This window comes from Pseudoalteromonas phenolica (assembly GCF_001444405.1).
In the GTDB taxonomy this organism is placed as follows: Bacteria; Pseudomonadota; Gammaproteobacteria; order Enterobacterales; family Alteromonadaceae; genus Pseudoalteromonas; species Pseudoalteromonas phenolica.
Window position 1 is genome coordinate 806,441 of record NZ_CP013188.1, and the last position, 57,671, is coordinate 864,111.

A 57,671-nucleotide genomic window follows, 5' to 3' on the forward strand; every position below is an offset into this window, starting at 1 on the left:
ATCATGTGCAAACAGCATTACAGCGGGGCAACCAAGAAACAGGCGCATCGGTGCTTGAAATGGCTGAAGCGGAATATATGGTTACCGCGACGGGTTATATTCAAAGTGTGCAAGATATTCTGCAAATTCCTTTAGGTGTGAATGAAAAAGGCGTGGCGCTTACAATTGCCGATGTGGCCGTGGTAAATCTCGGTCCGCAAATGCGGCGCGGTGTTGCTGAGCTGAATGGCGAGGGCGAAGTTGTGGGTGGCGTTGTCGTCATGCGCTTTGGTGAAAACGCCAAAACCACCATTGATGGCGTGAAAGCTAAATTAGAATCGCTAAAAGCGGGCTTGCCTGAGGGCGTTGAAATTGTCACTGTATATGACCGCTCTGCTTTAATCGATAGAGCAGTCGATAATCTCTGGGGCAAACTCACCGAAGAATTGATAGTTGTAGCCCTGATCTGTGCAGCTTTCTTGTTCCATTTGCGTTCTTCAATTGTGGCAGTGATAAGTTTACCTATGGGGATTTTAGTTGCCTTTATTGTTATGTATTTTCAAGGGATTAATGCCAACATCATGTCGTTAGGTGGCATTGCGATCGCCATCGGTGCGATGACAGATGGTGCCATCGTAATGATTGAAAACATGCATAAACACATGGAAAAGACCCCTCTGACTGATGAAAACCGTTGGCAAGTGGTGGGCAAAGCCGCCAGTGAAGTAGGGCCAGCGTTATTTTTTAGCTTGCTGATTATTACCGTTAGCTTCTTACCTGTGTTTATTCTTGAAGCCCAAGAAGGGCGCATGTTCGCGCCGCTTGCGTATACCAAAACCTATGCCATGGCAGCGTCTGCCGGTTTAGCGATCACCTTAGTACCTGTTTTAATGGGCTACTTTATTCGCGGTAAGGTACTACCTGAGTGTAAAAACCCGCTGAATAGATTACTGATTGCTATTTATATGCCAGTTCTGAAAGGCGTTTTACGTTTTCCGAAAACCACAATTTTAGCGGCAATTGCTGTCACAATAGTTGGTTTTTATCCACTAGATAAGATCGGCAGCGAGTTTATACCACCTTTAGATGAAGGTGATTTAATGTATATGCCTACGACGTATCCGGGTATTTCAATTGGTAAAGCCAGAGAGTTGTTACAACAAACTGATAAGCTTATTCGTACTATTCCTGAGGTCGAGAATGTGTTTGGTAAAGTAGGCCGTGCTGAAACCGCCACCGATCCTGCGCCGCTTACCATGATCGAAACCTTTATCCAGTTAAAACCCAAATCACAGTGGCGCGAGGGCGTGACTACTGAGAGATTGAAAAAAGAGCTGGATGCATTGGTGAAATTACCCGGAGTGACAAATGCTTGGGTTATGCCAATCAAAACCCGTATCGATATGCTGGCAACAGGCATTAAAACGCCTGTGGGCATAAAAGTAGCAGGGCCAGATCTCGATGTAATTCAAGATATTGGTCAACAGCTCGAAACGCTTTTACCTATGCTTGAAGGCACGGCCTCTGTGTATTCAGAGCGTGTTGCTGGTGGTCGTTATATCAAGGTTGATATCAATCGCATTAAGGCGGCACGTTATGGTTTAAATATCGCCGATGTACAGCAAGTGGTTGCAACGGCCATTGGGGGAATGAATGTAACCCAAACCGTTGAAGGGCAAGAGCGCTATCCGGTGAACTTGCGTTACCCCCAAGACTATCGAAATTCTCCTGAGCAATTAGCGCGAATGCCGATGGTGACACCCACAGGCCAGCGTATTGCGTTGGGTGATGTCGCGCATGTTTATATCGAAAATGGTTCGCCGGGTATCAAGAGCGAAAATGCCCGTTTAAATGGTTGGACGTATATCGATATTGAAGACATTGATGTCGGCAATTATGTTGAAAATGCCAAAGCATTACTAGCCAAAGAGCTTGAACTACCTGCTGGTTATTCAATCAGTTGGGCCGGGCAGTATGAATATATGGAGCGGGCTAAAGAGAAGTTGAGCTATGTTGTGCCATTAACGCTGGCGATTATAGTTATTTTACTTTACCTAAACTTCAGACGTTTGAGCGAAGTCGTGGTGATTATCGCAACATTGCCGATGGCGATGATCGGCGGATTATGGCTCATGTATCTAGAAGGTTTTAATTTCTCGGTTGCTGTTGGCGTTGGTTTTATCGCATTGGCCGGCGTTGCTGTAGAAATTGGCGTGATCATGTTGGTGTATTTGAATCAAGCACTGCAAGATTTAAAAGATGAACACAAAGCCAAAGGCACAGCTATTAAAAAAGCGGATTATCTAGAAGCCATTTTACACGGAGCAGGGTTACGTGTTCGACCTGTGATGATGACAGTGGCAACCATCATTATTGGCCTGTTACCAATCTTATATGGTGATGGCACAGGCTCTGAAGTGATGTGTCGAATTGCAGCACCTATGGTCGGCGGCATGTCGAGCGCAGTGTTACTCACTTTGATTGTTTTACCAGCGGTTTATTGTTTAATGAAAGCGGGTGAGGTCAAAAAGTTTAATGAAAATTTAGGGTGACCTAGGCATTTGCAATAACACAGTAGGTATGGTTTTATTGTTAGAGATTAAAAAAGGAATAATTTTTAATCTCTAACAACATTCTATAAAAATAATTTATAAGGAATCATTATGAAAACTTTACTTACAAGCGTTGTTGCAGCCATGACAATGGGTATATCTGTTTCGGCCTCTGCATATGTTAATTCTTTCCCTGAATATTATGGTCATATAACCTGCCATAAGCCAGTTGCAGGCAATCCATTTAACATTTTGTGGAGTAAACAATTAAGCTCTTGGGAAGAAGGCGATGTGCTAATTTCCCTTTGTAAATCACAAGGTGGTTTTGCAGCAGATCACAGAACTTGATTTTAACTTGATACAAAAAAGAGAGTTCAACTTAGGGTTAAACTCTCTTTTATATGATTAAAGTTTAAATCATTAATTACCTTCAGAATTGATTATCATCCAGCAAATTTAAAACTGATAAGACACACTTAAACGTATATCACGGCCTGGTTCATACATACCTTTTAATGTTTCATAGCCTTTACCAAATTTACTAAAGTCGCCAACACTGCCGTGGCTTCGGTATGTTTCGTTAAATAAGTTTTGAATAGAAAGGTCAAAACGTAACTGCTCAGTTGGTTCGTATCGTGCGTATACATCAACTAAGTTGTAGCCTTCTTTATCGATGCTACCTAGCTCATCAACCCAGCCTAACTCTAAAGAGCGGTGCATAACTTCAATATCATTTAAATCCGCAACATATTTAAAATTAAAGCCCGTTTTGATGCTATCTGTTACTTCATAGTTAAAGTTGATATTCAGTGCGTCACCTACAGCATTACCAAGTCCACCATATTCGTAGGCATTGATATCTACGTTATTGCGAATGACTTGCTGTTTGCCGCCTTCAACGGAATTATCTGGCCAAATAAATGGCATATTATTTAGTACAACATCGTTATGGTTAAAGCTAACTAACACATCAAATTGATTTGCTTGGTAGCCTGCAACAAGTTCAACACCTGTGCTTTCTAAGTCGCCGATATTTTCGTAAAAAACACCTTCACGACCTTTGAATTTATCGAATACCACACCATTGATAGTGCTCTGGTAAACAGATGCTTCGAATAGCCATGTGCCATCGTTGTATTCAAGGCCAAGCTCAATGTTTTCTACCTCTTCTGGCGCGAGTTCAGGGTTGTCGTTTACTTCACCTGCGGTAAATGCATCAGCTACTTGGCGGCCTCTTAAGGCTTCTGCATAGCCTGCGCTCAAGGTTATGTTTTCTGCTAATGTGTATTTAAAACCGATGTTTTTACTAAAGCCGTCTTGTTTTTTAACTGAAAAGTCTTTGCTCTTTGTGACAGGGTTGCCTTGCGCATCATGCTCAACTACCCATTTGCCATCCACTTTAACCCAGCTAGCTTCAAGACCTGTGTGGTCTAGCTCGTAGGCGTCATAACGTACACCAAAGCTCAGTAATAGGTCAGGTGTAATTTGCCAATGGTCCTGAGCATACACACCTGTCACAGTACCGTCTTCGTTTGCTTTGCCGCCAAATGCTTCGTATGACTCAGAATTAACTTCATCATTCTTTTGTTCAATACCATAAGTTAGAACGTGATCGCCTAGGTCACTGGTATTTCTGATATCGAAACCTGTGGTCTTAATTCCTGCGTTCCAAGTGTAAAGCTCGCGCTTTAAAGAGGACTCAGTTGAGTAAAGTGTGGTTTCTAAATTGATGAATTCGTTTAAATAAAGCGCATGGTTTAGCACTAAAGTTTCACGATCAGACCATGTTTTGAATAGCGGTGCGTCGATGGTTTGAACCCAGTTTGTTTGCTTACCAAACTCGCCCTCTTCTTCGCGTGTTTCGTAACTTACTGTGATAAATTGGCTGTCACTAATTTCGGCATCTACTTTAACAAAACCCAGAGCTTGATCTGAACCTGTTCCAGGGATCAAATCACCTTCGCCATCTTCCATGTTGTCTCGGCTGACATTTACGTAAGACGCTAACACGTTCACTGAATCAGTAACACGACCATATAATGCAACACTTTGTTTGTTGCCATCGTTAGAGAAAATACTCGCTTTTGCCAATCCGCCAAACTGCTCATCTGCATTTAATAAATCGTTTGCAGTTTTTGTTTTAAAACGGATCGCACCACCGACTGCGCCGCTGCCAGCGGTTGCTTCACCTGCACCCGCTTGTACTTCAACACTACGTAATAATTCTGGCTCAATTGACACACGGCCAACGTGGTGGAAAAGCGTACTAGTTTGTGGCGCGCCATCAACCGTGATGTTCATCATCGAGTCTTCTAAGCCACGTACAAATACCTTTTGTACAATACCGAGTGAACCGCCAACCGTAATAGAGGGGGTCGCTCTAAAGATATCTTCTAAATCATTGGCTTGGTAATTGTCTAATTGCTCAGGCGTAATTTCTGAGTTTGTTGTTGCACCTACAACGACAATTTTTTCAATGTCTTTGTTGTCAGTGTCTTTTTCGGTTGCAACGGCTTGAGTACTCAATAAGCCAGCAATAAGGGTAGGTAGTATTTTTGTTTTAAACACAGGAGTCGCTTTAAAAGTCATGGGACATCTCTAATTACTGATATTTTCTAAATCAGAATTATTCCTATTTGCAATTGTGATTGGTAGCACTTTTACAACTGTTACATTTGCAACTTTGGAATGGTGATTTTAACGCTGAGGCCGCCGCTTTTTTGATTAAGGGCATAGATATTTGCACCAACACTTAAAAGGTGACGTTTAGCTAATGCTAACCCTAAGCCAAAGCTGTCACTTTCAGCCATTCTGCTGTCGTCAACTCTAAAGAAGGGTTCGAAGATTTTATCTAGCAAGTGCTCTGGGATCCCTGGACCCGAATCATTGATTTCTAGTAGGTAATGATCTTGCTGTTGTGTGAGTCTAACCGAAACGGTTTCTTTGCATGGCGTATATTTTAGGGCATTTCGCAGTACGTTTTCTATTGCTGGGCAGAGTGCTTTATGACTTGAGTCAGAGATCACTGCTGAGTTTGGTAGTTCACACTCTATGAACTTACAGGCGAACTCGAATCTTGCGTCTTCAATCAAAACATCGAGTAAATCAACTAACTCTACTTGTTCCTGCATGATTTTGGGCTGTTCATTTTCGAGCCATGCAAAAGTGAGGGTATTTTCAACAAGCTTCCTTATTTGCTTAGATTCCCTCGAAATACGTTCTAAATGTTGTGAACTATTACTCGAGTCAAAGTTCTCAACGGCAATATCTAAACGAGTTAATGGTGTTCGCAACTCATGAGATAAGTCAGCTATGAGTTGCCTTTGATTTTCGATAAGCTCTCCAATTCTTGATGCCATTGAATCAAATGTTTTGGCAAGATGAGACAGCTCATCATCACGTTTAGCAAAGTGTTGGCCGACTCGAACTGATAAGTCCCCCTTGCTGAATGCGAGCGTGGCATTATCGAGGCGGTGTAACGGCGTAATAATGTGCCTATATAGAATCAAGGTGAGCAATATGAGTAACATCATCGGAATAACTATCTGCAGAGCAAATTTCGTTGTTAACCAATGCGTGCCCGGTCGCATTCGCTCTGGTAATCGAATTAAAAAGCTGGCGCCATATTCTTGAAAAGGTAACTCCATAATCGGGTTATCAGAAAAGTAGAGGTGGATCTTCCAATCAATGCTACGTCCAAAATGATAATAACCTACGATGTCTTTATCGTAAGGTTTACCCGCAAATTGCTCAGCTTTAAAACCGACGACAGACACCCACACGTTCTCTTGTTGCTCTATCTCTTGAAGGTACTTTTCTAATCCAACAAAGTCTTTTTGAACGTAATATGACTCTGCTTTTTCGCCCCAAGCTCTTAACTCTGCTCTATGCTCAGCTTTTATAAAGCTCATTTTCTCTTCGGTTTTTAAGGTAATGGTGTGAACCAAATAGAAAAATGTAACTAGGCCTGTTGCAAGGATAAAAAACAGCTTCCAGAAAATCTTACGCTTCATTTAAAACAGTACCCTTTGCCATGCACTGTCTGTAAACGATCTCCTTGCCAGCCTGCTTCATTAAGCTTGCGCCTTACACGGCTCAAATGCATGTCGATACTGCGGTCGTATGCCCCCAGTTTTTTATTTAATACAGCTTCGTGCAACTCCGCTTTTGGGATAATAACGTTCTGCTTGCTAAGCAGGTTCCACAATAATTTAAATTGGATGGGGGTAAAATCTAAAAGTACCTCATTGAGATGTACTTGCTGTGAGTTCACATCTATAGACAAGTCATCAAAGTGCATATGTTCTTGGCTGCTACTTTCTATGTCGGGCTTGGCTCGGCGTAAAAGACTTTCAATACGAAGAAGTAATTCTTGGCTGTTAAAAGGTTTGGCAACATAGTCATCTGCCCCGTGAGTAAACCCTAAAATACGCTCTTCTTCAGCGCCTTTGGCCGAAACCATGATCACTGGGATCTGACTTACTTGTCGTAATTGTTTGAGTAGAGTGACACCATCAAGTTTTGGTAGCATTTTATCGAGTAAAACGAGGTGGTGTTGCTCCGATTTGGCTTTATTAAAACCATGCTCTCCATCAAAGCATTGTTCAACGAGGTAACCTGCTTTTTTCAGTAAGTCTGATAAATAATTGCTGAGTGTAATGTCATCTTCAATGAGGAGAATAGAGGTCATGGAATATATTATTGCAAATAGAAACTGTTATTATTTGCAATAATAAGCTTATCAAAGGTCTGTGTAAATCACTATGTTCCTTTCTTGGGTTAGTTTAAGAAAAAATAATACTAATGAAATTAGCTTTTAAAACATGGTGTTAACATTTGTTCTAAAGTTTGTATAGATGTGAGATGCGTAGTGATAATTAGATAACTTGCTCAGTTACAGTGAGGTCGTTAGACTAGCAGCGATTTTGATTATGCAGGATAATGTTGTGGAATTAACAACTTGGCTAAGCTTAGCTACTATTTGCGCAATTGGCGCTATGTCACCGGGTCCGAGTTTGGCTGTCGTATTACGTCATTCTCTTTATAACAGTGCAGGGCACGGTATTGCTGCAAGTGTTGCACACGGTGTCGGGGTTGGTATTTATGCTGCGTTATCAATAGCAGGATTAGCAAGCTTAATTACCCATTTTCCTATTGTATTCCAAACGCTGGTTTACGCAGGCGCTGCGTACTTAGCCTATATGGGTTATAAAATCTTGACCAGTAAGTCTTCAGGTCTAGATGTTGCTCAAGCAAATGCAACGAGTTACAAACAAGCCGCGCAAGATGGCTTTGCCATTGCTTTCTTAAACCCTAAGCTTGCTATCTTTTTTATCGCCTTGTTTTCACAATTTATACAACCAGAAGCCATGACGCTAACCGTCGCCATATTAATGTGCGGCACTGTATTGGCGATTGATACCTTATGGTACTTTTTTGTGTCGGTTGCCAGTGCAAAAGCAAGAGAGAAGTTTGATTTAACTAAGAAGCAAGCTGTAATAGATAAGTTATTAGGTACTGCATTTTTATTACTTGCAGCAAGAGTGTTGTACCAGCAGTTAATTGGTTAAACATTGAATAGCGTGGGATAAACTCACGCCTACAGGTGATGGTTTTGTTTTGTTGTAGGCGCGATTTTACATCGCGCAATTCTAATTTGATTCCTATTTATTTCGAAAACTCAGCTTCAATACACTTCACAAATGCTCTTAACCCTTTACCTTTGTTCACCACTTTCCAAGCAATATTTAATGATTGCGGTATTGAAGGCTCCGCCAAGGTTATTACTTTTAATGCGCCTGATTCAATCTGACTAGTTATCTGATCAACAGGTAAAAAGCCAACTCCGACTCCGGCCTCAATGGCGCAGATTTTTTGCTGTAAATTGCTTACGTATAAGTGTTTTGAACCTTCAATGATGTTTGACGACTTCGCAATAGCGTTTCGACTTGAATCGTGAACAACTACGGTGCGATATTTCAAAATATCAGACGCTTCAATGTCTCTGCCAAGTTTATTGAGTGGGTGTTCTGGCGTTGCTACAAAGGCGCTATGGTATTCGGTCAGAGTTTTTGCGCGTATGCCTTGCTGCGCTGGAACGGGATCTGATGCACCGATCACCAAATCAATCTCGTCTTCAATTAAGGCTTCCCACGTACCATTCAACACTTCTTCTTTAAAGTCGAGTTCGATGTTTTCGTGTTCAGCTAAAAATTCATAACAGGCTTTGAAAACTTTGCGCTCATCAATAATGGTATCAATAGCGATGCGTATTTTGGGCTCCCAACCGTGGGCGATTGTTTGCGTCTGCTCAGTTAATTTGCCAACAGCAAGTAATACTTTACGGCCTTCTCCAAGAAGGTGCACGCCTGCAGGGGTTAGCACAGAGCGTCGACCTTGGCGGACAAATAACGTCACACCCAGTTGTTCTTCGAGTTTTTGCACAATATACGAAATCGCTGATGGAACTTTATTAAGCTGCTCAGCGGCACTGGCAAAACTACCCCGTTTATCAATGGCGTCGAGTACCAGTAAAGCTTCTAATGTTAAAGGAGAGTGCTGCATATCACTTACAAAACATGTTCAAAACTATTGTTCAAATATTTTGAACTAACTTGTCAAATTCTGCCAGTTATTTGTTTGCGAATACCTACCTATAATGAACTCACTTCTTCAGAGAAACACTGAAAAACATAATTAACTAAATTTAAGAGAGCAGCAAAATGAACACATCAACTTTACTAAACGTACTAAAAACTGACGATCAGCTTTCGGTATTACCACTTCGCGTAGTCGCAGGTATTTTATTTATTGCCCACGGCGCACAAAAGTTATTTGCATGGTTTGGTGGCTATGGTCTTGAAGGCACAGGTCAGTGGATGGAATCAATCGGCTTAGCGCCCGGCTATTTAATGGCACTTATGGCGGGAAGTGCAGAGTTTTTCGGCGGGATCTTTTTACTAGTCGGCTTACTAACTAGACCAACCGCAGTCGCACTTGCTTTCACAATGCTGGTGGCCATTTTTGCAGTGCATTTCCAAAATGGTTTATTTATGTCGAACAATGGGTATGAATTTGCGTTATCACTGTTTGCTATCAGCGTAGCCTTGATATTCCAAGGTGGTGGTAAGTTTTCGTTCGACCGTGTTTTAACTTCTAAGTTGGCTAGCCAAGGTAAAGCGCAGCTTCAAACTGCTAGCAACTAAAATCGAAATATAAGTTCGAAAATTTATAAAACGTAAAAAGTAAAAGTAAAGAAGTCACAGACTTAGGTGACTTCTTTAAAGCAAAATATTTATAGCATTGAGAGGGTTTATTATGGGTTTATTACAAAACGGCAAATGGGTTGATAAGTGGTACGACACCAAAGAAAGTAAAGGTGCATTTAAACGCCAAGACAGTAAGTTTCGAAACACGATTAGCACAGACAGTGATAACCCTTATCAACCTGAAGCTGGCCGTTATCATCTTTATGTTTCGTTAGCGTGTCCTTGGGCGCACCGCACATTAATTTTTAGAGCACTGAAAGGGCTTGAGTCTTTAATCGATGTCACAGTTGTACAAGCTCAAATGCTAGAAAATGGGTGGGAGTTTGATGATGAAAAAGACCCGCTTTATGGTTTTAAATATGCGTATGAGCTGTATTTAAAGTCAGATCCAAGTTATGAAGGTCGCGTCACGGTTCCAATCCTTTGGGATAAAAAGACCCAAACCATAGTCAATAATGAATCGGCGGAGATCATTCGTATTTTTAATACTGCGTTTAATGAACTCACTGGCAACAAAGATGACTATAGTCCAGAAGCTTTATTGCCTGAAATTGATCAGATGAACGCACGCATTTATGACACCATTAACAACGGCGTCTATAAAGCGGGCTTTGCAACGACGCAAGAAGCATATAACACAGCGTATGATGCATTATTTGAAAGTCTAGATTGGCTAGAAGATCATTTAAGCAAAAATCGTTATTTAGTTGGTGAGCAAATCACCGAAGCCGATTGGCGTTTGTTCACGACGCTTATCCGCTTTGATGCCGTGTATTTTGGTCATTTCAAATGTAATCGTACTCAGCTAAAGGATTTTGAAAATATCAGCAATTATGTTCGAGAGTTGTATCAGGTGCCGGGCGTGAGTAACACCGTTGATATCGAATACACAAAAGAGCATTACTACGCGAGTCATAAGACCATTAATCCAACTGGGGTGATCCCAAATGGTCCTGAATTAGATTTTAACGCGCCGCATAATCGCAAAACTCTTTAAAACGTTCACAGGTGCTACCGACTTGATTTACTCGGCAGCACCGACTTTACGTCGGGTTATCTGTTTATATTAAAAGCAATTTAAAATAATCAGACCAAACATGAATAACTTATTGATTCTTATCACTACTCATCTACAAAAAATTAAGCTAAATTAGCAAACAACTAAGTTACAAAGAAACTTGGCGAGCAGCAGCTATATTAAAACTGCACAGGCGTGAAACCCAACGTCACCACTCTCACACTGGTAAAGAATAAACACATGACACAACAAACGCTCGACTACTACGCTCAGAACGCCAGCGCATTCGCCAACAGCACGCTCCATATTAATATGAGCGAGTTTTACAACGCATTCTTACCGCATATTCCTTCAGCCGAGGGCTGCCCGAATGGCTTAAAACCCCATATTCTAGACGCAGGTTGTGGCTCGGGCCGAGACGCACTGCATTTTAAAAAGCTTGGCTATAAAGTCACGGCATTTGATGCAGTTGCAGAACTGGCAGAAATCGCCAGCTTTCACCTAGAACAACCTGTTTATGTAAAAACATTTCGCCAAATTAACGACCAAAACCAATTCGATGGTATTTGGTGCTGCGCAAGTTTACTGCACGTTGCACACAGCGAATTACCCGATCGTTTCACTAAACTCGCCAACGCCTTAAAACCAAACGGTGTGTTATACGTTAGCTTTAAGTACGGAGAAGGTGAGCGAGACATAAATGGCCGCCACTTCACAGACTTAAGCGAAGAAAGTTTAAAAGCATTAATAGACGCAGAGCCACAACTAACGCTTGAAAAAACATGGCAAAGTGAAGATCAAAGACCTGAGAGAAAAGGCGAGATTTGGTTGAATGGGCTGATTAGAAAGAAATAAAATCACCTACTCAGGTGCGACTAATTATTAATTCGCATCTAACTAAAACATCCTACATCGTTGTATAAGGAATATGCTAGGACGTGAAAGATATAAAGCCAAACGAAAAACTTCAGTTAGCATTTATTTCATTTATCCAGAGAGTTTTATCTGAGGGCGACTTTGTTGCTACCTATAAGTATGCATTGTTAAATGCGATTGCCGATATATGTATAGAAAAGCTTGATGTTAGTACTAATGAGAGTCTCAAAATTGAGCATAGTTTATTAGCTGAGAAGATACTTCAATTATATTGGCATCATGCTATGCCGTTTTCGAATCTTAAGTCGGGAGCAGACGCGCTCCTCAAACAAAATTCCGGAGCGCAATCTAAAGTCATTTCCGTGTTATATGAATGCCAGCAAAATAATATACGTAGCTTAGGACAATTAAAGAGAAGCAGTTACTGGAATGAAAGTTATCGAGCAGCGTTAAATACCTTGAAAACAGGACCACTCTGGCGGCTTCAAATTCTAGCTAAGCAAGAAGAATGTTTTCTTTATCCTCATAACAAAAAACCGCAATACATTGAACTTAAGCCAGGTATCGCAGCATGCTTTAGAAGGTTTTATGATTTGGTTGTTTACCTCTCTAAAAATGCATGGTTGCAAAAAATTCAGAGCATCAAATATAACCAAGCGTTAATTGGGCCTCAATCTAAGCTCGAGTCATTTTTGTTTGGAGAGGACAGACAATCTTTAGCTAAAGTTAAGCCGTTACTAGTAGATTTACAAAAGAACCAATGTTTTTACTGTCAAAAACCATTTAAGAATGATGTTGAAATTGATCATTTTATTCCTTTTTCTCGCTACAGTAATGATTTGGCGCATAACTTCGTTGCTGCTCATCGTAGGTGTAACAATAATAAACGAGATTTTCTTGCTTCTTATGAACATAGAGATAATTGGATAGAAAGTAATCTAGTCAAACACAATCAAGTTATTGAATCTGAATTAAGTAGTTACTTTGATTGTAGTGCTGATCAAAGTATTGCAGTGAGTAATTGGGCTTATGAAGTAGCAAGAAGTAACCATGCAAAACTTTGGCATAGTATAGATACATTTGTTGACTCCGCACCTATTGCTCCTGTTTTGACGTTCAAAAAGAAACATGGTGAAAGAGAAGATAAGATTGAGACTAATAAGACTGAAATAATCGCAGAGCTAGAACCGCAACTGTACTACTTCCCTAATTTAAAAATTGCTTGCGGGCACTTCAAAACTGGCGATGAAAGTGATGCTGAGTATATGGATATACCTGATGGAGTTGGCAAGGTTGATCCTAATAAGCATTTTTTTGCAAGAGCCAGCGGTAATTCTATGAATGGTGGCAAGAGTCCAATATTTGATGGTGATCTATTGTTGCTGGAATTTATTACGCCTGAGAGTGCAGGGTCATTACAAAACCAAACTGTAGCGATTGAGAGACTGGATAGTGCAGGCGACAGCCAATACTTATTGCGAGATATTAAAAAAGCAACGGATGAAAATGGTAACTCTTGCTATCAGCTCATTGCGAAAAATCCTGACTATGAAACTTTGGTTGCAGATGAAAGTATGAAAACCTTTGCAAGGCTAAAAAAACATCTGTGTTAGCCAGTTCAGCTAAGGTCTTTAAATAAAACCTTAGCCATCTAATGATTTAGTCTAATGGGATTCGCAAGTGTTTTTGAACATTAAATCTTTGTTCAGGATCTGAAGAATTACACTTATATAAGTTTAAATTGCTTCCATTATGTACTTTGTAAGCATTTAAACAAAAGTTGGTGTTTTTCAAGCGAATTTGTATATTAGATCCTTTACCTATAAATTCCCAATGTTGTTCAGGGTCATTCCTGTTACAAGTGTAGACATCCACATTTGATGATTGGCCTGGATTAAAAGCGTTTAAACACAAATCAGGTCCGTATGCTAAGGCTAAATTATCTGAACCATACCAAGTCCATATTCCATCACGCAGGTCAGCGCTATGCCACATATTTACATTTCCTGAATCTTTATGAATGTATGCGTTAATAAAATATCCATTATTTTCGAAAGCGTAATAAATGTCCTGTGCTTTGGCTGGTTGAGTACATAGTATAAATACTGAGCTAGCTATAAACATAATTTTCTTAAGTTTCTTCATTTTTATTTCCTTTAAAAGTTTCTAAATCATCTGCCCGATTGCAGATGATTCAAGATGTTAACCTTGAGTTTCTAAAAGTAAATTTGTACTATCCATAGCGCTCTATCTAACTCTACTTTACTGAATATAAAGGATATTATTTTGAAAAGTGCAATTGAGATGCGGATAAAGGAATATATTAAGACTCAAGGACTGACGAATCGGAGATTTGCTAAAGACGTGGGAATGGGGGAGTCAACCCTATATAAAAAGTGGCGTGAACCGCAGAGTTTCACTGAGTTTGAGCTAAGACGTATTGCAAATATACTCGGCATTAACTATGAACAAGCCAGTGCATTGTGTGTCGAGACAAAAAATAGAGACTCGATTCAAGCAGAGCAGCAAATAGAGAGTATTAAAGGCTTTCATATTCGCTCTGGCGTTTTATTGGTCATGGTCGTTTTAGGCGTTGGGCTGTTAAGTGTTGTATTGCACTTATTGTCTGAAATTAGGCTTGATAAAGATGAACGGCTACATCTTCCAGAATATAGGGCGCGTTATATTGGTGCTGGGGTTGATTTGGCATCGAGTGATTTAGGCGAAGAAACGGCGTTTCATTCTTCTTTATACGATTATGAGTTCTTAGACATTACCGTTGAAACGCTCGGTGAAGACATCAGTTTGACTGGTAAGATGCGTTGGACATTAAAACGAGATAGCACATTAACAAGGTTGAGTGACTTCAGTGCCGAAGGTAAACATTTAGGTGATACTGCAGCCTTGGTCTATACCGTTAAAGATCCAGTTGATTCAGAAGTGTGGATTGGTACGGCGATGATGTATATGCCTCGTTCGGGTGATGCAAATGGGTATTGGATGACTATACATAATGATAAAGATCCTGCTGGAACCGGACCATTTGCAACTGGAACAATAGAACTTATACGAAGAGAGATGTAACTATTCATTAGGTTAAGTGAGTTAAACTAAAAGTCTGTTTTGTCCCAAAGCTATTAACAAAGCCGCTTTAATCAACTAAAGTGGCTCTGCTTGTTTAATAGGGATCGTTTTATGTCGTCTATTCAGTTTGGTTGTTGTGAGTTTAACCAAGCCACTCAAATTTTAACGCTAGAAGGTAAGGTTGTTGAGCTAGATCCTCGCCAGCTTACTTTGCTTGAATTTTTTATTGCTAACCCTGAGCGTATTGTTTCTCGGGATGAGCTTCAACAAGCGATTTGGAAACAAGTTATTGTCAGTGACAATGCGATTAATAAGCTAGTAGCAAACCTTCGAAAGTCGTTAGATGATAACCCTAAGTCACCTTTATATATTCAAACTGTGCCTAAGCAAGGGTACCGGTTTGTTGCAAAAATTAAAGAGATTACAGTTAGGGTTGAAAAAGACCATCCAGAAACTCTTAAACAGCATGCTTCCTTTTCAAAAAGCGCACAAAAATCAAGATGGCCGAAGATTGTAGCGTCTTTATGTTTGTGTTCGTTCGTTGTACTTATGAGCTATGTTGCTTATTCAGATAATCAACCTGAGCCTAAATATGGTCATACGCAAACGCTCACTCGCATGACAGGATTCAAACAATCACCGGTTGTGACTTTAGATCAAGAGTCTGTGCTTTTTATTAACTTTACAGAAGGTGAAGGACAGCTCTTTAAGGGACCAGTTGATTTAGGGAAAGACGATGTTCAACCAATCATTACCCCATTCTCATCGATTACATATTTACTTGGTTTTGATAAAAGTGGGCAGTTAGTTGTGAGAGCAAATAAAGCAGGTAAATGTGGCTGGTTCAAGGGGCTTATTGAGTCTGGCGATTTTGTGATCACAGAGCAAAGCCAGCTTGCATGTCCAAAGCGCATGCTGCGAGATAATGAGTATACTGCAAATACCGATAGTATTTATTTTATTAACCATAGCAGCCAAGGCTATGAAGCGAATAGCCTTTCATATGCGCACTTTGATGACGTTGCGTTTAATACTGCTTCACTTAATTTAGCAAAAAAATGGACAGCGTCACGGTTCGAAATTGCAGATAATGATGTTGTTTTATTAGCACATACGGCGATTGGCCACAGTGGTGTTTTCAAATTGGCTTTATCAGATATTACTGCAAAAGAATCTGAGCTTGCGTTTGAAGATAAAAATAAGGCACGTTCACATATAAGTCCTGAGTTTACGTTGCCTTACCGCTCTAACAATGTGGCTTGGTCGCACGACAAAAAAGGGGTAATTTACACGAATGCGCCGCCAGCGACACAGTTACTTTATCAAAGCTTAGAGACCGATGTTAAGCCTAAGCTAGTGGCCAGTTTTAGTGACTATATTTGTTGTAATATCGAACGGATCAACGTAAATGATGACTTTGTATTTACCACTGAAGCTGCTGACCATAACATTGAATGGCTAGGCAAGTCTGAAAACTCAGGTATTGATTTCGAAATAGACAACTCGAGTAGTTATGACTTTATCCCTGCATTTGCAAACACATCTGACGATTTATATTTTCTCTCAAAACGTTCGGGTAAAACACAAATTTATAAACAATCAGCGCAAAGTAAAGCCGAGCAAGTGAGCGATTTTAATGCCTATTTAAGGTTTTATGGCTTGGCTTTGTCTCCAGATGATAAGTGGATAACGAGCTTTGAAAGCAAAGTTATTTGGTTATTGGCAGCTGATAAGAACCTGGCTGATAGAACGATTTCATTGACGGGCAATATTTTAAGCTTAGACTGGTTAAGCAATCAGCTTTTTGCAGTGTCAGTGAGAGAAAACGGACAGGTGCGCGTTGATATTTATAATACGCAAATGCAAAAGGTTCATACCTTGGTTGGCAGCGAGCGTTTTGAAATTGATCGTGTTATGTCGAAACGAAATGGTGGCAGAGATGTGATCATGATTGTGAACGAGCGTACACTTTATGATTTACCCCTTTCATCAATATTTGACGCAAGTACTATAGATGGCTCGATTGATGAAGCGTCTGAGCTAGTCAGCTTAAATGAGCCAATTCCTTTATTGGCTGCTGTGATCGACGAAAATCAATTTCTATACCCAAGTGAACAAAGAGGAAAGTGGATGGGGGTTGAGTTAACGATTGGCGCTGAACCTCATTTTCTTCCATTCGATATAGGTCGTGAACTTACAGCCAAAGATGGCAGGTTTGTTCACAGTAAATTAGTGCATTTAAGCAGTGAAGTGCATAGAACTCTTGCGCAGTAACTTATTTGAATATTAAGCGTTACTTTGTACTGGCGGGTTTCTATATTTGTGAGTGACATTTAAAAGCTCAATAACAAAAGGGCTGTTTTAAGCCCTTTTGTTATTGCTATTCAGATCACCAGCGATGGATATAGTTTATTTTTAGACTCGTTTCATCATTGGTTTCTACTCTGTCAGACCAACCCTCACTGACGTCGTACCCTTTAGCTATGCTGATTTGATAAAGCTCATCAGGTGCGCTTTGATATCGTAAACGACTGAATAATGAAAACCGCTCACTTCTCGTGTTGTGCTGCAGTAATGTGTTCCAAGACCAATCGGCATTAATAGCGACATTTAAACGAATATGACTGCGGTGTACTGCATACTTATTGTTGTTCTGTTCATAGTAATAACTTCCTCGGCCAACATTCAAGTAAACATGACGATTTGGTTGATAGTATAAGTTTGCATAGTAATCGACTAGGTCGGCACTAAAATGTTCGCCATAGTTAACGGTGAAAGTAGTGTAAAACGGCCTTTGTGTGCCAGTGCTTGCAACGAATTGCCAGCTATCAAATTGATGCTCGCCTGCTTTATAGCTAATTGAATCTGAAAATGCCCAGTCTTGTACTAACTTTTCAGTTTTCCGGTTGTAAGCAATTCTGAAACTGTCACTATTTTTGGTTTGAAAACTAAGTGGTTGAAATGTTATGCGTTCGCTTAATAGTTCACCCTCTAAATCATGAGTTGCAAAACGACCTGCTACAAACATGAAAAAGTTTAGGTGCTCTGATAATACGCCTTCGCTCGGTCTAACTCTGTAGTGAGTAACATGTTCGCTATACTCAATACCTTTACGACTAACAAAGCCTAGAGATGGGTTGTAATCTTCACCAATGTGTTGATAACGAGTACGCCAATAAAAGGTATCATTTGGTAATTCTAATTGCAGGCCATAAGATGCTGTGTCATCGCCTGTTGCCATTTCATTATCTACATCGTTGTACCAAGTGTTGAATCGGATACTTTGGTCGTCAAAAATTATATCGTTATAACTATAGTCAACACCTAGGGTTGAGTCGTCATTACCTGTTGATGATCCTTGAGTATAAATGCCGCCAAATGAATGATTTTTATTGATAAGTTGTTTTGCACGAGCAACACTTAATTGCGTGGTACCACCTCCTTCATTGTTTTGTGCACTATCTTGATTCACGCTTAAAACACCGAGCTGCGTTTCGCTGATTTGGCCAGTTAATTTTGTCCCCCAATTGATATCTAATACTTCACTTTTTGGACTTAAACCGATCCGACGTGAATAAAATGGCATGCCGTTAGTTGAAAAAGGCGCGAATTGACCGAATTGGAATAGTTGAGCATCTTGTAAGAAGAAATCTCTTTGTTCATTAAAATAGCTGCTAAAGCGGGTCATGTTTACGTCTTGGGCATCAATTTCTGTTCCGCTGAAATCAGTATTAAGCGTGAGTAATCCTGTTAGATTTGGGGTGAATTTATATCCAATGTCCATGCTAGGTTCAAAGTTTGAATCATCACTTACTTTGTTTACACTTAAACCGGTTCGAACTTCAATGCCTTTACCTTGCTTTATCCCTCTAATGTTTTTGATTTCACCAACTTGGTTTGCGTTCCACGGGCTGTCTTGTGTGTTATTGAGGTTCCAATAATATTGCTGATATGGTTTTGAGCTTTTATATCTTAATTGCAGGCCCCAGCTCGGTTTTGTTTCATCAAATGAAATAGACTGCATTGGGATAGCTATTTCAATGTCCCAGCCTTTGTCTGTTTTCTTTGTTTTTGCATACCAGATGGTTTTCCATTCTTCTATGTAATTTGAACCGTCGACTAGACCATCAATTTTTACCCCCGAAGGCGTGACATGGAAAAGGTAGGCATCAGACTTGTCGTAGTTTGTGTCTAGCACTAAACCGAAATAATCTTCATTCCAAGCATTACTGCCTTGGGTTAGTAGCCTATCTGTAATGGTGTTATGAGGTTGAGTAATATGAGCCGCAACGTAAAAATACTCATCATCATATGCAACGAATGCTTTAATTGGATGGTCGGGCGCTTGACCAACTTCAGGACGGAATTCGACAAAGTCATCAATAACTAGCGCATCTTTCCACTCAGATGATGTGATAATGCCGTCGATTTCTGGTGCGCTTGTTATTTTAGGAGGACTGACACTTCTATTTTGATAGTTCGAAATATCGCTTGCATAAATAAATGGTGAACTTACTAACCCTAAAATAGCAAAGTGTTTGATGAAAGCTGATAGCTTAAATTTTGTTTGTTTGATATTGCCCATGGTTCGACTACTAAGTTGATTAAACACAGGATTCATATTGAAAGTATTCGTATAGAAAGAAGTGATAAAGCTGAGAAAAAACGTGACAAAAACGTGATTTATTTAATTTATACAGAAGCTTAGCTAATTTGGTATAGCTTTAGTAAGGTTTGAGAGCGTTTTTAAGGTGTCTTTTTTATCTGTGGGAAAGTAAATTTTTGATTTATATTAGTTAAGTCTTATAGGGTCAGTTAAATAACTTAAAAGGCTAGCAAGATTATATGAGCGATAACAACAGAGTAGGAGTACGTATCTTTACAGGTGTGGCAATAGTCATTATTGCGTTAGTTGTTCTTGTGCAACTTTTTATCACGTCTGTCTCACAACAAGAAACCCGAACAGATATAACTGAAAATTTAGAAGTAAAGGTAACTGATGTAGAAATTGAGCAGCAGCTAACACAAAACACATCGAAGCTGCCTATTGATTCGAAAGAGAATAATAAAGAAGTCACTCGAGTAAATAAGAAATTTATAGAGCAAGATCATTCTTTTACAGCACATGAGCCTCACCCTTGGGAGTTGGTTGAAGTCTCTCCTGTCCAAGAAAGGCTTTGTAAAGATATGGAATTAGCACCTTTAACTTATGAAGAAATATATGACCCCGACACTAAGCAAACAAATCGATTCTATTCTGACTATTACGATTTAAATTTTGTGATATTACATAACGGCAGGGAGTATTCTATTTCTTCAGTTTATAACGAAAGCACTGAAAAATGGATAAAAACTCAAATGCGGGGTTACCTTGACCAAGTTTATGAAACATATTCAAAATGGTTAGGTCCTGAAAAGCTTTTCAAAACAGATATAAATATTAAATTGGCCCTGAATCACACACAGTACTTTAATGCACTTGCTGAACATGGCGCTGAAGAGTCAGCAAAAGTGCAAGGTGTCTACTTACCTTGGTTACATACTGGATTTGTAAAAATCCCTCATAATGATAAAAATCAGATACTGGGCACGCGTTTACTTCAGGTTTTGGTGCATGAGTCTGTTCATGCAATTAATTTTGTTCAATTTGGTTATATGCATCGCTGGGCGCAAGAAGGGTTAGCACAATATTTTGCACATTATGTTGATCATAAAACGCCAGAATTATTTGTAGATTATGAACAATGGGCACAGCGAAGTGGACATCTAGGCGAGCCACTTAGTTTTAAAGAACTGATAGAACCAAATGGGCATTGGTTAGAAAATCGTAGTGCTTTATATGCGTCCAGCTTTGCTTATGTTCAATATTTTAGTTCTTTATCTGAGGCTGAAAATAATCTTATATCAGTGTTAAATACGGAGCTAAAACAACGTTGTTCGGTACTTAATAAAGAATGGAGTGCTTCACAGTTGGACCTAAACAACCAGCTATACACAAATATACTAAATTGGTTCGAATACACCGTTATTTATCATACAGATCGTAAGGCCGAATATGACAAGGTGAATCAAAATACTCCAGCGAATCATTAAATCTAATTTAGATAAAAAAGCCTTACCAAAATGAATTGATAAGGCTATAACTAAGTAGCTTATTTGCTCTAAGAGACAGTGTTGCAATACAACGTCAACTTAGTGGGTGAACGACAGTGTTCGCCGCTTTTATTCATCCATTCATAAAAGCCATAACAGTTTGGCTGATATTAAGTTATTTCTCAATTACAACGCCTTACACCTGTTACGTATGTAAAAGTTGCGTTCGAACATGATTATTGCAAATAAATTATTGATATAAAAACTGAGAATTATTATCATTTTACTTCTTGTGTTTTTCCTTAGGTTCTCATGCGTTTAACTTTAAACTCTCACCAAATTGAGGTCATGAGTAGAACTTTACTTGCGGTAATTGGTGGTTCTGCTTTTTCAATATTCTTATCTTTATGTATTTCTTTCTTACTTCCAATTGAAAAAATGCATGCCGTTGCTTGGTCAACAATGCTGGTTTTCATTGTTTTTCCTGTAGTGGTTATGTGGTCATTTAGTGTGAATAATTTAAAAAAGGCGGTGAGTCTTCTGTCTATCTCAATTCTTTTTCTAGCAGCTGCTAGCTGGCTTCTTTCAATTTTAGGTGAAAGAATATGAAGAGCGCATTCAGACAATCAATGGCATGGTTGCATACTTGGGTTGGGCTTTTATTAAGTTGGGTGCTGTTTTTTATCTTTCTGACTGGCACCGTCGGTTATTTTGACGATGAACTCGACGATTGGATGACACCAGAAACACCTACATTTTCTGCAACTGTTAATGAATCAATGCCAGTGCTTGAACAGTTTTTATCGACTAAGGGCGCTGATTTAAAAAACTATTCAGTCAGCTTTCCTGTTGATAGAACGCAGCCGTTCTTAACGATTTCTTACCGTGATGCAGATAACAAGCGCCAGCGCGTAAAGTTAAACCCCTATACTGGTGAGGAGTTAACCCCACGTGCGACGGCTGGTGGCCAAACACTGTATAGAATGCATTATCGACTTAGATATATTCCCACAAAAATCGCCTACTATATTGTCGGTGTTGCGACTATGTTTATGTTCTTGGCTTTGATTACTGGCGTAGTGATCCACAAGAAAATCTTCAAAGAAATCTTCACTTTTAGACCTGGTAAAAAGCCAACTGCATGGTTAGATGGACATAATTTAATGAGTGTTATGTCTTTACCTTTTCACTTCATGATCACTTTTACGGGTTTTTTACTGCTCCTATATACTCTGATGCCACTCATAATGAACGCGCATTATGGTGATGGAAAAGAGGGTAGAGATGCATTTTTTAAAGAGTATTTCAGTCGTACAAGTGTTAAAGCGTCAGGTATCAGTGAGCCATCGTTAGAGTTACAAACTTTATTAGAGCGAGCAGGTAAAGAGATGGCAGGTAAGCCTATTGCTTGGTTTTCTATTTCGAATTCAGGTGATAAAAATGCCATTTTTGAAGCTGGCAGTATTCACGAAAACTTAAGTGACAGCCGTGATAAATGGGTATTTGATGCAAATAACGGTGAACTAATCAAAGCGCAAATAGGTCACGAATCTTCAAAGTCGTTCTACTATGTACTGCGTTCTCTACATGAAGGTTTGTTTGCGTCAACGTCTTTAAGGTGGCTTTACTTTTTAACAGGTTTGTTGGGTACTGGCATGATTGCATCAGGTATGGTGTTATGGACAGTTAAGAGAAGAGCCAAAGCGATAAAAAGTGGCGGTGGTAGTTTTGGTTATCGCTTTACAGAAGGCCTTAATTTAGCTTGTTTGTTAGGTTTACCTGCAGGTATTGCTATGTATTTGATTGCTAATAGGGTACTGCCAGTCGAGCTATCTGAACGTGCTTTGTGGGAAGTTAACTTGCTATTTATTACTTTCTCAATGTTTATTTTAGTTGCTGTTGCAAAGGCAACTGCCAAAAAAGCGGATAGCGCTTGGGTAAGCTTAACTTTCTTGACAGGCTTTTTATACGCCTTAGTGCCAGTAGTGAATGCTATAACCACAGATAACAACTTATTGTTTAGTTTACTCAATCAAAACTGGGTGTTTGCAGGGGTAGATGTGGTTTGCATTGCCGTTGCAATGGCTTGTTTTGTTTTGGGTAACTATCTAAATAAAATATTCAATGTAAAAGTTAAGCAACAAAAACACTCGATAGACCCTGATTTTAAAAGAGGTCATGTATCATGATTGTATTTTTATCAATGCTAATGATGTTTCATTCGTTGCTTTTCTTATTGCTTGCAATGCCTAAGTACAACAAACAGCTCTCTAATTTTCCTAAAAGAAACAATAAACTTGAATCTAGTTTTAGACATGTTGGCTACGCATTGCTGGCTATGTGTATTGCGCTATTAATCTTTGATAACGGAGTCGGTGTTGGTATAGCTTGGGTGTGTGGTCTACTCACATTTATAGGAAGTATCGTGAGTGTGATGTTTGCATTTAATCAGACAAATACTGCGGCTAGTTTGTTATGGCTTCCTAAGAAGCTTTTTGGTGTGATTTCATTTAGTACGGCATATTTGTATTTAGTCGTTTATACAGTTTTGATTGCCAGCTTTGGCGCCTTCTTTTTGAATGCTAACTCTTAAATTCAAGTTAAGTTATTAATAATTTCTTGGAGGGATAGCTAAGAAGTTATTAATAACACACTCAATTTAACATAATCACCCTTCTGGAACTCCTGAATTTATATAGGCCCACTTGTCGATAAAGAATAATTCATTTACATAGATTTGCTTTTGAGTGTATCAAAGTATGAATAACTGATTGATATGCAATATTTTAAATTTATAATAATGCTGCTTAGTTAAAAAGGTGGTGTGATTTTGTTAGATGCTAATATTACTCAGGTTAAATTTGCAGATTGGTTGCTTTTAACAAGAAGTTGTAGCTTGGTGAGTGGTGGAACTACACAAGAGCTTACACCACTCAACTATAAAATCCTTTCATACTTTATTCTCAATCCTAACCGTATTGTTTCTCGTGATGAGTTTATCAGTAGTGTTTGGGAAAACCACTACGTAGATGATAATGCAATTAATAAAGCTATTTCTGACTTAAGAAGAATCCTCAAATCTTCAGATAGTGCGCAAATTTTAATTAAAACTCATTACAAAAAAGGTTATAGCTTTGTATGTGATGTGGAGCTGATTTTAGATACAAAACTTTTAAGTTCTGACTCTGCACAGCATGACCTTTCAGAATACAGTTATGAAAATGAAAAGTTTGATGTTACTCCGCACTTATATGCATCTAGAAAATTAGAAAAAAGTTCAATATCAGCCCATTTAAAGCAAATTTTGTATTTCAAAATTACTATTTTAATATCAATCATGGTTGTTTCTCTCTTTTTCATAGGCTATTGGTTTTTGCAACAACCAGAGAGTTTGAGGTTAGAGTCAAAGAAATTATCTATCTCAGAAGATGGTATTTATGCATCATTAAATTTATCCCCTTCTAGTGAAAAATTAGCCGTTACTAAAGAAAATATAAAAACAGGGATTGATGAAATATTTCTAATAGATCTTGAGACTCATAAGAACACGAAAATTATTTCGGAGCAGTTTGATAGTTATCCTATAGGCTGGGCTTCTAATAGTAACAGTATCTATTATCAAATTATAAATAACGATAAAAAAGTATGTGAAGTTTGGCGTGCAGATTTCAAAATTAATAATGAAGTTGATTCAAAAGAAAAGGTGCTTGAGTGTGATTCTCAATACATTTTAAGTATGGTTTCAGACGATCAACATAACCGAATGGTGTATACGAAATTCGGCTATAGAAATGTACCTAGTTTATCTGCTTTGGTTGCCAGAGATTTAAGCACTGGTGAGGAGTTTCAAGTTACCTCTCCAAATATTGATTCTTTCGGAGATCGATTTGTTTCATTATCACCCAACAAAGAAAAAATTGCGTTTGTAAGGATGCAAACTGGATATAGCCAAATCTACATAGCAAAACTTGACGGAAGTATGCAAAGTAAGATTTACGAATCTAATGTAAGAATTAATAGAGTAGAGTGGGGCGAAGATTCAGAAGAACTTTTTTGGTATGTTCCAAGTTCACAGTCTTTATTCACATTTGATATTAAGACTGTTTCTCTTCAAGAAAAGTCAGTTTCATCAAAGCGTTTTAGTAACATGATTACAAGCCAAGATGTTTTTTTAGCAACTACTCGTACCGCAGACGCCGATATTTACACTTTTAATACTTTAAATAACGAACTAAAACAGATTACTGACACAAGAATGTATGAATTTGGGCCTGTTATTGATGGAAATATTTTCTATTTTTTCAGAGAAGATGAAGAGCTTACGTTGAACTATTACCTCGACAATGAGCTAAAGCGTTTACCCAGCTCATTGGATATAAATACTGTTTCTAGTAGCGATTTTAATAAAAGCGAAAGAACACTTGCTTTATCACATGGCAATCGAGTTATTTTATACAAACCTTATGAAAATAGAACGGTGGATAAATTTGTATTTGAAAAACAAGTTGTGCACGTTAGTTGGTTTAATGACTCGAGACTTTTACTGATTTTCGAAGGAGAGCAAAGTGAACAGCATATTTGGATGTATGATTTAGATTCAGAAGAACTTCAAAAGATAATACACAGTGATGCCTATCAGGTTGCTCAGGCGTACTCTAATAAAATTATTTATCAAGATTTTTACACGAATCTTCACTTGTTTGACCCAACAGAAGGGACCTCTAAACTATTACTATCTGTTCCAAACAATCCATATATTAAATGGTGCTATCTTGATGAACACATCTACTATTCGACAGGGAAAAATTTAATAAAGTACTCTCTGGAGACACAAAAAGAGACATCTCTGTTTGGTAAAAACTTAGAAAGTGAAAAGTTTATTTTAGATTTTTCTGTTGATAAAAATGAGAGCGTAGAAAAATTTATCCTTCAAATTCATACTTTAAAAAGTAATGAGGTTGTTTTACTTGAAGCATTTTAATTGTTACTAAAAAGTGAGTTTACTCTATCAGGTATTTGTAATTAATCACTCATGACTATATTCATAAACGCTCGCTATTATTGAGTTGTCTTTCAGAGCATCTCGGTTCTACAACCAGATGCATGAAAGTTCATAACGTGATTTGTTTTTCAATTTATAACAATAACGAGGTGAGCTGTGTTCTTATCTTTAAATAAAAAGAAACTTAAAGAGCTCTCTAGTAATAAGCTCTCGCATTCACAAACAATTTATATCGCTGGTGCGACCGGGACTGATGATCCTTCATTGCCTTCTAAGACTACAGGGTTCAAGTGTGTCGTTGAGGGTTTACCAGGAAAGTTTTCAAAAAAAGTTGAATCTTAATTTATTATTATTTGTTAACACAAATTTTAGCCTAAACATTTCAGTTATGGTTAAAGTAATCAAGGAAAGGTTGAAGTAATCAAGGAAAGGTTGAAGTAATCAAGGAAAGGTTGAAGTAATCAAGGAAAGGTTGAAGTAATCAAGGAAAGGTTGAAGTAATCAAGGAATGGTTGAAGTAATCAAGGAATGGTTGAAGTAATCAAGGAAAGGTTGAAGTAATCAAGGAATGGTTAAGGTAATCAAGGAATGGTTAAGGTAATCAAGGAATGGTTAAGGTAATCAAGGAAAGGTTAGTGTAATCAAGGAAAGGTTAGTGTAATCAAGGAAAGGTTAGTGTAATCAAGGAAAGGTTAGTGTAATCAAGGAAAGGTTAGTGTAATCAAGGAAAGGTTAGTGTAATCAAGGAATGGTTAAGGTAATCAAGGAAAGGTTAGTGTAATCAAGGAAAGGTTAGTGTAATCAAGGAAAGGTTAGTGCAATCAAGGAAAGGTTAAGGTAATCAAGGAGTGGTTGAATTAATCAAGGAATGGTCACTATTCGCAAATCGCAAGGAGGGTAAGTGCGAGTTATTTAAAGGATTGACCAAGGAGAAATAAACAGCAAGGACGCATGATGTTTGTTTGATAATTCAATTGAAGTTTGCATTGATAAATTAATAAATATTGTTGTGCTTAATAAAATACTAATTTACAAACAGTAAGTGCATTACCTACACAATAAATAGTGCCAACTTTATAACTATATTAAAAGTTAATCCGTGCCAGTCCTATGATTGGCATTTTTCATTTCTGATTTATTTTCTTTTAAACTCTCACTATTTTTATTTTGTCATTAGACATACAATCTAGAAAAATTTTAGTTCTGTTTCTTGCATTAAAATTGCATATCAATTTTAGGCTGTACTTTGATTTTGAGGTTACCATTGTTCTATTTAAATATAATCTGCCTTTTTATGATCATTGCGTTATTTGGGTGCAGTAAAGAAGTGGTGTTAAACCAGGGGATGCTCACTGACTTGAGTGAACAGCAACTGATTAGCGCTCAATTTTCGAAGAAAGGTAAACTTTTAATGATGTTGGGTTTTGATGGTCAAGTAACTGTTTTTAATGCAGATAATTTTTCAGTTGAGTTTAAAGTTTCAAAAAAAGATCAACTTGATGGAGCGAAATTAGCAATTATGTCAACTGATGGTTCTACGCTGTTAGTTGCCAATGATAATGAAGTAGCAATTTGGTCAGTTGTAGGAAAAGGTCTAATTGGAAAAACTAACTTTTCAGGGCTGCAACCATTTGCCACAATATCATCCATTGCAATTTCGAATGACAACGATAAGTTAATTATTGGTATGTCAGATGGAGCCATTAATATGGCGACTATCTCAACAAGGTTAAATAATCGCTTTAAGCCACACAGCAGGCCAGTTTCCCATTTATTATTCGTCGACAATGAACACTATTGGTCAGCATCGCAAGATGGATCGCTTTCATATAGAGTATTTGCATCACCTGAGCCAATTTCTGAACAGGAGTTTTCTCACAGGATAACTACCTTGACTATTGATGAACAAAAACAGCGTTTGTTTGTTTCTGATGCTTTAAAAACTCAATTAATTAGGTCTGATTTAAACAGCGATGAGTATATAAAGCTTCAATATATGGCGCGTTTTATGGTTTTTAGACAGGCCCATTTTATTAATTATGCTAATTTGCTTGCTACCTCATCTTCAAAAAACCATCTTACTATATGGGATACGATAACAGGGGAAGAACTGGGTACTTGGCTAAGTCATGTGCAGACACCTACAGCGACGATTTTGGCTATGTATAGTAATGATAGAGGTGAGCTCCTTACCGTTAACTCAGATGCAATGGTTGAGAAATGGGATCTAACTCAGTTAAATACACTTTGAAGTGAGGTCAAATGTTAAAATCCTTGAGTTTAGTATTTGTAATGCTCCTACTTTTTGGGTGTGAAGAGCAGAACCAATTTTCAATAGAGCAGCTTGACGAGTATCGTTATAGTCAGGATTTAGTTTATTTAGCGCAATTCTCAAGTGATTCTGAGCAGCTATTGGTCGTTGATGAAAAGAGGCTTGTCTCCATTTGGCAGCTAAGTACTAAGAAAAAGGTGTTTACATTGCCGCCTTCAAAGACGCCTGAGGATCTCAGAGCTGTTTATTTTAAAAAATCAGAAAACCTCTTGCTACTTAGCGGTCAAAATTACATTGATTTCTGGGACATAAAGTTAAAGTCAAAGATTGGCAGTTTAAAGGTCTTTAGCGATGAACCGCTAGCAAAAATATCTTCGATCAATGTTTCACAATATGCTGGTGTAATTGCTGTTGGTATGACAGATGGGACTGTATTTCTATACAACCGAGCCAGTAATTCATCTGTCAAAAAAATAATTCATGATGGTACTGTAAATCATATTCATTTTTTATCAGCAGACAGATATTTGTTAACAAGCGGAACAGACGGGCAAGTAATCAAGTCTGCGGTGAGTAATTTAGAAGAAACATACTCTAAACAGTTAAAAAACCGCGTAAGCACTCTTGTAATTGATGAATCTAGTAATAAATCATTTGTTTCTGATGTATTAGATAAACAAATGTTCTTTATGTTGGATAATGGTAAGTCAATTTCTGAGATAAATTACACAGCAAGATTCCGTTGGTTTAGACTTGGGGAGTTTTATGGAGAAGGTGAATTTTTAATAACGACAACCCCTAAAACAGACATTTCTTTATGGGATGTTAGCTCAGGAAATGAGTTGTTTACATGGAATAGTAAAACTTTATCCCTTGGCAGCACCAATTTAGACCTTATGGTTAATAAAAATAAAATTTTAACTTTTACAAGTGAGGGGGTTTATCAAGTTTGGGACTTAACAAAGGAGTAATGTGACTATTCAAATTAGTTTTTTAGTTCTAGAATAAAAGTGTGGCATCTAGTCTTTAATATAGAGAAGGCAAATAGGTTGAAGGATAAACATGTCAATTAGAATCGCATTATTTATAATGGCCGCTCTTACTTTTTCATCAACGGCCTTCCAATCTAATCTATCCCATGAGCAATGTGCTCGGTTTTATAAAGAATACCAAAGCGTTACTGTTGAAATGAATTCTGCGAATGGCGTTTCGTTGCAGTCTTTGAGTAATCGTTATGGCCGCTTGCAAGAGAGACTAGAAGCTTTTTGTCAACACACAGAGTTTTCAACTAAAACCAAAGCCCAAGTAAATGAGCCTCTTCATTCAGAGTCAGTTACAGAAGCACAGCGGTTATATTCAGATGACATCAAACAGCAAGCATGGAGTGAATTTTATACAGCGCCAACTTACTGTCTCTCTAAACCATTAAGTTCTGTAAATAAACTTCGATGCAATAACGAATTAAATCGATTTAAAGAGTTGTTCGAACAGCAATGGCGTCAAAATAGAATAAACAAACCTACAGAATCGAATACAAAAAGTACGATTGAAACGCTTGAAGAAAAAAAGTTAAACACAGAAGTAGAGCCTAAAAGTTCGGTAGAGAGCACGCCTACAGAAGTTCAGGCAGTCAAAGGGAATGTAAGCATTGGCAATAAAATATCTAATAATGATTTAGTTATGAATCAAAACTTTCAAACACCTACAACAGGACTTGATACACTTTTTATATATATTGATGATTACTTATATTTTATAGCGGTGTTAATAACGGCTTTAATCTTAATTAAGTATCTTAGACCAGTCGCCAAAAAACTGTTTACCAGACACTTTAATTACGTTGCGATAAACAAATACCTTTCTAAACATTTATCAGTTGATGATTACACGTTGTACAGCAAAATTAGTCTACCAATACCAAGTGGTATGGCTGACATTGATGAGCTGGTTTTATCTCCTTATGGTGTATTTGTAATAAGTTGCCAGCCACAAACAGGCCGAATTTATGCTGATACAACATCAGAAGTATGGTCAGAACAAATTGGGAAAAATAGAAATAATTTTCCAAGCCCGAGTAGGCAATTGCCAATGAAACTTGCAGGTGTAAAGCAGCTTTTTGGTATTGAAGAACATATTCACGGGTTAATTGTATTCGACCAAGAAGCGGACTTTCGAACAAATATGCCAAAGAACGTCTTTCAAACAGGCCAATTACTTTCGAGAATTCAAAGCTACGAAGACAAAATATTTACACAAGAACAAATATCTCATTTTGTACTGTTATTAAGCGAATATAAATCGAGTAACCCATTCAAAGATTTGTTCAGTAAATTAGGTGAAAAAAAGTCACAAAATTCTGGATGGGAAAATTAGCAGTAAAACGGGCACTTATATTTTTGTGCACAAGGGGAGGATTTTAAGTTACAATTGCGACTGTATATCATTCCTCTTTGTTCAGGTACTCGTTTCTTAAATGACTGACATCACTACTCATCAGGCTTCCAGAAGACGTCTTTTAATCGCTCTGTCTATAACCTGTACTTTCATGTTGATTCAATTGGCTGGTGCGTATTATTCAAATTCACTTGCTGTTTTGGCTGATGCTGGCCACTTATTTGTTCACAATAGTTCTCTTTTTATTGCTCTTATTGCTTCTTCAATTGCTGTACATTTAGCTAAAAATTACAGTGACGGTTATAAAAAGGCCGAATTTACAGGCGGTCTTATTAACGGCATGCTCTATTTAACGATCTCGGTTGTAATTCTTTATGAAGGGAGTGAAAGGCTTACTCATCATCATGATGGAAATGGTGAAGTTGTAAATACATACATAATGTCCGTGGTTGCAGCTTTGGGCTTTCTATTTCATGGTTTATCGGCCTGGGTACTGTATAAAGGCCGCAAAGAAAGTATTAATGTGTATGCTGTTTTCCTTCATTCATTTTTTGATTTGTTGTCAACTGTCTCAACGTTCGTTGCAAGTATTTTAATTTATCTTACGGGTTTCCAAATAATCGATATTATCTCCAGTATGTTGATTTCATTCTTTGTAATGTTTACCGGTTTCAAAGTCGTAAGAGCTTGTTTGAAGGGGCTTCTGTCCAAAGAAACGCAATTACCTAGCCCAGAACAAGTTGAGGTTAAAATACTGACAACAGATCACGTTGAAAGTGTCCATAGTGTCACTGTGACTCGTGTTGATAATGAATTAGCGGTAGGCGCGCATATTGTATTAAAGCACCATTGCACAATTGATTCGCATGATCAGTCTTGTAGAGAACAGGTTGAAAATGTTCTAAATAATACTTTTGGTGTATCTCAATGTGTGCTTCAAGTTGAAAGTCACAACTGTTCTGAACATTAACTTAATGAGTACTTGGCACTGAGTGATTTTTACTTTACTTTATGGATATATAGAATAAACAAGCTCTAGTTTGCTTTGAATAAAAATATTACATCTATAATACTCGCAATCTTTTTAGGAGTGTTAGGTGGCTCAATAAATCTTTTACCTTTGTGGTTCTTGGATAATTCTGAGTTCTTATTTGGGCAAGCTTTTGTACTTGGTGCATTAGTAACGCTAGGTTTTAGGCATAGCGTACTGGTGCTCGCTATTGTTACAGCATTTATTTTTTACCGGTGGGGGCATTCATGGCCAACCATTGTATTTCTATTGGAGATAATCTGGCTTAACCAATTGGCAATATCGAAAGGGAAAATGGTATTTTTCCGAGGCATATTGTTCTGGCTTATATGCGGATTACCCTTACTCTATTTCCTTGGTCATGTTCAGTTAAAGCTTCCGGACCTAGTTGTATTCACAGCACTTTCTAAGTATTTACTTAATGCAATTGTATGTTTAGCTATTGTTGATTTAGCCAGCCTGTTTGTAAACAAATCTAAATGGCAATACATGCCGCTTTATTCGATTCTTAATCGTACAGTTAACTTATTGGTACTGCTAATAATTGTAACGACCTCTGTGGTGTTAACGAATAATCATTATAGTAGGGTTGAATCAGAAGTGAAGTCGAAGTTATCAGACTCGGCGCAAAATATTAATAAGCAAATTGATGATTATCTGCAAAGCTATCTTCGAGCTGTTCGCATAAGTGGTCACAGTATTTCACAAGGTGTAGATATCAATTTGATTCTAGAACAGTTAGTGGAAATGCACGATGGGTTCAGAACAAGTATCTACATTTCTCCACAAGCGGAAGTAGTAAACTTTTATCCCCAATTGTTGGGAGACAGTTTTGTTGGAGATTTTCCAAGTGTTGCAGATAGAGAGTACTTTATTGAAGCCCCTAGCCACCCAAAAGGGTATATCTCAAGTGTTTTTAAAGGTCGAGGTTTTGGTAATGAACCGATTGTCGCTTTATCTGTGCCTGTTTATGAGTTCGATGCTTTAGTAGGTGTTCTTGAAGCTTCACTTAAATTTGAGTCTTTTGAACAATTTATACCAACTTTGCTGTCCCATCACGGTGAGTTACTGATTTTAGACGCTAAGCAACAAGTTGTATACAGCTCATTAGGAAGTGAATTTAGCACTTTAGATATTATCGATTCAGAAAAGTACGCAATTTTAGCCAATTCTCAGCAGGATATTTTTACCGATAAAGAGGGTACAGTTTATTATCAGAAGGTATTCAAGTCCGATAAATTAGGGTGGACTGTAGTGACTCTGCTAGATAGAGCACATGTTAATCTAACCGCCATTAATTCATTGCTAACGCCTTTGTTTCTTACAATCATAATTATCATTATTTGTCGCTTTCTAATCGGTATTTTAACTAAGCAATTAGTCACTCCTATCACTGTACTAAGTAATGAGATAAACAAGTTTGACCCAAGCAAACAAAATTATGAGGGCTATGATAAAAAAGATGACTTTTTGGAAGTTCAAACGTTACACCAACAATTCTATCAATTAACGAAAAAACTCACGTTCAGTTTTACCAAACTCGAGATGGCGAACACAGAGAATCAGCAACTAAATGAGCGGCTTACTGAGTTTAATCTTAAATTAGAACAACAAGTTGATGAAAAAACAAAAAAACTCACAGAAGCAGTTGCTGATGCTAAAAATGCAAGTAAAGCTAAAAGCCAGTTTTTGGCGAATATGAGTCATGAAATAAGAACCCCATTAAATGGAATTATTGGCCTGACAGAGTTACTCATTAATGAATATGACGACGGTGCTGAAGAAGCAAATCAACTGGAAATAATTCAAAGCTCGGCTAAAAACTTGTTGCTAATTTTGAACGACATTTTAGATTACTCCAAAATAGAAGCTGGCGCATTGAAATTAGACATCAGAGTGATTAATTCGCGTAAATTATTCGATGAGATTGCCTCGATATACCATTCTTCAATTACTAAGAAAAAGGTTAACTTTCATTATTATGCATCTCCTGAACTGCCAGAATATCTCGAGTTAGACTCATTGCGTGTTACTCAGATAACTAATAATTTGTTAAGCAATGCCATGAAGTTTACAGAAGAAGGTGAGGTAAACTTATCAGTAGAATATAGAGATAATGCGTTAATTATTTTCGTTAAAGACACGGGTATTGGAATTTCTGAACAACAGCAACAACATTTATTTAGTGAGTTCACACAAGCAGATGTCTCAACTACTAGAAAATATGGTGGCACAGGTCTAGGGTTAACGATTTGCAAACGTTTAGCAGAGCAAATGGGTGGTCAAATTGAATTAACTAGCACAGAGTTTGAAGGAAGCATCTTTACGGTTAGGATCCCTTCAAATGTATCTGCTCCTGAAAATGAGGTAAAAGAAGAGGCCTCTCTATCAGACTTGAATGGTCTTGATGTACTTTTAGTAGAAGATAATTTGGTTAATCAGATAGTCGCAACAAAGATGTTAGCTAAATTTAATTGCCAAGTCTTTACGGCGGGTAATGGTGAAGAAGCCTTGCAAAGACTATCAACAAAGCGATTTTCTTTGGTTTTTATGGACTGTCAGATGCCTGTTTTAGATGGCCTAGATTGCACATCAAGAATAAGAGACAAAGCAAATAAATACGGCGACCCTTACATAATAGCCATAACGGCTAATGCTTACAGTGAAGATAGAAAACGTTGTTTAGAAGTTGGTATGAATGATTTTGTAGCTAAGCCAATAGAATTTGAATCGCTTAATAAAGCCATTGCAAAATATATTTCTCATACGTAACCATTTTCAATCCACATAGACACTCAATCGTAACCACTAATAATATCTTTGATGAATTATAAATAGAAACCAAGTTCAGTTAACGTGAATACAATTTTAGTAGCAATGAGAATTCAAGCTGGATCTTTATATGTGACTTTTGCTAATAGCAAATACATGTAAATTACTACGATTATACATTCCCGATTTATTATCTCCAGCTCGTTGTCTTATGTTCTTTTTCTAGTAGTTCTGATATTGGTAAAGGCTTAGAGAAAAAATACCCTTGCATATAATGGCAGCCTAGGTCAGTTAAGAACCTTAATTGGGTCTGCGTTTCAACACCTTCTGCAATGCAAAACATATTTAAATTTTGTGCCAATGAATGGATCGTTTTGACGATAGACTTATTGGTGTGCTGTTCATCCATTTTCCTAACGAACGATTGGTCGATCTTAATTATATCTATTGGAAATTGATTAAGATAAGTAAGAGAAGAATAGCCAGTACCAAAATCATCAAGTAGTAGTTTAAAACCAGCCTCTTTTAACATATTCAAAGAGGCCTTTGCTTTTTCTTTGTCTTCCATTAAAGAGGTTTCTGTTATCTCAAGTCTAAGTCTGGAAGTTGGTAATAAAAATGAAGATAAGATATTACATAGATTCTCTGCCGTTTCAGCCCTGATAATATGAATCGGGGATAAATTCAGAGATAAATAAAATTGGTCATTTTTGTCAAATAAAGGCTTTAGCTCTACCAATGCGCGCTTTAGAGCTTGCTCAGTCATTAATTCTATTAAACCGGTTTCTTCTGCGATGGGAATAAAATCTGCGGGAGAGATATTTTCTCCATTAAGTTGCCATCTAAGCAATAACTCTACACCAATCATTTTGCCGCTGGATGTATTGACGATCGGTTGATAATGATTATAAAAAGCACTGTCTTTATATGCTGTTTTTAAAGCCGTCTCTAATACCATCTTACGGTTATATTGCTCGATCATTGAGTTGGTGAAGTATTTATAGCCATTACGGCCAAGCTGTTTTGCTTGGAACATGGCAATATCTGCATGGCGAATTAACTCTTCCGAAGATTTTGCATCAAACGGATATAGTGCTACACCAATACTTGCTGACACACTGACAGAGATCCCATCTAAATCTATTTTTTCTGGTAATACTGAAATAAGGTTTGCAGTCAAAGTGGTTAAACTCTCAGGTGTTTTTACGTCTTTAACTAAAACAAGGAACTCATCTCCACTTTGTCGGCCCAAAATGCAATGTTCTGGTAATAGATTATTAATTCTCTCAGAGATTTTTATAAGTAGTTTGTCACCAGCCTGATGTCCGTAAGCATCATTAATTGGCTTAAACTTATCTAAATCTATAAATAATAATGCGCAACTAGTGCTTTCGTTTTGTACATCAAATATTGCAAATTCAATGTGTTGCAACATTAAATTACGGTTAGGAAGATTTGTTAAACTGTCATAATTTGCCAAGTAGCGAAGTTCGTTTTCGGCTTTCTTTTGTTCTGTTAAATCAGACATAACAATAACATAATGCTCAATAACTCCAGCATCATTCGCAATGGCGTTTACACTGACATGGATCGGCTTAATCACGTGATCTTTGGTTTCAACGGTTAATTCCATTTTAAAGTTTTGATTTGCACTTAATGCTTTAATTCTATTAAGAAGTTGGCGAAGTTTCTTTTTTCCTAATACTTTGGCAAAAGTCATAAAAGTTAGGTCATTTAAAGCATTTTCTTCCTTTAAACTAAACGCATCACAAAAGCTATGGTTTACCGATATCGGTGTGAGTTGTGTGTCTAAAATAAGTAACCATTCGTCAATTTGTGAAAATGCTTGACCTAATATACTGGCTTGTAAATTTGTGGCTTTACTTTCAGTAATATTCGAATAAATACCAGATACAACAAGCGGGTTACCTTCAACATCACGTTCTGTAACTTGACCTATATCTTGGAACCATAACCATTCCCCGATTAGGTTTTGCAAGCGGTAAGTTAGGTTTATATTCGAGCTCTTTGATGAAGATAAAGCGCTCCATTGAGATGCAACTTTCTGTCTGTCATCTGGATGGATAAGTTCTATAAAACGATTTAATGAAAGCTCATTTTGCTGACCACATTCTCTTGTTGACGTTTTATTTCGGTATTGAAATATCAAGTCTTTTTTTAGTTCGACTTTCCAAGTTCCGCTTTTTGTTGATTTAAGCGCCATTTCAGTTTGTTGCTTAGAAGTGGTCACTGCTAATAATGCTTTTTGGATCGTAGTCTGCCTATTTTTACCCTGTCGGTAAGACAAAAATACTAAAGATGTTACTGCTATGAGGTAAATTAACCATGCTGATGGAGAATTCAAAAAGTAATAATCAACTTCTATGGGTATACTCAGACTATTGATGATGTTATTACCATCTAAACTTGTCTCATTGATTATTAAGTTATAAGTACCAGGAGCTAACTTAGGAAAAAACAATTTGGTTTTGTCTAAGTCCTTAAGTTGGACGTCTTCAGAGCCGGTTATGTGTGCATTGAATTTAGTCTTGCGTTGGTGAGCAAAGTCAAAATTAGTAAATTTAATCTCTAAACCAACATCATCATGATTCAAGTTAAGCACATTTTTCTCTAAAAAAGATGGATAGTAATCGAACTCTGATGACATGATGTTAATGTCAGTTACACTTAACGGTGTTTTAATTAAGCTGCTACTTTCAATAAAGTCTGCAGTGTTAAACCAAGTGAGCCCAGACACTGAGCCCAGCACAAAAGTTTGATTATTGAGCTTTAAGCTAGCACCAGCATTAAATTCATTGTTAGGTAAACCGTTTTTAACATTGTATTTTTCAATAACACCTGTGTTTAATTCGTAGCGAAATAATCCTGATTGTGTTGTAAACCACAAAAAGCCATAGGGATCAGACATAACCTCATATAGAGCTTGTTTATCTAACCCAAAATCTTCATTAAGTACCTGAATAACTTGAAAAGTTCTTAAGTCTAACTCTATTAAACCGTGATGAGATGAAGTTAACCAAATACTTTCATTAACAATTTCCCAGTCATCGATGACTTGAAAAACCTTATCGTTAACATTTTCAAATTCATAAATTGGCGCTAATACTTCTGTATTTAAAGAATAAGCGTATAAGCCTTCAATAGAGCTTATGAGAATATCGTCAGGCCTAGTTGGAAGTGTTGGAAGGAAGCGATAAGCTAAAGCTGTCGGTAATTGCTCGGCAAGCCCTTCAATTGTCGATATAGTTTGATTTGAGGTGTCATAAATAAAATAATCGCTTTCTGTTAAAAAGGCGATTTGGTGAGTATTTATTTGTTGAGCCGAACTATTAAATGCTTCAAACGGATTCTCTATGCTGCTTTTTAGAACGGGTGGCAAACTAATTGATTTATCATCTAGGTTTAATAACTTTAACCCTTGGAATGTATCCAAGTATACAAATTTAGAATTGATGTCAGTTTGAAAGATTTCGTAAACTGCATTCGCACCATACACATCTTTCTTATTATGAGATTGAAAGTAGTAAGTAGGAACTACTGTGTCACTCAATGATGGTATATGAACTACACCATTATCAGTACCATATAGAATTGAGCCATCGGCAAGTTGATAAATTGACCAAATGTTATTACTTATAAATTCAGAACCGCTATGAACTAAAGATTTAAACTTTAGTGAAGACAATGGCCAATAGTAAGCACCATTATGTGTGGCCATCCATAGGACATTATTTGCGTCTAGTTCAAGTGCTAATATGTTTGGTTGGTTAAGTTTAAATTTTGTTTTATCAAGAGAAAGTGTTTTAGTGAGTTCTTTAGTTTCACGATCAAATCTATAAAGGCCGAACTCAGTGGCAATATAGTCTCCGGCAGGTGTTGATTCGTAGTCCCAAATATTTAGTGATTTAATTAGATTACTTGTCTGCTCATAATTAAAGCCGTTTTCAAGAAAAGGGGTAGCATACAACCCTTCAACTGTACCAATAAGTAAGCCTAACTCTTGATCGTACTTTAAAAGCTTAACATTCTGATTAAGCTCATTTTCTTCAGAACCATTCAAGAAATTATGCTTTGATAGAATTCCAGCATCTAGAGAAAGAGAATATAAGCCATCTGTCGCACCGACAATCAACTGTTTATTATGAGATAAAAAAGTTCTTATTGATTGGCCTGTTTCCAATGAGCCTATGAGTTGAGATTCGTAACTAACTAAACTAATTCTATATATATGATTGTCTATCGCAGCGTATAAGTTTTTTCCTACTTTTAGAACCGCATTTATGGGGGAAGTAAAGCTTTGACTGTCAGATAGTCGGCCTGAATATATTTTTTTCTTTTCAAGTGTATGGACATTGATCAAATAGCTTCCGTCAAAGCTAGTAGATACAAACAAAAATGTGTCGTCTACCATATTTATATGGAATATTTGCTCATGCAGAAAATCTTTGATTTGATCAGGCAATACTACGTCTAAACCGTCAAATCGGTTTAAGCCTTGTTCAGTCGAGACCCATATATATCCAAGAGGGTCTTGAACTATGTTATTAACATTTGCTTGAGATAGCCCTTCTTCAGTTGAAAGTCGATAGATTTGCTGAGTAGGAAACGCATTAAAGCTTATAAAAAATAAAGAAATTAAGAGATAAAAGTAAGGCTTCAAATGCATTAAATTCTACCAAGCAAACATTCATAATTTTCAAATTATGAATTTTGTCGAAAACAATAGTTAACATTATGGACATAAATTTAGCATAGTCATCTATGTAGAGCTAGGTTAATACACTTTTACGAAACTAACTGTTGATATATACATCAATTCATAAGTGATCATTGAAGCAATAGAAATAATTCTTATTAAAATCGTTATTTGTTATTGATAATGGTTTTTGTTTAGAATAAAATTACGTTAGTTTAATTTTAAGAGAAACCTTAATGTATATTTGTATTTGCCACGGTGTGACTGATTCAAAAATAGAGCAGGCAATTGAATCTGGTTCGACAAGTATGCGTGCTTTAAGCAAGCAGCTTGGTGTAGGAACGCAGTGTGGTAAATGTACAAACTGCACAAAGAAAATTTTGAATCAAAAGCTCATCGAAATTGTTGATGTAACAGAGCAGGTTGCTTAACCAGCTTTGACATCAGCTTACTTTTTTAAATCAGATATTGATTCCTTTACTATATCTAAAATATTCCCAACCATTCCCAACAATTTATCTCTCGTAGTATTCAATCTAAGTTTTATGTAGACTCTAGCCCACTTTTATTTTCAATTTTTTATTATGGCTCAGCTTTATTTCTATTACTCGGCGATGAATGCCGGCAAATCTACGACACTCTTGCAATCTGCATTTAATTACAGAGAAAGGGGTATGACTCCACTCATACTGACTGCTGCCATTGATAACAGAGCGGGAGTCGGAAAGGTAGCTTCGAGAATTGGCCTAGAAGCAGATGCACATATTTATGATAGAGAAACAAATGTTTTTGCTTTGGTTGATAGATTAAATAGTGAGAACAAATTAGATTGTTTACTTGTTGATGAGTGCCAATTTTTGAGCAAGGTACAGGTTAACGCACTGACTGATGTGGTTGATAAGCTGAAGATACCTGTGTTGTGTTATGGCTTACGTACTGACTTTAAAGGCGAGTTGTTTGAAGGCGCACAATATTTATTGGCTTGGGCAGACAAGCTTGTAGAGCTTAAAACGATATGTCACTGTGGCAGAAAAGCGAACCGTGTTCTGAGAACAGATGAACACGGAAAAGCAATTCATGACGGTAACCAGGTAGAAATTGGCGGCAACGATAGATATGTTTCAGTTTGCCGCACCCATTATAAAGAAGCCCTGTCTCTATTATAAAAAGTATCTTTATTTAGGATTGTAAATGGCTTGTCGCTCGGAGTGAGTTTGAAAGCTCCAAGCGATGAAACGGCTAGTTTTTTGACCCTGTGCCATTTTCACAACCTTAACTTCAGCGACATCAATTTTCTTGAGCGCAAGCTTTAAAGCACTGAGAGATTCTTTCTTAGACACCAAAGAAGTAAACCAAGCACATTGCTTGGAATATCGCTTACTCTCTCTGATCATTCTTTTGATGAATAATACCTCTCCTCCTTTACACCAGAGTTCGGGTGAATGTCCGCCGAAGTTAAGTGTGGTTTTTGGTTTTTTCCCTAACTTTTGCCATTTTGACTGTGTTGCTTTATTCGCAGAACGCTCACTGTCATGGAACGGAGGATTACAAAGAGTAATGTGGAAAGTTTGGTCTTGTTCAATAACCCCATGAAAGTATTTGTCATTGTCTCTTTGTAATACGAGTTTGGTATTTAAACCATTTTTATCGCGAATTTCGTCGGCGTTCTGTAATGCCTTTGGATTGATATCCGATGCAGTGAATGACCATTTATAAATCCTTTCCCCAAGAATTGGGTAAATTAAGTTTGCACCTGTGCCGATATCTAATGCCCTAACATTGTTGACAATCTTGTTCTGATTATCGATTTTTAGTAGATCGGCCATTGCATGAATATAATCAGCTCTGCCTGGGACTGGTGGGCATAAAAATTCTTTCGATATATCCCAATAACTGATTTTGTAATGATGCTTTAGAAGTGCTTGATTCAGGCACTTGACAGCATCTGCATTACTAAAATCGATGCTGTCTTTACCAGTAGGTGTTTTAATTACAAATTGTCTTAATGATGGCGTTACTTTTGTAAGCTTCTCAAAATCATAGCCTTTAGTGTGCGCGTTTCTTGGATGCATATCATTACTTTAATTAAATTTACGCGTGAATTATACCGCGTTCTTGAAACAGCTTAAATAGATATGCATCTGAATTGCGATCTATTACCCACACTGGTACGATGAGATAAAAAGGCAATGGAAATGATTGAGCAAAATTCACTCTTTATCCCTCTAGAGAATGAGCAAGTTTTACACCTAAGGCATATATTCAATCCTAAAAAGAAAGGTGATGCAGTTTTTCTTCTCCACGGCGCTGTAGAAAATGGCAAGATTTTTTATACAGAATCAAATAAAGGGTTTGCGCCCTTCTTAGCAGAACAAGGTTATCAATGTTTTGTCGCTGATTTGCGAGGTCGTGGGCAAAGTTTGCCTAAAATATCTTCTTCCTCTTATTACGGTCAAACAGAAGCTATCCTTGAAGATATACCCACTATGCTCAATTTTATTAAAGCGCAAACAGGTCACTTTCCGAAATTTTGGGTTGCGCACTCTTGGGGAGGAGTTTTACTTAATAGCTTTTTAGCGCGTTATCCTGAGCATATTCAATATGTTTCAGCATGTGGCTATTTTGGAACAAAAAGAAGTTTATTTAACAATCACCCAAGCAAACTATTACAAGCCAATTTAATTTGGTACACATTGGCGCCACTGCTGAGTAAACGCAAAGGTTATTTAGATGCCCGTAAATTGAAATGGGGCAGTGATAACGAGACTGTAAAGTCACATTACCAAAGTATGCAATGGGCGAAAAAGAAGCCGTGGGTAGATAGTGATGATGGTTTTGATTACGCTAGCGCTATTGAAAATCTAGAACTTCCACCGATCTTGCATATAGCCGGTGCAAAGGATAAAGCCTTGGCACAGCCAGTTGATATAAAAGCTTTTATAAATGAGTCAGGAAAGGGGGTGCAAGAGTTGAGAGTTTATGGCAAAAAACATGGTCATAAAATTGATTACGACCATATTAATATGCTTACTAGTCGGCATGCCCACAATGACCAGTTTAAGGAGCTGATAGAGTGGTTTGCTCTGTATCGAGTATAGCCATTATCTGTTTTTCATATACCTGCCAATTTGACCTTGGTCCTTGATCTAATGGTTTTCTGACTTGCGCTTTACTTAGTGTCGAGACCGGGCGTTTTGATTTGTAAAATTCTAAGCATTCAGGCTCAAATTTCTGATATAAGAAATTCAGTAATTTATTTAGCTCTTTTGGTGTTTCGTCTAATAGGTTTTCATAACTTAAGGTATAAATATTTCTAGGCAAATGATGTTTAAAATGTGCCATCATTTCTTCCTGAAAATCTGCATATTGCTTATATTCTGTTAAGGAGCAAAAGTAGGGTTCATTTTCTGCGAAGTGATTACTGTAAACTGACCATGCATTCGCATTAAAAGAGCGAGTTAAATGGACAATTCTTGCGTCAGGAAAAATCTTTTGAATTAATCCAATGTTTTGAAAATTGGCAGGTAATTTATTTATGACAACTTCCTCACCTACACGATGCTTTTTAATTTCATCGACATATAAACTGCGGCAATGGTCGAGCATCGATGTGGTTAATGTATGAAGACATTCTGGAAAAGGAGCTTCATTACGCATCTGTAAATAAGGCACAATTTTGTCACTAATTATTGTGCTTTCACCCATGCTACCTATATTACTATGTTGAACCAACATCTGTTCTAATAATGTTGAACCAGTTCTAGGAAGCCCGACAATGAAAGTAGGAGTAAACGTGGCCTTTACTTTATCGTTGGGTTGACTAAAGAAATCGTCTGAGCACTGATCTTTAAGCGCGTCAAAAAAGGAGCTCATATCGGCAGTTTTGAATTCACACAAACTGAGCTGAAGTTCATTTGCAAGTTTGAAATAATCAAATGCCTGATTATGGTCGTTTAATCTGTGATTACATTTAGCAAGAGAATAATAAACAACAATTTTCAAGCGTTTGTTATCATATTCAGTTAACAGTGAATGAAGTTTTTCAATATGTGCTTCTAATTTGTTAGTCGCAGAAATCTGAGAAAGTTCATGTAACATGAAAGCGGTAACCGCACTGGGCGGGCACGCTAAGCCAGCTTCAAACGTGCGCTCTGCATTTTCAATAAAACCGTGGTCTAAATAGAATAAACCTAATTGATAATGTGCCTGGGCATTATGCTTTGCAACACTTAAGGTATATTCAAGTACTGTCTTGGCGTCAACTGAAGAGCCAACAGCCATAAATGCATCTGCGAGCGCAAAGAGGGGGTCTAACATTTTTGGTAGGTGTTCGCAGGCACGTTTTAAATAATAAATAGCGCTGTCGTAATCTTCCAAGCGCATACAAATTCGACCAAGACCAAATAATGCGGGACCAATTTTATTATTTTCCTTTAATACTGCTTTGAACATAAACTCAGCTTCTCTGAGTTTTCCTTGCTCTAATAATTCGTTTGCTCTTTTCAGTAATAGCATTTTTATTTTTAAATTATTTATTTGTATTAATAATAAAAATAAAAAGGCGAAATAGCTATCGCCATTTCGCCTTTTGCTGCTGGGTTACAGTAATCTAGAAAGTGTAGGTTGCTTTTACGTAATAGAAGCCACCATTAATCCCATATGGAGAGGTTTCATAGTACTTACCACCCCAGTTATTATTAGGAATACCTGTTGCTCGTTCAAAATCTAATTTTTCAGGTTCTTGATCAAAAATGTTATTCGCACCTGCCGTAAAGCTTAAAGACTCTGTTGCATAGTAAGTTACTTCTGCGTCAAAAGTGAATGATGGATCTGCCATAATAGCTGTTGCATCATAATCTACGTGAACGCCCTGATACTCACCGAAATAGTTGTAACGAATAAAGCCTGAGAAATCTTCCCACTGTTGTGACCAAGTGTAAGTTGCACGGTGCTGAGGTAGGTCTTCCTCAAGTCGTTTAACCTTAAAATCACCAGTAATTGCTGAGAATTTGTCTACTGTGGTCTCATTCCAGTTGTAAGCCATACTGAAAGTTGCATAGCCACCTAACAAATCCATAGAGTAGTTAGCAACTAAGTCTACCCCTTGTGTTGTAGTATCGAAATCGTTCGTGAAGAAACTAACTTGAGCGATACTATCAACGTTTGGTACACCATCTGCTTTAAGTGCAACCTTTTGTTCATCAGTTAAGTTAATTTTATCAGATTGACTGATACGGTCTTCTACTTTGATGTTGTAGTAATCAATAGTAAGGAATAAATCTCCAGATTGATAAACTGCACCAAACGTATAACTTTCAGACTCTTCAGGTTGTAGTTCTGTACCCCCAAGAATTTGTGAAACAGGGTTTGTAGGAGGAAGTAATGCTGAGTCAACAAGTACACCACTACTTAAGTTTGTTTGTACGTTACTTACGTTAGCTTGACCTACTGTTGGAGCACGGAAACCTGTACTCATTGAACCACGTAGAGACAAATCATCAGTTAATTGATATTGACCTGTTACTTTGTAATTGGTTGTTGAGCCGAATGAATCATAATCTTCATAACGTAGCGCCCATCCCATTAAAAATTCATCAGTAAATGGTGTTTCAATATCAACATATGCTGCGTAATTGCGTCGTGTGAATTCACCTGCAGCAGACGGCTTAAAACCAGGGAAACCGTTTGAACCAATACCAAAACCTTGTTGTGTCAAAGGACCTGCAATAAATGAAGCTTCATCGCCAGCAATGACCTCAAATGTTTCTTCGTGCCATTCTAAGCCTGCTGCGACGTTTACGTCATACGCAAGACCGAAATCATAGCCTTTTGAAATATCGGCATTAAAGTTCTTTTCTAATTGAATATATTTACCAGGACTGAAATCCATAGGTGTTTCTGCACCTAAAGATGCATTAACAGTATTGGTAATAAAATAGCGTGACTCATTGCGACCTACAGAACCGCTTAAGTCATAATATGCGCCTTCAAATGTACCGCTTTCAATTTCACCTTTGGTACCAACTGTAAATGATGTATCAGTGATATTACCACCGAAGAATGGCGTGAAGCCTGCTGGTAAAATTTCGTTAAACGCAAAACAGTTCTGACCAATATCTGAATTTGATGCGATTTGTTGATAAGCAGCAATTTGTGTCACATCTAAAATACGATTGCCATCAGCATCTTTAAGGTTAACCGTCGGACATGAAATACCTGAGTCTAGGCCATCTAAATCAGCAACAAGTAGAGTGTCACCGCCATCATTTGAATAAACTTGAGGGCGAGTTTGTGGATTACGATAATAGAAACCACCTTTTACATCACGCTCTGAATAATTACCAAACATATAGAATTCAGAGCTGTTTGACAGTTCTAATCCGACATTACCAAAAAGAGTGAAATCATCTTTAATTTCAGGTGCACCCCAAACTTGGGCTGGGTTTCTTACACCAGGTACACCAGCTGCGTCATAGGCTGCAGCATCTGGACGTTGAACACTTCTGCTAGTCGCATCTGAGTTTTTGTATTGAAAACTTAAGTTTGCAAAGCCGTCATCAGAAAATGGTAAGCCTACATTACCTTCAATGGTTGTTGTGTCACCGTCGCCTTCAAAATATTGACCTTGTTTTACTGCAAATGAACCACCTTCAGAGGCATCTTTTAGAACAAAGTTAATAACGCCTGCAATTGCATCTGAACCATATTGAGCGGCTGCACCATCACGAAGTACTTCAACTTGTTTTAATGCAATACTTGGGATAACTGAAATATCAGGACCTTGCGCACCATCATTAATACCACCGCCAAGGAAAGCGATAACCGATGAACGATGGCGGCGTTTACCATTTAAAAGGATTAATGTACTGTCTGCTGGTAAACCACGTAAGTTTGCAGGACGGACTAATGAGGCTGCATCACTAATAGGGTTTTGGTGAACGTTAAGTGATGGAACAGAGCCTTTTAATAGCTCTAGCATATCGTCACCCCCAGCTTTAGAAAGTTCGTCACCACCGATAATATCAACCGGTACGGGCGAGTCACCGACTGAACGCGGTGCTGCACGAGAACCTACAACTGCAATCTTTTCGATATTCTTTTTTGCACCTTCATTACTTTCTTCTGCATAGGCTGTCGCGCTTAACAAGCCTACCGAAGCGGTAGATGCAAGTGCGTAAGTAATAGCACGGCTTACGTTTGATAATTTTAACTTCATCCTGTTTCCCCAGATTAATGTTGTCATTAAGGTTTCTTATAAATTTTTAACAAGCACAATAAGCTTTTAGCAATAAGCTAATTTAACCTGTTAATTATTGATACATTTAGTTAACACATAATGCAAATAAAATTTGCATTAACGATAAAAGTAGACATGACAATAGGAAAGCGCAAATAGAAAACATAACTTTTTGTAAAGTATGAAATATTTTTCTAAAATCGGGAAGGGTAGGAACACATTCGTGTTCCTAAGAAATATTATGCTTTGGTCTAATTTATGTTTTGTTTAGCTTTTCGTTAACCTCAAGCCAAGCTTTTCTTTGTTCCCTATAGGTATCCCAAACACAGGGGCAGCAGCTACCACCGCCACAACATTCATCTGGCTTTGGTTTTTGTGGTTCTTCTATAGGTTTTTGTATTTTAGTGTTTTTTAACATGAGTTGTGAGAGGATGCTTAAATATTTAGTAAGAGTTTAACAAGTTTTGCTAAACTAACAGAGTGATTAATAGGTAATGGTGAGTAATGCGCCTAATTAAAGTTGTACACAAAGCACCAATAAGGGTTGCCAGAATTAGCAAAAGAAGGCAGCAGGTTAGGCTTAGGCGTTCTATGCTCGCTTTGAAAATTGCGCTTGCACAAGAAAAACAAGAAACCAAAGAAATGTTAGATATTTACAAGCGTTATAGCTTTGGAGATGCACATAAATCAGAACTAAAAGTAGCCAATGAGCAGCTTGTCGATATTCTTAAAGGGTTAGGTCTAGGGGTATTTGCTGTACTTCCTTTCGCACCTATCACTATTCCGCTTATTGTTAAGTTGGGTCAATGGGTTGGTGTTGATGTATTACCAAGTTCATTTTCATTATCTAATAAATCTTCTAAATCACGTAAATAAGTGATCTCTTTACGCTAAATTGTTATTCTCTAAATAGACGCAAAAACACAGAGAATAATATGCAACTTCCAATCATTCATGCCGATACAGGTACACCGATTAAATTTATTGAAAAATCAAATTTTGAAACTTGGCTTTCATCGCAAGAAAGCTTTGTAAAAAGTTATGTTGATGCAACGCGCTCTGCTAATAGCAACATAATTGTGGTGCCTAAACAAAACGCAACTGGACTTGAATTCGTTGTTGTAACTGTTACTGATGTAACTGATATGTGGAATGCCGGTGATTTAGCAAAACAATTACCTAAGGGTCAGTACACGCTTGATGTTAATGAAGACTCTTTGCTTGGTTATGCGCTTAGCTTCGTATTAGGTGCTTATCAGTTTGCCGTCTATAAGTCTCTGCCAGCTATTGAATCTAAAATCGCGATTACTAATGAAGAAACCTTTAATAAAGTAAAACAGCAAGCAGAGGCCATTTATTTGGTTCGTGACTTGGTTAACATGCCAGCAGCAGACATGATGCCTCAACACCTTGCTGAAACTATGGAAGAGTTAGCAGCACGCTTTGACGGTCAGTTTAGCCAAATTATTGGTGACGAATTATTAGAGCAAAATTACCCAACAATTCACATGGTGGGTCGTGCAAGTGACAACAAACCAAGATTACTTGATTTAGTATGGGGTGACGAGAATGCACCTAAACTAACACTTGTTGGTAAAGGTGTCTGTTTCGACTCTGGTGGTTTAGACTTAAAACCAGCCGCAGGTATGCGCAATATGAAGAAAGATATGGGCGGGGCTGCTCATGTTATCGGTCTTGCGCAAATGATCATGGCTGCAAATCTACCTGTTAGACTTCGTGTGCTTGTTCCTGCTGTTGAAAATGCAGTGTCTCGAAATGCTTTTAGACCTGGCGATGTGATTAAAACACGCAAGGGCATCACGGTTGAGATTGATAACACTGATGCTGAAGGTCGCCTAGTATTATGTGATGCATTAGCTGAAGCACAAACTGAAAATCCTGATCTGCTTATCGATTTTGCAACTTTAACAGGCGCATGTCGTATTGCATTAGGTACAGAGCTTCCTGGTTTTTATTCGACTGACCAAGCAATTGCAAGTGACATCATGGCTCAAGGTTTACAAAACCAAGATCCTGTTTGGCAGCTTCCTCTTTTCGATCAATATAAAGCTTTGTTTAAGAGTGATGTTGCAGACATCGCTAACTGTGGCTCGACGCCATTTGGTGGGTCAATTACAGCAGCGTTATATCTTAAAGAGTTTGTTGAGCCAGCAACTACGCCTTGGCTTCACTTTGATGTGATGGCTTATAACATCAGACCATTACCAGGTCGCCCAGTAGGTGGTGAAGGCTTAGGGCTCCGTGCTACATTTGACTATTTAGCTTCACGCTATAAATAGACATCGATAAACTTATAAAATAGAAATGCGAACCAATGGGTTCGCATTTTTTTTAGGAAGTATTATTTAGCAGGAATGTTCTCTAAGATAGCCTTCATTTGTTGCCAATATAAACCTACTGACTCAATGTTAACCTTTTCATCTGGAGAGTGAGGGAACTTGATAGTCGGGCCAAATGAAATCATGTCCATTTCTGGATATGGTTCTTTAAATAGACCACACTCTAGGCCTGCATGAATAACCATGATATGCGGTTTATGGCCATAAATATCTTCATATACGTCACGGAATGTATGCAAAATTTGAGAATCAGGGTCTGGTTTCCAACCTGGATATGCTCCACTGAATTCAATCGTTGCGCCAGCTAAGCTTGCTAGAGACGCAAGTGTACCTTCTACGTCAGTACGACCAGAATCAATTAAAGAGCGGATCAAACAAAGCACTTCGATGCTGTCTTCATTTGTTTCAATGACACCCATATTCAACGATGTTTCAACTACGCCTTGAATGTCATCACTCATTCTGACTACGCCATTTGGACAGGCATTCAGCAGTGATAAGATGGTATTTTGGCTACTTGCGCTTAATGGCAAAGTATCACTTTCAAATGTTTGCGCTTTAAAAGATAAGTTTGCTTCAATGGCGCTTAATTCGGTTTTTGTTAGTGTTTCAAACTCACAGATTAAGTTATGAAATGCGTCTAGTTGTGCATTTTCAACTAACACTTCAGCATACGCTTCACGAGGGATCGCGTTTCTTAGTGAACCGCCATTAAAAGCCACTAACTGAACGTTTAAGTCGGCTGTGTGATTTTTCAAAAAACGTGCAAGGAGTTTATTAGCATTAGCGCGGCCATTATGAATGTCTACGCCAGAGTGACCACCTCTTAACCCATTTAGAACAAGTTTTAAACGTGTTGTATTTTTATTGATTGCTTGACGTTCTAATTGCAAAGTGAGACTTGCATCGACGCCACCGGCACAGCCCATGTAAATCTCACCTTCTTGCTCAGAATCTGTATTTAGAAGAATGTCGCCTTCTAACCAGCCAGCTTCTAAACCGAATGCGCCAGTCATACCCGCTTCTTCATCAATGGTTAGAAGTACTTCAAGCGGACCATGTTTAATGTCATCAGCAGCCAATACAGCAAGGCACGATGCCATACCTATGCCGTTGTCAGCACCTAAAGTTGTGTCAGTTGCAGTAACCCATTCGCCGTCGATGTAAGGTTTAATCGAGTCTGTTACAAAGTCGTGATCTGTACCGTCATTCTTTTGAGGCACCATATCAATATGGGCTTGAAGCACAACCGGTTTTTTATTTTCCATGCCAGGGTAAGCAGGCTTTTTGATAAATACGTTGCCTGTATCATCTCTTTTAACTTCGAGAGACTGGCTTTTTGCCCACTCAATAATGAATTGTGCAAGTGCTTCTTCGTGCTTTGAAGGATGCGGAATAGAACAAATTTGATCGAAGAATTGCCAAATTGCTTGAGGTTCTAATTGGCTAATTTCTGAATGTGGAGTGAACAATGTTTTCAATGTTTTGCCCTTATTTGAATGTAACTATTTAATATTACCATTCAAATAAGGGCAGAGGATAGCTTACTGGCAGTACTTGATGGCGTCAGCCATTATCTCTAGCCCTGTTTGTTTACACTCTGGCAGCTCAGCTTTACTTTCAATGATAGGCGTAACGCGCTCGCCCCATTTTATATAACTTGCAGCCCAAGTTAATCCTGCACCAAATGCTGCACTCATTATATGACTATGTGGTTTTATTTTGCCTTGCTCTAACGCTTCACACAGTGCAATTGGGATAGTAGCAGCAGAGGTGTTACCATAATGCTGGATATTGACCATCACTTTGTCATCATTAAGCTGTAATTGTTTGGCTATGGCTTGAATAATTCTTAGATTTGCTTGGTGAGGGATAAGCATATCGATGTCTTCGAATGCTAAATTAGCTTGTGATAGCACATCATCACAGGCTTCACTCATGCCTTTTACCGCGCGCTTAAAGATGTCTTTACCTTGGAACAAAATATCAGAAGGTTGTGACGAATCATGCTTATCTATGTCAGTGCCGAAGTTTCGGATATGAAGAATTTCTCTGTCTTCTGAATCACAGCCTGTTTTTGTTGCTAACAAGCCAGATTCTTCACTTGATGCTTCAAGCACAACTGCACCTGCACCGTCACCAAATAAAACGGCACTGTCACGTTTTGCCCAGTTAACATGCCAAAGCATTCTCTCAGCTGCAATAACAACTGCGCGCTTTACCATACCAGCGCGAATTTGTGCTGTTGCATTTTGTAATGCATATAAGAAGCCAGAACAAGCAGCATTGACATCACATGCAGCTGCACCAGTTGCACCGATTTGCTGCTGAACATATGACGCTGTATTTGCAACAAGTGTAGACGGGGTGCACGTGGCAAGTAATACTAGGTCAATGTCTTCTCCTGCAATACCTGCACAATCCAATGCACGTTTAGCTGCAACAGTCGCTAATTCACCAGTACCAACATGACTGACTCTTCTCGATTTTATGCCTGTGCGAGTTGAAATCCACTCATCTGTGGTGTCGACTACTGTGCTTATATCTTCGTTTGAAAGTGTTGCTGGTGGTGTACATTTACCCCAGCCAATAATTTTGGCGTATTGCATAGTTTCTTATCTCATCTGACCAGACGGGGTTTATAACAAACTTCTTTTTGTAATTCTAGTCAACGATATTTTATGTAGCGTGGAGAAGTAGTCTAAGCTTAGATTAAAGTCTTTGAATTTGGGATGTTTATGCCAAAAAAAATGACAACTACGTTATTAAGCCACCTTATTGAATTAGAGAGGCTGTTACTAGATCCTGTTGTAAGGTCTTCAAAAAACCAAATAAGTAATTTGCTGCATAGTGATTTTTATGAAATCTCAGCCAATGGTTTGATGTTTAACAAACAGCATGTACTTGGTAGGTTACCACTTGAAAAAATCCCACAAATTTATAATCAAGATTTTAGAGGACAAGTACTCACAGAGTCGCTAGCTCAACTGACGTATCATGCAGCTTATAGAATGAATGTCCAACATGCTTTAAATTTCTCAATTCGAATGTCTATTTGGACAAAGACAGAGTCTGGTTGGCAATTGCTTTTTCATCAGGGGACCCCATGCCCTGAATTCGCTTTAAGTTTTGATGAATAGAATAAATTAGCGTTTTTAGTATAGTTTAGATTGTTTTATATCAACTAAAGTCAGGTTTAGTTTTACCCACTTCTCTGAGTCCGTTAAAGTATCGTTCAAATTATCTATGAGCATGTTGAATGATCAGTTTTTCACCGCAATCAGCCATTGGTCGTTTGTTATTACTGCGTACTATTGCTATTTTGATCCAACTTCTGTTAGTACTAGCCTCTGCATTTTGGTTTGACAAATCTATAGAGCTTTTACCTGTTTTAATCGTGATTGCATTTGAGTCTTGCTTTCAATTGTTCAGCGTACTGGCCTACAGAAAAACTAGCGAAGCTGCTCCATCAGGTATGATGCTTCAACTGTTAGCTGATGTTATTTTCATGACGATATTATTGAGCTTGTCAGGAGGGGCGAGTAACGCTTTTGTATCCATGCTGATAATTCCTATTGTGATTGCAGCAGTCACTTTACCTAGTCAGTTTGTTTTGATTATATCGTTATCTTCATTGATCGCATATGGCTACCTTTTTGCTACTATGGGCGGCAATCACATGCACCATATGGACATGGAGCTCCATTTTAAAGGTATGTGGGCAAACTTTGTTTTGAGTGTCTTTATTGTTGTGATGGTGGTCATGGCAATGGCTAAACAATTACGAACAAAAGAGCAGTCTTTGGCAAAAGTAAGAGAGAAGCAGCTTAAAAATGAACAGCTCATAGCACTTGGAAGTGCAGCTGCTCAGGCAACTCATCAGTTGGCAACTCCTCTTGGTAATATTAATTTATTATTCGAAGAGTTAAAGGAAGATTACCCTGAACATCCAGCCTTGGAGGATATGGGCAAAGCTATAAATATTTGTAAAGAGCAACTTGAATTATTTCGAGCTCAAACTGAAAGGTTTAAATCATCAGATAGCTTCGGTGTTCAGAGTACAGCCTCTATACTTGAAGAATTAGAGACTTTGATGGCTTTACAATTTCCAGAGCAAAATTTGACAATGGATGACGTTGCTGATGCCGATGTGAGTGATGATCCTATGTTGATCCCTGCCTTGTTGAATGTACTTTCAAACGCTGCACAGGCAAATAATAAAACCAATTCAAAAGAAATTATTATAAAGAGTAAAATTGAAAAAGGCACTTGGGTGCTTTCCATTACAGATCATGGCCCAGGTATCGATCCTAAAAAAATGGAGCGCCTTGGTCACACCATTGTGAAGAGTGAGTCAGGTCTTGGTATGGCATTGGTACTATCACATGCATCGATAGAGCGTTTGAAAGGTGCAATTCAATTAGAAAATCAATATCAGTATGGTGCGAAGACGACCATTTCTCTGCCAATTAAAGAAAATAAATTATGAAGTTACTTATTATTGAAGATGACGAAGCTTTTGCAAGAACATTGGCTAGACGACTTCAAAAACATGGTTTCGACTGCCATATTGAAAACAACGAAGAAAATGTATTGTATTCAGTGGAAAGTATAGATCCTGACTTTGTTCTGTTGGATATGAAACTACAAACAAAATCAGGGTTACATTTTATTGAATCAATTAAGTCGTTTAAGGCAAGTATTAAACTTGTTTTATTAACGGGCTTTGCAAGTATTGCTACTGCAGTTGAGGCGGTTAAGTTAGGTGCAGATGATTATTTAACAAAACCTGCTGATACTTTACTGATAGTTCAAACCCTTATTGGCACAAAAGATGTTCAAAAGGCTCATTTAGAGGCGGACTCTAGGATGTCTGCTGAAAGGCTGGAGTGGGAGCATATACAGCAAGTTCTGAAGGCTAATCATGGCAATGTTTCAGAAACTGCAAGACAATTAAACATGCACCGTAGAACGTTACAACGAAAATTACAGAAAAAGCCCGTTCAAAAATAGTCAATAATTGCCAGTTTGAGGTTTATTAACTAAATTTGAATTTACGAATGGTTTGATGCTTCATTATTATGCAGTTGGCAGAACTTAATTATTGGGCAATTTTACTTGCCGCTCTATCTTCTTTTATGTTAGGTGGTCTTTGGTATTCGCCAATTTTATTTGGTAAAACTTGGCTTGAAGGCTGTGGCTTAACTGAACTAGATTTACAAAAAAGCGATCCTAAGTTGATTTACGGATTGGCCTTTATTCTCTCTTTGATTGCAGCATTTGTATTAGCGGTCATTTTAGGCCCAGATCCCAATATGTCTCAATCCGTTACAATTGGCAGTGCGTTGGGCTTAGGCATTGCAGCCAGTTCACTTGGGATTTCATATATTTTTGAACAAAGGCCATTAAGCTTATTCCTCGTTAATGGTGGATATCATACAATTCAATTTGTTTTAATGGCGACGATATTGAGTGTTACTGGTTGAATTTACAGCATCAATATTTATATATGTAATTTTAAGTAGTAGTTTATCAACACTGCATAAGGACATTTGGCCTGTTTTCAATGCCATGCCTAATATAACTTACACACGTTTTGCTGTTTCAATGAGTGAAAGTAACCCTTCCCATGGAAAGGGCCAGTATATTCGGGTTAACTAATCTTATATTGCTTTAAATACGTCATAAAAGTAAGAGCAATTGATAGTGGATACAAAACGTGATTGATATTCTTTTTGATGTCATTGGGATGACAGGAACGGCGCTAGTGGTTGGCGCTTTTTTTATGCTTCAATTGGGTAAAGCTAAACCAACAGGTATTGTCTATAACTTGATGAACCTTTCTGGTGCAATTTTACTCTTGATAAGTCTTTGTTATAACTTCAACTTAGCTAGTTTCGTTATTGAATTATTTTGGATAGCCGCATCATTAATCGGTTTATACAAATACTTTAAAGAAAAACGTGCTCAACCAGCATAATGTTCTCAAAATAGAAATATAAAACTTGCACAGTCTGTTAACATTAGTATTATTAAAACTATGTAAATAGGCTGTGCATGGAATTGCATCTAGCTGCTCTATCGCTGAAATAATGAGCCAAGCTATGAAAATAATAACACCTACGATTTCTTTGCTTTCGATCATGTACTCTGGTGTTGCATTATCGAATATCGAGGGCGATGAAGATCTTTTTGACTTATCATTTGAGCAACTTTTAGACGTCAACATATCTCTTGCTACTAAAACTTCCGAAACTCGCTCATCAGTACCATCAAGTATTACCGTTTTTAATCAGCAGCACATTGCATTACTCGGTGTTTCAAATGCTTACGAATTAATGAATTTCGTACCAGGCTTTCAATCTACCCGAGGTGATTGGGTTGGCGCAGTGCCTAAAGAGCACACACGGGGGATTTATTTAGACAGTGGTAATGTACTCGTAATGATTAACGGGCAAAGATTAAATGATCCTTCTTTTGGCAAAGCTTCTGTGTATATGCCTTTTATACCTGTTGAACTAATAGAGCGTGTAGAGTTTATTCGAGGCCCGGGCTCAGCATTATATGGTAGTAATGCCTTTTTAGGAGTTATGAATGTTGTAACTACTACTGATCGAAGCCAGTTAAGTGCCTCAATTGGTGAGCATGGCGAGCTTCAAGCTGGCCTGTCATTTAACAAACAGTTGAGTGACGATTTTAAAATCTATAGTAATTTTTCTGTGAATAAACGCGATGGTGAAACCTACTCATTTGGTGTAAAAGACCCATTAGAATCTTATTTTCTGGAGATAGGCGCAAAATGGCGAAGTCTAAATATTAATGTCAGAAAAAATACCACTCAGTTAGATGAGTTTATAAACTTGGCTGGTGCATCTAAAGGTAACCATCATCGGAGTGAAAATACAGCTTTACATGCTATCTATGAATGGTCTAACAATGAAGAATGGCAATTATCTACATCATTTGACTTTATTAGGCATGAGATTGAAAGTAAGGGGTTAATTGCTTCAGCTGAAGCCACAGATTTAATAGGAGACTTTTTTGTTGGTCCAGCATGGTCAACCAAGGATCTTGCATTAAAATTAGATGGTAGTTATCAATTTACTGAATTCTTACAAGTCAATTTTGGCGCGGAATATTCAGAAGAGGAACAATTCAAAGCAGGTGTTATCAGTAGCTATTATGATTATCAAACTGGTAATACAGTTGTCGAAAACCAATATTATTTAGGTGAAACCAGAACCATTGATTCTCACCCACCTTTTAATGACTTACTTTCCTCTTTTGATTCTTATGCATTATATGCTCAAGGCAAATACATAGCGACTGACAAATTGACCATGTTCATTGGTGCACGATTTGATGAAGTTAAAGATATTGACAGCAAACTTTCACCTAGATTTGCCTTTATTTATGATTTAAATGAAAATCATACTTTAAAATTACAATATGGTGAGTCTTTTAGGACACCAGTGAGTAATGAGCTTTATTCAAATGATGATGTAACTGTCGGCAATCCTGATTTAAAGTCAGAGTATGTGAAAACGACGGAGTTAGTGTGGCATACTGAAAATCAGACTTGGCAAATGGATGTTGTTTTCTTCAATAATGAGTTGAAAGATTTCATTAATTTAGTAGCTACAGATCAGGCACAAACTCGCTTTACTTTTGATAATGTATTTGAAACAAGTATGCAAGGGGTTGAAGTCAATAGTAACTTTAACTTAACTGAAAATACTTGGTTTGAAGCAGGTTTTACCCAACTTTTTGATGAACCAATCAACCCAAGTTTCAAGCGATTTGCTGCCGCTGCTATCACCCACCAGTTTGATATGATTCAACTTAGTGTAAATACAATCTGGCGTGATAAAGTATTTGTTGCATCTCCTGACTTAAGCGTCTCACAAGATTTCAAACAATCGGACTACTTTTTATTAGGTCTAACAGCAAGCTTTAGTATAGACAATGACAGCTCAATTATAATTAAGGCTCAGAATTTACTTGATAAGCAATACAAAGTTTTTGAACCAAGAATGACTGATGGGATAGTGCCTACTCAATCAAGAAAATTATTATTGCAATATCGTTTAACTTTCTAAGTAACACCTCTTTAAGAAAGCACCTGTATCTTTAGGTATTGGTGCTTTTTCTATTTAAAATTACATAACACTTCTTTTCTTGTTTTAATACCAACCCTTTTAATGAAGTGACCTATTTTGAGGCAAAGAAAACTTGTTTTGAGTACGACGAAAATTCAATTATTAATCTGTTCTAAATAAGAAATTTTTCAACGAAGCTAGCGTTAGTCATAGTCCCTCCAAAAGATTGCGTATTATTGAGGATAGGTTTAAAAGCAAGCATTTTAATCAACCGATTATCTAAATACAGCCTTGATGATATATATGTAGCCAATTTTGCAATGTTATTGGTAAATAACCCCTATACATACAATTCTCAATTTGGAGACGCTCTGGTTTTTACAAAATACTTTCGTTTTGATTATTCAATAGAGAAGTAAAATCAAACTTACTTATCTTCACTTGATCTACATCAAAAACAAACACTACAAATAATGCAAATGAAAATAATTCTTGAATGCATTTATTTGGTTCGTTAATATTTGCTGAATAATAAACTATAAACTGATAATTAAAGGGATAAGAGTGAAAAACTTTAAGAAATTTGCACTTACACTAGTTTGTACAGCGGTATTATCGGCGTGTAATGGTGACGATGGTAAAGATGGTGTGGCTGGTCCACAAGGTGAGCAAGGTGTTGCAGGGCAAAATGGTGTTGCTAATTATGTAACAGCTGAAGATGTTGTGAAAACAAATGCTCAGCATGCATATGCTGTTTTTGCAGACTCTCTGATTGCAGCAAAGACAATGCAAAAAGCGATTGATGAATTTGTTGCTGATCCGACAGAAGCAAACTTCACTGCTGCAAAACAAGCTTGGCTTTTTGCACGTGAACCATATGGTCAAACTGAAGTTTATCGTTTCCGTGAAGGCCCAATT

At 37.6% G+C, this 57,671-nt stretch carries 44 protein-coding genes (2 of these 44 running past the window's edge); 31 read left to right on the forward strand and 13 right to left on the reverse strand.

All coding sequences use genetic code 11. The features are described 5' to 3' along the window. Together PP2015_RS20690 and PP2015_RS20695 are read left to right on the forward strand one after the other, a co-directional pair. Positions 1 to 2,531: the 3' portion of an efflux RND transporter permease subunit gene (locus PP2015_RS20690; RefSeq protein WP_058032379.1), read on the forward strand. 610 nt of this gene lie to the left of the window's left edge; only the last 2,531 of its 3,141 coding nucleotides appear in the window; its start codon lies beyond the left edge, outside the window; it ends in the stop codon at positions 2,529 to 2,531. Positions 2,532 to 2,642: 111 nt separating this feature from the next. Beyond that, the gene (locus tag PP2015_RS20695) at positions 2,643 to 2,879 is read left to right on the forward strand and encodes a hypothetical protein (protein WP_058032380.1); all 237 of its coding nucleotides are present in this window, start codon (positions 2,643 to 2,645) and stop codon (positions 2,877 to 2,879) included. A 108-nt stretch (positions 2,880 to 2,987) separates the two neighbouring features. Here PP2015_RS20695 and PP2015_RS20700 read toward each other — a convergent pair whose 3' ends face one another. The 3 genes from PP2015_RS20700 to PP2015_RS20710 all read right to left on the reverse strand — a co-directional run bounded on the left by PP2015_RS20700 (position 2,988) and on the right by PP2015_RS20710 (position 7,221). After that, complete coding sequence (locus PP2015_RS20700) at positions 2,988 to 5,120, reverse strand: TonB-dependent receptor (protein WP_058032381.1); 2,133 nt, start codon at positions 5,118 to 5,120, stop codon at positions 2,988 to 2,990. A gap of 80 nt (positions 5,121 to 5,200) precedes the next feature. Beyond that, entirely contained in the window at positions 5,201 to 6,544 is a 1,344-nt protein-coding gene (locus PP2015_RS20705) for a sensor histidine kinase (RefSeq protein WP_058032382.1), read from the reverse strand. Next, complete coding sequence (locus tag PP2015_RS20710; RefSeq protein ID WP_058032383.1) at positions 6,541 to 7,221, reverse strand: response regulator transcription factor; 681 nt, start codon at positions 7,219 to 7,221, stop codon at positions 6,541 to 6,543. The genes PP2015_RS20705 and PP2015_RS20710 overlap by 4 nt, the downstream gene beginning before the upstream one ends. Before the next feature lie 256 nt (positions 7,222 to 7,477). On the opposite strand from PP2015_RS20710, the gene PP2015_RS20715 reads away from it, so the two are divergent. Beyond that, positions 7,478 to 8,101 (forward strand): LysE family translocator, encoded by a 624-nt coding sequence (locus PP2015_RS20715; protein ID WP_058032587.1) that lies wholly within the window; start codon positions 7,478 to 7,480, stop codon positions 8,099 to 8,101. Between the two features lie 97 nt (positions 8,102 to 8,198). Here the strand turns inward: PP2015_RS20715 and PP2015_RS20720 are convergent, their stop codons facing one another. Next, complete coding sequence (locus PP2015_RS20720) at positions 8,199 to 9,095, reverse strand: LysR substrate-binding domain-containing protein (RefSeq protein ID WP_058032384.1); 897 nt, start codon at positions 9,093 to 9,095, stop codon at positions 8,199 to 8,201. Positions 9,096 to 9,253: 158 nt separating this feature from the next. Between PP2015_RS20720 and PP2015_RS20725 the strand changes: the two genes are divergently transcribed. From PP2015_RS20725 to PP2015_RS20740, 4 genes are all read left to right on the forward strand, one after another. Then, on the forward strand, positions 9,254 to 9,736 hold the full coding sequence (locus tag PP2015_RS20725; RefSeq protein ID WP_058032385.1) for a DoxX family protein: 483 nt from the start codon (positions 9,254 to 9,256) through the stop codon (positions 9,734 to 9,736). A gap of 112 nt (positions 9,737 to 9,848) precedes the next feature. Then, complete coding sequence (locus tag PP2015_RS20730; protein ID WP_058032386.1) at positions 9,849 to 10,796, forward strand: glutathione S-transferase family protein; 948 nt, start codon at positions 9,849 to 9,851, stop codon at positions 10,794 to 10,796. A 261-nt stretch (positions 10,797 to 11,057) separates the two neighbouring features. Then, positions 11,058 to 11,672 carry a class I SAM-dependent methyltransferase gene (locus tag PP2015_RS20735; protein WP_058032387.1) on the forward strand — a complete coding sequence of 205 codons (615 nt, stop codon included), beginning with the start codon at positions 11,058 to 11,060 and terminating at the stop codon, positions 11,670 to 11,672. A gap of 83 nt (positions 11,673 to 11,755) precedes the next feature. After that, on the forward strand, positions 11,756 to 13,306 hold the full coding sequence (locus tag PP2015_RS20740; RefSeq protein WP_227009265.1) for a S24 family peptidase: 1,551 nt from the start codon (positions 11,756 to 11,758) through the stop codon (positions 13,304 to 13,306). Between the two features lie 46 nt (positions 13,307 to 13,352). Here the strand turns inward: PP2015_RS20740 and PP2015_RS20745 are convergent, their stop codons facing one another. Then, positions 13,353 to 13,838, reverse strand: coding sequence for an RICIN domain-containing protein (locus tag PP2015_RS20745; RefSeq protein ID WP_058032388.1), 486 nt, complete (start codon positions 13,836 to 13,838; stop codon positions 13,353 to 13,355). Between the two features lie 225 nt (positions 13,839 to 14,063). Between PP2015_RS20745 and PP2015_RS20750 the strand changes: the two genes are divergently transcribed. After that, on the forward strand, positions 14,064 to 14,777 hold the full coding sequence (locus tag PP2015_RS20750) for a hypothetical protein (RefSeq protein ID WP_058032389.1): 714 nt from the start codon (positions 14,064 to 14,066) through the stop codon (positions 14,775 to 14,777). Between the two features lie 111 nt (positions 14,778 to 14,888). Next, entirely contained in the window at positions 14,889 to 17,051 is a 2,163-nt protein-coding gene (locus PP2015_RS20755; protein WP_058032390.1) for a winged helix-turn-helix domain-containing protein, read from the forward strand. 115 nt (positions 17,052 to 17,166) lie between these two features. Here PP2015_RS20755 and PP2015_RS20760 read toward each other — a convergent pair whose 3' ends face one another. Then, positions 17,167 to 19,362, reverse strand: a complete 2,196-nt coding sequence (locus PP2015_RS20760; protein ID WP_058032391.1) for a carbohydrate binding family 9 domain-containing protein — start codon at positions 19,360 to 19,362, stop codon at positions 17,167 to 17,169. A 260-nt stretch (positions 19,363 to 19,622) separates the two neighbouring features. Here PP2015_RS20760 and PP2015_RS20765 point away from each other — a divergent pair, with 260 nt between their 5' ends. The 10 genes from PP2015_RS20765 to PP2015_RS20815 all read left to right on the forward strand — a co-directional run bounded on the left by PP2015_RS20765 (position 19,623) and on the right by PP2015_RS20815 (position 34,340). Beyond that, on the forward strand, positions 19,623 to 20,870 hold the full coding sequence (locus PP2015_RS20765; RefSeq protein ID WP_058032392.1) for a hypothetical protein: 1,248 nt from the start codon (positions 19,623 to 19,625) through the stop codon (positions 20,868 to 20,870). 312 nt (positions 20,871 to 21,182) lie between these two features. Then, positions 21,183 to 21,479, forward strand: coding sequence for a hypothetical protein (locus PP2015_RS20770; RefSeq protein ID WP_058032393.1), 297 nt, complete (start codon positions 21,183 to 21,185; stop codon positions 21,477 to 21,479). Continuing rightward, entirely contained in the window at positions 21,476 to 23,059 is a 1,584-nt protein-coding gene (locus tag PP2015_RS20775; protein WP_058032394.1) for a PepSY-associated TM helix domain-containing protein, read from the forward strand. The genes PP2015_RS20770 and PP2015_RS20775 overlap by 4 nt, the downstream gene beginning before the upstream one ends. After that, a complete protein-coding gene (locus tag PP2015_RS20780) occupies positions 23,056 to 23,463 on the forward strand; it encodes a DUF3325 family protein (RefSeq protein WP_058032395.1) in 408 nt (135 codons plus the stop codon). The genes PP2015_RS20775 and PP2015_RS20780 overlap by 4 nt, the downstream gene beginning before the upstream one ends. 237 nt (positions 23,464 to 23,700) lie before the next feature. Then, positions 23,701 to 25,851, forward strand: a complete 2,151-nt coding sequence (locus tag PP2015_RS20785) for a winged helix-turn-helix domain-containing protein (protein WP_058032396.1) — start codon at positions 23,701 to 23,703, stop codon at positions 25,849 to 25,851. A gap of 1,315 nt (positions 25,852 to 27,166) precedes the next feature. Next, positions 27,167 to 28,123, forward strand: a complete 957-nt coding sequence (locus PP2015_RS20795; protein WP_058032398.1) for a WD40 repeat domain-containing protein — start codon at positions 27,167 to 27,169, stop codon at positions 28,121 to 28,123. Positions 28,124 to 28,134: 11 nt separating this feature from the next. Continuing rightward, positions 28,135 to 29,115: a WD40 repeat domain-containing protein gene (locus PP2015_RS20800; protein WP_058032399.1), complete on the forward strand. Its 981-nt coding sequence runs from the start codon at positions 28,135 to 28,137 to the stop codon at positions 29,113 to 29,115. 91 nt (positions 29,116 to 29,206) lie between these two features. Continuing rightward, a complete protein-coding gene (locus PP2015_RS20805) occupies positions 29,207 to 30,517 on the forward strand; it encodes a nuclease-related domain-containing protein (protein WP_058032400.1) in 1,311 nt (436 codons plus the stop codon). 100 nt (positions 30,518 to 30,617) lie between these two features. Next, a complete protein-coding gene (locus PP2015_RS20810; RefSeq protein WP_058032401.1) occupies positions 30,618 to 31,508 on the forward strand; it encodes a cation diffusion facilitator family transporter in 891 nt (296 codons plus the stop codon). Positions 31,509 to 31,667: 159 nt separating this feature from the next. Next, positions 31,668 to 34,340 (forward strand): hybrid sensor histidine kinase/response regulator, encoded by a 2,673-nt coding sequence (locus PP2015_RS20815; RefSeq protein WP_058032402.1) that lies wholly within the window; start codon positions 31,668 to 31,670, stop codon positions 34,338 to 34,340. 190 nt (positions 34,341 to 34,530) lie between these two features. Here the strand turns inward: PP2015_RS20815 and PP2015_RS20820 are convergent, their stop codons facing one another. Then, positions 34,531 to 39,027 carry an EAL domain-containing protein gene (locus PP2015_RS20820; protein ID WP_058032403.1) on the reverse strand — a complete coding sequence of 1,499 codons (4,497 nt, stop codon included), beginning with the start codon at positions 39,025 to 39,027 and terminating at the stop codon, positions 34,531 to 34,533. A 266-nt stretch (positions 39,028 to 39,293) separates the two neighbouring features. Between PP2015_RS20820 and PP2015_RS20825 the strand changes: the two genes are divergently transcribed. Both PP2015_RS20825 and PP2015_RS20830 read left to right on the forward strand, forming a co-directional pair. Beyond that, positions 39,294 to 39,488, forward strand: coding sequence for a (2Fe-2S)-binding protein (locus tag PP2015_RS20825; protein WP_058032404.1), 195 nt, complete (start codon positions 39,294 to 39,296; stop codon positions 39,486 to 39,488). A gap of 153 nt (positions 39,489 to 39,641) precedes the next feature. Further along, positions 39,642 to 40,223: a thymidine kinase gene (locus tag PP2015_RS20830; RefSeq protein ID WP_058032405.1), complete on the forward strand. Its 582-nt coding sequence runs from the start codon at positions 39,642 to 39,644 to the stop codon at positions 40,221 to 40,223. A gap of 9 nt (positions 40,224 to 40,232) precedes the next feature. Here PP2015_RS20830 and rlmF read toward each other — a convergent pair whose 3' ends face one another. Further along, a complete protein-coding gene (gene rlmF / locus PP2015_RS20835) occupies positions 40,233 to 41,129 on the reverse strand; it encodes a 23S rRNA (adenine(1618)-N(6))-methyltransferase RlmF (protein ID WP_058032406.1) in 897 nt (298 codons plus the stop codon). Between the two features lie 123 nt (positions 41,130 to 41,252). Here rlmF and PP2015_RS20840 point away from each other — a divergent pair, with 123 nt between their 5' ends. Further along, complete coding sequence (locus PP2015_RS20840) at positions 41,253 to 42,155, forward strand: alpha/beta fold hydrolase (RefSeq protein WP_058032407.1); 903 nt, start codon at positions 41,253 to 41,255, stop codon at positions 42,153 to 42,155. On the opposite strand, the gene PP2015_RS20845 is transcribed toward PP2015_RS20840, so the two are convergent. The 3 genes from PP2015_RS20845 to PP2015_RS22165 form a co-directional block, all read right to left on the reverse strand. Then, positions 42,115 to 43,572 (reverse strand): tetratricopeptide repeat-containing sulfotransferase family protein, encoded by a 1,458-nt coding sequence (locus PP2015_RS20845; RefSeq protein ID WP_058032408.1) that lies wholly within the window; start codon positions 43,570 to 43,572, stop codon positions 42,115 to 42,117. The two genes, PP2015_RS20840 and PP2015_RS20845, sit on opposite strands and share 41 nt — an antisense overlap. Before the next feature lie 94 nt (positions 43,573 to 43,666). Then, positions 43,667 to 46,273, reverse strand: a complete 2,607-nt coding sequence (locus PP2015_RS20850) for a TonB-dependent receptor plug domain-containing protein (RefSeq protein WP_058032409.1) — start codon at positions 46,271 to 46,273, stop codon at positions 43,667 to 43,669. Positions 46,274 to 46,550: 277 nt separating this feature from the next. Next, positions 46,551 to 46,712, reverse strand: coding sequence for an oxidoreductase-like domain-containing protein (locus tag PP2015_RS22165; protein ID WP_083496714.1), 162 nt, complete (start codon positions 46,710 to 46,712; stop codon positions 46,551 to 46,553). Between the two features lie 86 nt (positions 46,713 to 46,798). On the opposite strand from PP2015_RS22165, the gene PP2015_RS20855 reads away from it, so the two are divergent. Together PP2015_RS20855 and PP2015_RS20860 are read left to right on the forward strand one after the other, a co-directional pair. Then, entirely contained in the window at positions 46,799 to 47,170 is a 372-nt protein-coding gene (locus tag PP2015_RS20855; RefSeq protein ID WP_058032410.1) for a hypothetical protein, read from the forward strand. A 59-nt stretch (positions 47,171 to 47,229) separates the two neighbouring features. Further along, complete coding sequence (locus PP2015_RS20860; protein WP_058032411.1) at positions 47,230 to 48,594, forward strand: leucyl aminopeptidase family protein; 1,365 nt, start codon at positions 47,230 to 47,232, stop codon at positions 48,592 to 48,594. A 62-nt stretch (positions 48,595 to 48,656) separates the two neighbouring features. On the opposite strand, the gene PP2015_RS20865 is transcribed toward PP2015_RS20860, so the two are convergent. Together PP2015_RS20865 and PP2015_RS20870 are read right to left on the reverse strand one after the other, a co-directional pair. Then, complete coding sequence (locus tag PP2015_RS20865; RefSeq protein WP_058032589.1) at positions 48,657 to 50,126, reverse strand: aminoacyl-histidine dipeptidase; 1,470 nt, start codon at positions 50,124 to 50,126, stop codon at positions 48,657 to 48,659. Positions 50,127 to 50,198: 72 nt separating this feature from the next. Beyond that, positions 50,199 to 51,263 carry a ketoacyl-ACP synthase III gene (locus tag PP2015_RS20870; protein ID WP_058032412.1) on the reverse strand — a complete coding sequence of 355 codons (1,065 nt, stop codon included), beginning with the start codon at positions 51,261 to 51,263 and terminating at the stop codon, positions 50,199 to 50,201. A 129-nt stretch (positions 51,264 to 51,392) separates the two neighbouring features. On the opposite strand from PP2015_RS20870, the gene PP2015_RS20875 reads away from it, so the two are divergent. The 7 genes from PP2015_RS20875 to PP2015_RS20905 form a co-directional block, all read left to right on the forward strand. Then, positions 51,393 to 51,794 (forward strand): nuclear transport factor 2 family protein, encoded by a 402-nt coding sequence (locus PP2015_RS20875; protein ID WP_058032413.1) that lies wholly within the window; start codon positions 51,393 to 51,395, stop codon positions 51,792 to 51,794. 119 nt (positions 51,795 to 51,913) lie between these two features. Continuing rightward, positions 51,914 to 53,143 carry an ATP-binding protein gene (locus tag PP2015_RS20880; RefSeq protein ID WP_058032414.1) on the forward strand — a complete coding sequence of 410 codons (1,230 nt, stop codon included), beginning with the start codon at positions 51,914 to 51,916 and terminating at the stop codon, positions 53,141 to 53,143. Beyond that, the gene (locus tag PP2015_RS20885) at positions 53,140 to 53,667 is read left to right on the forward strand and encodes a response regulator transcription factor (RefSeq protein ID WP_058032415.1); all 528 of its coding nucleotides are present in this window, start codon (positions 53,140 to 53,142) and stop codon (positions 53,665 to 53,667) included. The genes PP2015_RS20880 and PP2015_RS20885 overlap by 4 nt, the downstream gene beginning before the upstream one ends. 68 nt (positions 53,668 to 53,735) lie before the next feature. Then, positions 53,736 to 54,140 (forward strand): DUF1761 domain-containing protein, encoded by a 405-nt coding sequence (locus PP2015_RS20890; protein ID WP_058032416.1) that lies wholly within the window; start codon positions 53,736 to 53,738, stop codon positions 54,138 to 54,140. Between the two features lie 233 nt (positions 54,141 to 54,373). Beyond that, positions 54,374 to 54,634 (forward strand): CBU_0592 family membrane protein, encoded by a 261-nt coding sequence (locus tag PP2015_RS20895; RefSeq protein ID WP_058032417.1) that lies wholly within the window; start codon positions 54,374 to 54,376, stop codon positions 54,632 to 54,634. A 124-nt stretch (positions 54,635 to 54,758) separates the two neighbouring features. Next, the gene (locus PP2015_RS20900; protein ID WP_058032590.1) at positions 54,759 to 56,753 is read left to right on the forward strand and encodes a TonB-dependent receptor plug domain-containing protein; all 1,995 of its coding nucleotides are present in this window, start codon (positions 54,759 to 54,761) and stop codon (positions 56,751 to 56,753) included. Between the two features lie 564 nt (positions 56,754 to 57,317). After that, on the forward strand, positions 57,318 to 57,671 hold the start of the coding sequence (locus PP2015_RS20905; RefSeq protein WP_058032418.1) for an imelysin family protein. 1,071 nt of this gene lie beyond the right edge of the window; the window shows 354 of its 1,425 coding nt (coding positions 1-354); the start codon lies at positions 57,318 to 57,320; the stop codon falls past the right edge of the window.

Coding starts and splice junctions, on each gene's coding strand:
- PP2015_RS20695 (WP_058032380.1), top strand. CDS start 2,643: ATGAAAACTTTACTTACAAGCGTTGTTGCAGCCATGACAATGGGTATA.
- PP2015_RS20700 (WP_058032381.1), bottom strand. CDS start 5,120: ATGACTTTTAAAGCGACTCCTGTGTTTAAAACAAAAATACTACCTACC.
- PP2015_RS20705 (WP_058032382.1), bottom strand. CDS start 6,544: ATGAAGCGTAAGATTTTCTGGAAGCTGTTTTTTATCCTTGCAACAGGC.
- PP2015_RS20710 (WP_058032383.1), bottom strand. CDS start 7,221: ATGACCTCTATTCTCCTCATTGAAGATGACATTACACTCAGCAATTAT.
- PP2015_RS20720 (WP_058032384.1), bottom strand. CDS start 9,095: ATGCAGCACTCTCCTTTAACATTAGAAGCTTTACTGGTACTCGACGCC.
- PP2015_RS20725 (WP_058032385.1), top strand. CDS start 9,254: ATGAACACATCAACTTTACTAAACGTACTAAAAACTGACGATCAGCTT.
- PP2015_RS20730 (WP_058032386.1), top strand. CDS start 9,849: ATGGGTTTATTACAAAACGGCAAATGGGTTGATAAGTGGTACGACACC.
- PP2015_RS20735 (WP_058032387.1), top strand. CDS start 11,058: ATGACACAACAAACGCTCGACTACTACGCTCAGAACGCCAGCGCATTC.
- PP2015_RS20745 (WP_058032388.1), bottom strand. CDS start 13,838: ATGAAGAAACTTAAGAAAATTATGTTTATAGCTAGCTCAGTATTTATA.
- PP2015_RS20750 (WP_058032389.1), top strand. CDS start 14,064: ATGGGGGAGTCAACCCTATATAAAAAGTGGCGTGAACCGCAGAGTTTC.
- PP2015_RS20755 (WP_058032390.1), top strand. CDS start 14,889: ATGTCGTCTATTCAGTTTGGTTGTTGTGAGTTTAACCAAGCCACTCAA.
- PP2015_RS20760 (WP_058032391.1), bottom strand. CDS start 19,362: ATGGGCAATATCAAACAAACAAAATTTAAGCTATCAGCTTTCATCAAA.
- PP2015_RS20765 (WP_058032392.1), top strand. CDS start 19,623: ATGAGCGATAACAACAGAGTAGGAGTACGTATCTTTACAGGTGTGGCA.
- PP2015_RS20770 (WP_058032393.1), top strand. CDS start 21,183: ATGCGTTTAACTTTAAACTCTCACCAAATTGAGGTCATGAGTAGAACT.
- PP2015_RS20775 (WP_058032394.1), top strand. CDS start 21,476: ATGAAGAGCGCATTCAGACAATCAATGGCATGGTTGCATACTTGGGTT.
- PP2015_RS20780 (WP_058032395.1), top strand. CDS start 23,056: ATGATTGTATTTTTATCAATGCTAATGATGTTTCATTCGTTGCTTTTC.
- PP2015_RS20795 (WP_058032398.1), top strand. CDS start 27,167: ATGATCATTGCGTTATTTGGGTGCAGTAAAGAAGTGGTGTTAAACCAG.
- PP2015_RS20800 (WP_058032399.1), top strand. CDS start 28,135: ATGTTAAAATCCTTGAGTTTAGTATTTGTAATGCTCCTACTTTTTGGG.
- PP2015_RS20805 (WP_058032400.1), top strand. CDS start 29,207: ATGTCAATTAGAATCGCATTATTTATAATGGCCGCTCTTACTTTTTCA.
- PP2015_RS20810 (WP_058032401.1), top strand. CDS start 30,618: ATGACTGACATCACTACTCATCAGGCTTCCAGAAGACGTCTTTTAATC.
- PP2015_RS20820 (WP_058032403.1), bottom strand. CDS start 39,027: ATGCATTTGAAGCCTTACTTTTATCTCTTAATTTCTTTATTTTTTATA.
- PP2015_RS20825 (WP_058032404.1), top strand. CDS start 39,294: ATGTATATTTGTATTTGCCACGGTGTGACTGATTCAAAAATAGAGCAG.
- PP2015_RS20830 (WP_058032405.1), top strand. CDS start 39,642: ATGGCTCAGCTTTATTTCTATTACTCGGCGATGAATGCCGGCAAATCT.
- rlmF (WP_058032406.1), bottom strand. CDS start 41,129: ATGCATCCAAGAAACGCGCACACTAAAGGCTATGATTTTGAGAAGCTT.
- PP2015_RS20840 (WP_058032407.1), top strand. CDS start 41,253: ATGATTGAGCAAAATTCACTCTTTATCCCTCTAGAGAATGAGCAAGTT.
- PP2015_RS20845 (WP_058032408.1), bottom strand. CDS start 43,572: ATGCTATTACTGAAAAGAGCAAACGAATTATTAGAGCAAGGAAAACTC.
- PP2015_RS20850 (WP_058032409.1), bottom strand. CDS start 46,273: ATGAAGTTAAAATTATCAAACGTAAGCCGTGCTATTACTTACGCACTT.
- PP2015_RS22165 (WP_083496714.1), bottom strand. CDS start 46,712: ATGTTAAAAAACACTAAAATACAAAAACCTATAGAAGAACCACAAAAA.
- PP2015_RS20855 (WP_058032410.1), top strand. CDS start 46,799: ATGCGCCTAATTAAAGTTGTACACAAAGCACCAATAAGGGTTGCCAGA.
- PP2015_RS20860 (WP_058032411.1), top strand. CDS start 47,230: ATGCAACTTCCAATCATTCATGCCGATACAGGTACACCGATTAAATTT.
- PP2015_RS20870 (WP_058032412.1), bottom strand. CDS start 51,263: ATGCAATACGCCAAAATTATTGGCTGGGGTAAATGTACACCACCAGCA.
- PP2015_RS20875 (WP_058032413.1), top strand. CDS start 51,393: ATGCCAAAAAAAATGACAACTACGTTATTAAGCCACCTTATTGAATTA.
- PP2015_RS20880 (WP_058032414.1), top strand. CDS start 51,914: ATGATCAGTTTTTCACCGCAATCAGCCATTGGTCGTTTGTTATTACTG.
- PP2015_RS20885 (WP_058032415.1), top strand. CDS start 53,140: ATGAAGTTACTTATTATTGAAGATGACGAAGCTTTTGCAAGAACATTG.
- PP2015_RS20890 (WP_058032416.1), top strand. CDS start 53,736: ATGCAGTTGGCAGAACTTAATTATTGGGCAATTTTACTTGCCGCTCTA.
- PP2015_RS20900 (WP_058032590.1), top strand. CDS start 54,759: ATGAAAATAATAACACCTACGATTTCTTTGCTTTCGATCATGTACTCT.